The 41011-nt window shown below is 65.7% G+C and carries 36 protein-coding genes; 24 read left to right on the forward strand and 12 right to left on the reverse strand.

What is annotated here, in order from left to right:
• Together QMZ25_RS08765 and QMZ25_RS08770 are read left to right on the forward strand one after the other, a co-directional pair.
• Positions 1–427 (forward strand): LysR substrate-binding domain-containing protein (locus tag QMZ25_RS08765; protein WP_283219473.1); only part of this gene is annotated, 427 nt, incomplete at its 5' end.
• Between the two features lie 51 nt (positions 428–478).
• On the forward strand, positions 479–2359 hold the full coding sequence (locus tag QMZ25_RS08770) for an ATP-binding cassette domain-containing protein (RefSeq protein ID WP_283219474.1): 1881 nt from the start codon (positions 479–481) through the stop codon (positions 2357–2359).
• Between the two features lie 131 nt (positions 2360–2490).
• Here QMZ25_RS08770 and QMZ25_RS08775 read toward each other — a convergent pair whose 3' ends face one another.
• Together QMZ25_RS08775 and QMZ25_RS08780 are read right to left on the reverse strand one after the other, a co-directional pair.
• Entirely contained in the window at positions 2491–2952 is a 462-nt protein-coding gene (locus QMZ25_RS08775; protein ID WP_053517751.1) for a cytochrome c, read from the reverse strand.
• Between the two features lie 9 nt (positions 2953–2961).
• Positions 2962–3354 carry a c-type cytochrome gene (locus tag QMZ25_RS08780; RefSeq protein WP_053517750.1) on the reverse strand — a complete coding sequence of 131 codons (393 nt, stop codon included), beginning with the start codon at positions 3352–3354 and terminating at the stop codon, positions 2962–2964.
• Between the two features lie 205 nt (positions 3355–3559).
• Here QMZ25_RS08780 and QMZ25_RS08785 point away from each other — a divergent pair, with 205 nt between their 5' ends.
• From QMZ25_RS08785 to QMZ25_RS08795, 3 genes are read left to right on the forward strand one after another with little or no spacing between them, the layout of a single operon-like run.
• Positions 3560–4705 (forward strand): efflux RND transporter periplasmic adaptor subunit, encoded by a 1146-nt coding sequence (locus QMZ25_RS08785; RefSeq protein ID WP_283219475.1) that lies wholly within the window; start codon positions 3560–3562, stop codon positions 4703–4705.
• A 56-nt stretch (positions 4706–4761) separates the two neighbouring features.
• Positions 4762–8223 (forward strand): efflux RND transporter permease subunit, encoded by a 3462-nt coding sequence (locus tag QMZ25_RS08790; protein ID WP_283219482.1) that lies wholly within the window; start codon positions 4762–4764, stop codon positions 8221–8223.
• Positions 8220–11297, forward strand: a complete 3078-nt coding sequence (locus QMZ25_RS08795) for an efflux RND transporter permease subunit (RefSeq protein ID WP_283219476.1) — start codon at positions 8220–8222, stop codon at positions 11295–11297. Before QMZ25_RS08790 ends, QMZ25_RS08795 begins: the two co-directional genes overlap by 4 nt.
• A 189-nt stretch (positions 11298–11486) precedes the next feature.
• Here QMZ25_RS08795 and QMZ25_RS08800 read toward each other — a convergent pair whose 3' ends face one another.
• The 6 genes from QMZ25_RS08800 to ykgO all read right to left on the reverse strand — a co-directional run bounded on the left by QMZ25_RS08800 (position 11487) and on the right by ykgO (position 15986).
• Positions 11487–12707 (reverse strand): TraB/GumN family protein, encoded by a 1221-nt coding sequence (locus QMZ25_RS08800; protein ID WP_262218414.1) that lies wholly within the window; start codon positions 12705–12707, stop codon positions 11487–11489.
• 4 nt (positions 12708–12711) lie between these two features.
• Entirely contained in the window at positions 12712–13242 is a 531-nt protein-coding gene (locus QMZ25_RS08805) for a GNAT family N-acetyltransferase (protein ID WP_065175046.1), read from the reverse strand.
• A gap of 13 nt (positions 13243–13255) precedes the next feature.
• Positions 13256–14143: a carbon-nitrogen hydrolase gene (locus tag QMZ25_RS08810; RefSeq protein ID WP_053517744.1), complete on the reverse strand. Its 888-nt coding sequence runs from the start codon at positions 14141–14143 to the stop codon at positions 13256–13258.
• Between the two features lie 164 nt (positions 14144–14307).
• Positions 14308–15345 carry an agmatine deiminase family protein gene (locus QMZ25_RS08815; RefSeq protein WP_180877199.1) on the reverse strand — a complete coding sequence of 346 codons (1038 nt, stop codon included), beginning with the start codon at positions 15343–15345 and terminating at the stop codon, positions 14308–14310.
• Between the two features lie 39 nt (positions 15346–15384).
• The gene (locus QMZ25_RS08820) at positions 15385–15714 is read right to left on the reverse strand and encodes a hypothetical protein (RefSeq protein WP_053517741.1); all 330 of its coding nucleotides are present in this window, start codon (positions 15712–15714) and stop codon (positions 15385–15387) included.
• Between the two features lie 146 nt (positions 15715–15860).
• Entirely contained in the window at positions 15861–15986 is a 126-nt protein-coding gene (gene ykgO / locus QMZ25_RS08825; RefSeq protein WP_005409283.1) for a type B 50S ribosomal protein L36, read from the reverse strand.
• A gap of 197 nt (positions 15987–16183) precedes the next feature.
• Between ykgO and cmk the strand changes: the two genes are divergently transcribed.
• From cmk to galU, 8 genes are all read left to right on the forward strand, one after another.
• On the forward strand, positions 16184–16861 hold the full coding sequence (gene cmk / locus QMZ25_RS08830; protein ID WP_053517740.1) for a (d)CMP kinase: 678 nt from the start codon (positions 16184–16186) through the stop codon (positions 16859–16861).
• Between the two features lie 199 nt (positions 16862–17060).
• Entirely contained in the window at positions 17061–18740 is a 1680-nt protein-coding gene (rpsA, locus tag QMZ25_RS08835; protein ID WP_053517739.1) for a 30S ribosomal protein S1, read from the forward strand.
• 85 nt (positions 18741–18825) lie between these two features.
• A complete protein-coding gene (locus QMZ25_RS08840) occupies positions 18826–19131 on the forward strand; it encodes an integration host factor subunit beta (protein WP_053517737.1) in 306 nt (101 codons plus the stop codon).
• A 77-nt stretch (positions 19132–19208) separates the two neighbouring features.
• A complete protein-coding gene (locus QMZ25_RS08845) occupies positions 19209–19493 on the forward strand; it encodes a lipopolysaccharide assembly protein LapA domain-containing protein (protein ID WP_053517736.1) in 285 nt (94 codons plus the stop codon).
• A gap of 6 nt (positions 19494–19499) precedes the next feature.
• Positions 19500–20678, forward strand: coding sequence for a lipopolysaccharide assembly protein LapB (lapB, locus tag QMZ25_RS08850; protein WP_053517734.1), 1179 nt, complete (start codon positions 19500–19502; stop codon positions 20676–20678).
• Between the two features lie 3 nt (positions 20679–20681).
• On the forward strand, positions 20682–21671 hold the full coding sequence (locus QMZ25_RS08855; RefSeq protein ID WP_053517733.1) for a glycosyltransferase family 4 protein: 990 nt from the start codon (positions 20682–20684) through the stop codon (positions 21669–21671).
• Positions 21672–21674: 3 nt separating this feature from the next.
• The gene (locus QMZ25_RS08860; protein WP_053517731.1) at positions 21675–23585 is read left to right on the forward strand and encodes a nucleoside-diphosphate sugar epimerase/dehydratase; all 1911 of its coding nucleotides are present in this window, start codon (positions 21675–21677) and stop codon (positions 23583–23585) included.
• A complete protein-coding gene (galU, locus tag QMZ25_RS08865) occupies positions 23585–24463 on the forward strand; it encodes a UTP--glucose-1-phosphate uridylyltransferase GalU (protein ID WP_053517730.1) in 879 nt (292 codons plus the stop codon). The genes QMZ25_RS08860 and galU overlap by 1 nt, the downstream gene beginning before the upstream one ends.
• Positions 24464–24926: 463 nt before the next feature.
• Here the strand turns inward: galU and QMZ25_RS08870 are convergent, their stop codons facing one another.
• From QMZ25_RS08870 to QMZ25_RS08880, 3 genes are all read right to left on the reverse strand, one after another.
• The gene (locus tag QMZ25_RS08870) at positions 24927–26135 is read right to left on the reverse strand and encodes an acetyl-CoA C-acyltransferase (RefSeq protein WP_053520191.1); all 1209 of its coding nucleotides are present in this window, start codon (positions 26133–26135) and stop codon (positions 24927–24929) included.
• 92 nt (positions 26136–26227) lie between these two features.
• On the reverse strand, positions 26228–28600 hold the full coding sequence (locus tag QMZ25_RS08875) for a 3-hydroxyacyl-CoA dehydrogenase/enoyl-CoA hydratase family protein (RefSeq protein WP_283219477.1): 2373 nt from the start codon (positions 28598–28600) through the stop codon (positions 26228–26230).
• 40 nt (positions 28601–28640) lie between these two features.
• Positions 28641–29297 carry a TetR family transcriptional regulator gene (locus tag QMZ25_RS08880; RefSeq protein ID WP_065175050.1) on the reverse strand — a complete coding sequence of 219 codons (657 nt, stop codon included), beginning with the start codon at positions 29295–29297 and terminating at the stop codon, positions 28641–28643.
• A gap of 315 nt (positions 29298–29612) precedes the next feature.
• Here QMZ25_RS08880 and ndk point away from each other — a divergent pair, with 315 nt between their 5' ends.
• The 10 genes from ndk to QMZ25_RS08930 all read left to right on the forward strand — a co-directional run bounded on the left by ndk (position 29613) and on the right by QMZ25_RS08930 (position 39182).
• The gene (gene ndk / locus QMZ25_RS08885) at positions 29613–30038 is read left to right on the forward strand and encodes a nucleoside-diphosphate kinase (protein WP_005409295.1); all 426 of its coding nucleotides are present in this window, start codon (positions 29613–29615) and stop codon (positions 30036–30038) included.
• Positions 30039–30048: 10 nt separating this feature from the next.
• A complete protein-coding gene (gene rlmN / locus QMZ25_RS08890; protein WP_053520188.1) occupies positions 30049–31254 on the forward strand; it encodes a 23S rRNA (adenine(2503)-C(2))-methyltransferase RlmN in 1206 nt (401 codons plus the stop codon).
• On the forward strand, positions 31241–32026 hold the full coding sequence (pilW, locus tag QMZ25_RS08895; RefSeq protein WP_053520187.1) for a type IV pilus biogenesis/stability protein PilW: 786 nt from the start codon (positions 31241–31243) through the stop codon (positions 32024–32026). The genes rlmN and pilW overlap by 14 nt, the downstream gene beginning before the upstream one ends.
• Positions 32027–32044: 18 nt before the next feature.
• Positions 32045–32914 (forward strand): RodZ domain-containing protein, encoded by an 870-nt coding sequence (locus tag QMZ25_RS08900; protein ID WP_283219478.1) that lies wholly within the window; start codon positions 32045–32047, stop codon positions 32912–32914.
• Between the two features lie 64 nt (positions 32915–32978).
• Positions 32979–33617 carry a tetratricopeptide repeat protein gene (locus QMZ25_RS08905; protein ID WP_053520185.1) on the forward strand — a complete coding sequence of 213 codons (639 nt, stop codon included), beginning with the start codon at positions 32979–32981 and terminating at the stop codon, positions 33615–33617.
• Positions 33617–34825: an outer membrane protein assembly factor BamB gene (gene bamB / locus QMZ25_RS08910; protein ID WP_053520184.1), complete on the forward strand. Its 1209-nt coding sequence runs from the start codon at positions 33617–33619 to the stop codon at positions 34823–34825. Before QMZ25_RS08905 ends, bamB begins: the two co-directional genes overlap by 1 nt.
• Before the next feature lie 15 nt (positions 34826–34840).
• Positions 34841–36238 (forward strand): ribosome biogenesis GTPase Der, encoded by a 1398-nt coding sequence (gene der / locus QMZ25_RS08915; RefSeq protein ID WP_053520183.1) that lies wholly within the window; start codon positions 34841–34843, stop codon positions 36236–36238.
• A 279-nt stretch (positions 36239–36517) separates the two neighbouring features.
• Complete coding sequence (locus QMZ25_RS08920; protein ID WP_258391134.1) at positions 36518–37504, forward strand: AraC family transcriptional regulator; 987 nt, start codon at positions 36518–36520, stop codon at positions 37502–37504.
• On the forward strand, positions 37501–38181 hold the full coding sequence (locus QMZ25_RS08925; protein WP_283219479.1) for an NAD-dependent epimerase/dehydratase family protein: 681 nt from the start codon (positions 37501–37503) through the stop codon (positions 38179–38181). The genes QMZ25_RS08920 and QMZ25_RS08925 overlap by 4 nt, the downstream gene beginning before the upstream one ends.
• A 149-nt stretch (positions 38182–38330) precedes the next feature.
• Entirely contained in the window at positions 38331–39182 is an 852-nt protein-coding gene (locus QMZ25_RS08930; protein WP_283219480.1) for an oxidoreductase, read from the forward strand.
• Positions 39183–39434: 252 nt separating this feature from the next.
• Here QMZ25_RS08930 and QMZ25_RS08935 read toward each other — a convergent pair whose 3' ends face one another.
• Positions 39435–39650, reverse strand: coding sequence for a hypothetical protein (locus QMZ25_RS08935; protein ID WP_111185666.1), 216 nt, complete (start codon positions 39648–39650; stop codon positions 39435–39437).
• Between the two features lie 224 nt (positions 39651–39874).
• Here QMZ25_RS08935 and moeB point away from each other — a divergent pair, with 224 nt between their 5' ends.
• Positions 39875–41011 (forward strand): molybdopterin-synthase adenylyltransferase MoeB, encoded by a 1137-nt coding sequence (gene moeB, locus QMZ25_RS08940; protein ID WP_283219481.1) that lies wholly within the window; start codon positions 39875–39877, stop codon positions 41009–41011.

Consider the following 41011-nt stretch of genomic DNA (forward strand, 5'->3'; position numbering starts at 1 on the left):
GATCGCGGGGCCATGCCACGAGCGGGGTTTGCTGGTGACCGCGTGGCAGCAGGATCCGCTGGTGATCGTTGCCGCCGCCGACGCGGCGGCGCGCTGGTCGCTGGAGGATCTGCGCGCGGCGCGCTGGCTGCTGCGCGAACCCGGGTCCGGCACCCGCGAGGCCGTGGAGCAGGCGCTTCTGCCGCATCTGCGCGGCTTCGCGCAGACCCTGCAGCTGGGCAATACCGAGGCGATCAAGCAAGCCGCGATTGCCGGCCTCGGCGTGGCCTGCCTGTCACGTCACGCATTGGAGGAGCCGCTGGCACTGGGTCGCCTGCGTGTGCTGGATACCCCGCTACCCGCGCTGCAGCGCACGCTGTGGCTGGTGCGCCACCCCGGCAAGCAATGGTTGCCGGGTCTGCAGGCGTTGCTGGGGGAGGTGGGCTGATCGATCTCCGGGAGCAGCCCGGCCGGCGCCCCCAACCCGTACAATATCCGGATGCCTCTGATTACTCTGCAGAACGTCGACTTCAGCGTCGGCGGCCCGTTGTTGCTGGAAAAAGCCGAACTGTCGATCGAGCCGGGTGAACGCATCGCCCTGATCGGCCGCAACGGCGCCGGCAAATCCACCCTGCTCAAGCTCCTGTCCGGCGACCACAAGCCCGATGATGGCGAAGTACGCGTCCAGCAGGGCGTCCGTGTGACCCGCCTGGAACAGGAAGTGCCGCACGGCGCGGCCGGCTCGGTGTTCGACGTGGTGGCCGATGGCCTGGGTGAGCTGGGCCAGTGGCTGGCCGAGTTCCACCACCTCAGCCATGCCGACGAGTTCGACGGCGATGCACTCGGCCGGGTGCAGGCCAAGATCGACGCGGCCAATGGCTGGGGTCTGGACCAGCGCGTGGCCGAGACACTGACCAAGCTCGACCTGGATGGCGATGCGGAGTTCGCGCGCCTGTCCGGTGGCATGAAGCGCCGCGTCCTGTTGGGCCGCGCGCTGGTCTCCAGCCCGGACCTGCTGCTGCTGGACGAGCCGACCAACCACCTGGACATCGAAGCCATCGACTGGCTGGAAGCATTCCTGAAGGGCTGGAGCGGCAGCGTGGTGTTCGTCACCCATGACCGCCGCTTCCTGCGTGCGCTGGCCACCCGCATCGTAGAGATCGATCGCGGCCAGGTCACCAGCTGGCCCGGCGACTGGGCCAACTACGAACGCCGCCGCGAAGAGCGCCTCAACGCGCAGGCGCAGGAGAACGCGCGCTTCGACAAGCTGCTGGCACAGGAAGAAGTGTGGATCCGGCAGGGCATCAAGGCGCGCCGCACCCGCGATGAAGGTCGCGTGCGCCGGCTGAAAGCGATGCGCACCGAACGGTCGCAGCGACGCGAGCTGAGCGGCAATGTCCGGATGGAAGCGGCACAGGGCGTGAGCTCCGGCAAGAAGGTCATCGACGTCAAGGACATTTCGTTCGCGTTCGGCGACCGCACCATGGTCTGCGACTTCACCACCACCATCCTGCGCGGCGACCGGATCGGCCTGATCGGCCCCAACGGCAGCGGCAAGACCACCCTGTTGAAGCTGCTGCTGGGTGAACTGCAGCCGCAGAAGGGCGAGGTCAACGCCGGCACCAACCTGCAGGTGGCCTATTTCGACCAGTATCGTGCCGTGTTGCGCGAGGACTGGAGCGCCATCGAGAACGTGGCCGAAGGCCGTGATTTCCTCGAGTTCAACGGCAAGCGGAAGCACGTGCATGCCTATCTGCAGGACTTCATGTTCACGCCCGAGCGCGCGCGCGCGCCGATCACCCGGCTGTCCGGTGGGGAGCGCAACCGCCTGCTGCTGGCCAAGCTGTTCGCGCAGCCGTCCAACCTGCTGGTGATGGACGAACCCACCAACGACCTGGACGTGGAAACGCTTGAGCTGCTGGAAGAGCTGCTTGGCGAGTACACCGGCACGCTGCTGCTGGTCAGCCACGATCGTGATTTCATCGACAACGTGGTGACGTCCACGCTGGTGATGGAGGGCGACGGCGTGATCGGCGAGTACGTTGGAGGCTATACCGACTGGCAGCGCTACGCGGCCAGTACCGCAGCGGCAGCAGCGCCCGCCGCAGCCAGGCCGGCGGCAGCGGCTGCGCCTGTGGCTGCCGCGGAACCTGCCGCGGTCAAGCGCAAGCTCAGCTACAAGGAAGCGCGCGAACTGGAGCAGCTGCCGAAGACGATCGAGAAGCTGGAAGGTGACGTCGAAGGCCTCACCTCAGCGATGAATGATCCCTCGTTCTACACCCGCAGCAGCGCCGAGGTGACGGCACACACGCAGCAGCTGGCCAAGGTGCAGGCCGAACTGGACGCCGCGTACGCGCGCTGGGAAGAGCTGGAAGGCTGATCGTTGACCGACGCTGGCGGTGTGCAAGGGTAGCGCGGGGCCATGCCCCGCGGGCGCACAGCGCGGGCTTCTGGCGTTCCGCCGGGCATGGCCCGGCGCCAGGGATGCAAGGGCGCCACGGCGCCCTGATCCTATTTGACCCCGTGCAGATCCCGCAGCTGGCTTGGCCGGCTGCCGAAGTACGCCGCCAGGTCGGCGATGTCCTGATCGCTCAGGTCCGTCGCCTGCGGCGTCATCAACGCGTGTTGGCGGTCGCCGGAACGGTAGGCCTGCAGCGCATGCGCGAGGTAATCACCGTACTGCCCACCCAGTTTCGGGTAGGTCGGATCGATCGGGGCGTTGCCGTCGGCACCATGGCAATCGATGCAGCTCTGGTTGGTGGCCTTGCCCTTCACCTTGGCCCGGGCTTCACCGGCAGCCTCACGGCCGGTGGGCAGGCCTGCCGACGATGAAGAGCCGTGCTCGCCGCTGGCATGGCCCGGATCGGCGGCGGATTTCTCGCTGTTCTCCACCTGTGACTGCGAGCAGGCCGCCAGCAGCAGGGCGACGGACAGGGCGATGGCATGACGCAGTGGATGCGCGGCTTTCGACATGGGCGGGCCTTACTTGACGGTGGACAGGTAAACAGAGAGATCGGCGATCTCCTGTTCGCTGAAACTCATCGACTGGGCCTGCATCGTCGGATGCCGGCGCTTGCCCTGGCGGTACTCGGTCAGGGCCTGGGTCAGGTACTGCTGGGTCTGGCCACCGATCTTCGGTACCCGGTAACTAGGGTAGGCGTTCTTGTAACCGGTGATGCCATGGCACCCCTGGCAGGTGTAGGCCAGCACCCGGCCATTGTCGTAATTGCCGGCAGGTGCGGCGGCGGCAGCAGCGGCGGGTGCCGGGGCTGGGGCGGGTGCTGCGGTCGTGGTAGCTGGAGCGGGCTGTGCGGCGGCCCCGAGGGGCAGGAGGACGGCCAGAGCGAGACAAGCGGCGAGCGGCTGCGGGCGCATGATGTCGTTTCCGGGGATTCGGGTCTGGTCGTTCCGGCGTGGGGTACGGAACGACCCGAGTATAGCCTCAGGTTTCATCTAGCTGAAATGGGGGTGGGCCGACCAGCGGCGTGAAGACACCATGACCTTTGGGATATGGTGTTGCCGTGAAGTGGTGCATTACTTTGCTACCACACCTGCCCACGCATCCACCAGGGACCTGACGATGTCGCACCCAATCTTCCTGCATGGCCGCCGCAGCGGACTCTGCGCCGCCGCCCTGCTGATCTCCACCACGCTGATGCTGGGCGGTTGCGCCGCGGGCCCCAACAGCGAGGCCAAGGCCGCCGAAACCAAGGATGAGAAAAAAGTCGAGTCCGTGCCGGTCGAGGTCGCGGTGGCCAGCCGCCGCGCGGTGGCGGCCAGCTACACCGGCACCGCCGCGCTGGAGCCGCGCGCCGAGTCGCAGGTGGTTGCCAAGACCTCTGGCGTGGCGCTGGCGGTGCTGGTCGAGGAAGGCCAGCGGGTCAGCGCGGGGCAGCCGCTGGTACGGCTCGATCCGGACCGCGCACGCCTGGCGGTTGCCCAGAGCGAGGCACAGATGCGCAAGCTCGAGAACAACTACCAGCGCGCACAGAAGCTGGTCGGCCAGCAGATGGTCAGTGCTGCCGATGTCGACCAGCTGCGCTTCGATCTGGAAAACGTGCGCGCGCAGTATCGCCTGGCCACGCTGGAGCTGTCGTACACCACGGTGGTCGCACCGATCTCCGGCGTGATCGCCTCGCGCTCGATCAAGACCGGCAACTTCGTGCAGATCAACACGCCGATCTTCCGCATCGTCGACAACTCGCGCCTGGAAGCCACCCTCAACGTTCCCGAACGCGAGCTGGCAACGCTGCGTGCCGGCCAGCCGGTGACCCTGTCGGCGGATGCACTGCCGGGCCAGAGCTTCACCGGCATCGTTGATCGCATCGCACCGGTGGTGGATTCGGGCAGCGGCACGTTCCGTGTTGTCAGTGCCTTCGACGGCACTGCCCAGTCCCTGCAACCGGGCATGTTCGGCCGGATCCGCATCGATTACGACCAGCGTGCCGACGCCCTGGTCGTGCCGCGCCTGGCGCTGCTCGACGATGGTGAGCCGGCGGTGTTCCGGGTGCGCGACGGCAAGGTCGCGCGCGTTCCGGTCAAGCTGGGTTACGCCGAGGGGCCATGGGTGGAGATCCGTGATGGCCTGGCGGCCGGAGACCAGGTGGTCACCGCGGGCAAGGTCGCGCTGCGCGACGGAACCGCCGTGCAGGTGATCGCTGATCCAAAGGCGAAGACGGCGACGGCCTCGGCCAAGCCGGCAGACAAGGCCGGGAGCCGGCAATGAGCCATCCTGACCACGACCACGGTGCTTCGCCCCACGGCGAAAGCGCCGCCGCCGGCATGCGCGGCGGCCTGGTGGAGTTCGCTACCCGCCGCCGCGTCACCATTGCCATGTGCACGGTCACCCTGCTGCTGTTCGGCCTGATTGCGCTGGGCAGCCTCAAGGTCAACCTGCTGCCGGACCTGAGCTACCCGACGCTGACGGTACGCACCGAATACACCGGTGCGGCACCGACCGAGATCGAAACCCTGATCACCCAGCCGGTGGAAGAAGCCGTGGGCGTGGTCAAGAACCTGCGCAAGCTGAAGTCGGTCTCGCGCACCGGCCAGAGCGATGTGGTGCTGGAGTTCGCCTGGGGCACCAACATGGACCAGGCCAGCCTGGAGGTGCGCGACAAGATGGAAGCGCTGAATCTGCCGCTGGAGGCGAAGGCCCCGGTGCTGCTGCGCTTCAATCCGTCCACCGAGCCGATCATGCGCCTGGTGCTGTCCAGCAAGGCGGCGCCGTCCAGCGATGCCGACGCCATCCGCGAGCTGACCATCCTGCGCCGCTACGCCGACGAGGATCTGAAGAAGAAGCTGGAACCGGTCACCGGCGTGGCGGCGGTCAAGGTCGGCGGCGGCCTGGAGGACGAGATCCAGGTCGACATCGACCAGCAGAAGCTCGCGCAGCTGAATCTGCCGATCGATACCGTCATCAAGCGCCTGAAGGACGAGAACATCAACATCTCCGGCGGTCGGCTGGAAGAGGGCTCGCAGCGCTTCCTGGTGCGTACCGTCAACCAGTTCGCCGACCTGGAGGAGATCCGCAACCTGCTGGTCACCACCCGGGCGTCCAATGGCAGCGCGGCGGACTCCGCGCTGCAGCAGATGTTCAACATTGCCGCCTCCACCGGTTCCGCTGCGGCCATCGCCGCAGCCTCGGCCGCACAGAGCGCATCGTCCGGCGGTGGCTCCAGCGTGGTCGCCAATGGCGTTCCTGTCCGGTTGAAGGACGTGGCCACCGTGCGCCAGGGCTACAAGGAGCGTGAAGCGATCATCCGCCTGGGCGGCAAGGAATCGGTCGAGCTGGCGATCTACAAGGAAGGCGACGCCAACACCGTCGCCACCGCAGAAGCGCTGCGCAAGCGTCTGGAGCAGATCAAGGGCACGTTCCCCGGCGATGCCGAACTGACCACCATCGAGGACCAGTCGCGCTTCATCGAGCATGCGATCAGCGACGTCAAGAAGGATGCGGTGATCGGCGGCCTGCTGGCGATCCTGATCATCTTCCTGTTCCTCCGCGATGGCTGGAGCACGTTCGTCATCAGCCTGTCGCTGCCGGTGTCGATCATCGCCACGTTCTTCTTCATGGGCCAGCTGGGTCTCAGCCTGAACGTCATGTCGCTGGGCGGCTTGGCGCTGGCGACGGGCCTGGTGGTGGACGATTCGATCGTGGTGCTGGAGAGCATCGCCAAGGCGCGCGAGCGCGGACTGGGCATCCTGCAGGCCGCGATCGAAGGCACCCGCGAAGTGAGCATGGCGGTGGTCGCCTCCACCCTGACCACCATCGCGGTGTTCCTGCCACTGGTGTTCGTCGACGGTATCGCCGGCCAGCTGTTCCGCGACCAGGCGCTGACCGTGGCGATCGCCATCGCCATTTCGCTGCTGGTATCGATGACACTGATTCCGATGCTCAGTTCGCTGAAGGGGCGGCCGCCGCTGGCGTTCCCCGAAGAGCCCGCCAGCGAGGCGTGGCAGCCGCAGCGTCGCTGGCAGAAGCCCGTTGCAGCCGGCCGTCGTGGCTTCGTCGCTGCGGTGCGCTGGACCTTCTATGCGCTGGCCTGGCTGGTGGTGCGTGCCTGCCGCGGCGTTGCCGCCGTGATCGGTCCGGTCATGCGCAAGGCCAGCGATATCGCGATGAAGCCGTATGCGGGGGCCGAACGTGGCTACCTGCGGCTGTTGCCGAGCGCGCTGGCGCACCCCGGCAAGGTGCTGGGCCTGGCCGCGCTGGCGTTTGCAGCCACCATGGCGCTGGTGCCGATGCTGGGCGCCGACCTCATCCCGCAGCTGGCGCAGGACCGCTTCGAGATGACCGTCAAGCTGCCGGCCGGCACGCCGCTGAAGCAGACCGATGCACTGGTCCGCGAACTGCAGCTGGCGCACGGGAAGGGCGAGGGCGTGGCCTCGCTGTACGGCGTCAGTGGCAGCGGTACCCGGCTGGACGCAAGCCCGACCGAGAGCGGTGAGAACATCGGCAAGCTGACCGTGGTGATGGAAGGCGGTGGGGATGCGCGCACCGAAGCGGCCATCACCGAGCGCCTGCGTGGCACCATGGCCGGGCACCCCGGCGCGCAGGTCGACTTCGCGCGGCCGGCACTGTTCAGTTTCTCCACGCCGCTGGAAATCGAACTGCGTGGTCAGGACATGGCCACGCTGGAGCAGGCCGGCCAGCGGCTGGCTGCCCTGCTGCGCGGCAATGCGCACTACGCCGACGTGAAGTCGACGGTGGAGGAGGGCTTCCCGGAGATCCAGATCCGCTTCGACCAGGAGCGCGCCGGTGCGCTGGGCCTGACCACCCGCCAGATCGCCGACGTCGTGGTGAAGAAGGTGCGCGGCGACGTGGCCACCCGCTACAGCTTCCGCGACCGCAAGATCGACGTGCTGGTACGGGCACAGGAAGGCGACCGGGCCAGCGTGGAGAGCATCCGCCGCTTGATCGTCAACCCGGGCAGTACCCGTCCGGTCACCCTGGACGCCGTGGCCGACGTGGTGGCCACCACCGGTCCGAGCGAGATCCACCGTGCCGATCAGACCCGCGTCGCGGTGGTCTCGGCCAACCTGCGTGACATCGATCTGGGCGCGGCCATGCGCGAAGTGCAGCAGATGGTCGCCGAACAGCCGCTTGGTGCGGGCGTCGGCCTGCATATCGGCGGCCAGGGTGAGGAACTGGCGCAGGCGGCAACGTCGCTGATCTTCGCCTTCGGACTGGCGATCTTCCTGGTCTATCTGGTGATGGCGTCGCAGTTCGAATCGCTGCTGCATCCGTTCGTGATCCTGTTCACCATCCCGCTGGCGCTGGTCGGCGCGATCCTGGCGCTGATGCTGACCGGCAAGCCGATCTCGGTGGTGGTGTTCATCGGCCTGATCCTGCTGGTGGGACTGGTCACCAAGAACGCGATCATCCTGATCGACAAGGTCAACCAGCTGCGCGAGGCCGGCGTGGCCAAACACGAGGCGCTGGTGGAAGGCGCGCGCTCGCGCCTGCGTCCGATCATCATGACCACCCTGTGCACGCTGTTCGGCTTCCTGCCACTGGCGGTGGCGATGGGCGAGGGCGCTGAAGTACGTGCGCCGATGGCGATCACCGTCATCGGCGGCCTGCTGGTCTCCACCCTGCTGACCCTGCTGGTGATCCCGGTGGTCTACGACCTGATGGATCGCCGCGGCGACGCTTACTACCGCGAACGCGGCCGCAAGCACGCCGGCGACGGACTGCGAATCGCAGAAGGTGGCCGCGTCGGCGGCGAGGAGCCGGCATGAGTGTCGCCGAGTTCTCCATCCGCCGTCCGGTCACCACCATCATGTGCTTCGTATCGCTGGTGGTGATCGGCCTGATCGCTTCATTCCGGCTGCCACTGGAGGCTCTGCCGGACATCTCCGCGCCGTTCCTGTTCGTGCAGATTCCGTACACGGGCTCGACACCGGAAGAAGTGGAGCGGACCATCATCCGGCCGGTGGAAGAGTCATTGGCAACGATGACCGGGATCAAGCGCATGCGCTCCTCGGCCACGTCCGAAGCGGCGCTGATCTTCATCGAGTTCAGCGACTGGGACCGTGACATCGCCATCGCCGCTTCGGACGCGCGCGAACGTATCGATGCGATCCGCAGCGACCTGCCTGACGACCTGCAGCGCTACAACGTGTTCAAGTGGTCCAGCAGCGACCAGCCGGTGCTGAAGGTGCGCCTGGCCAGCACCACCGACCTGACGACCGCCTATGACATGCTCGACCGCGAGTTCAAGCGGCGCATCGAGCGCATTCCGGGCGTTGCGCGCGTGGACATCACCGGTGCACCGCCGAATGAAGTCGAGATCGCGATCGATCCCAACCGGCTCAACGCGCACGGGCTGAGCATCAACGAGCTGAGCGAACGGTTGCGCACGCTGAACTTTTCGATCTCGGCCGGGCAGATCGATGACAACGGCCAGCGTGTGCGCGTGCAACCGGTCGGCGAGATCACCGACCTGCAGGAACTGCGCGATCTGGTGATCAACGCCAAGGGCCTGCGGCTGGGTGACATCGCCGATGTGCGGCTGAAGCCGGCGCGGATGAATTATGGCCGCCGCCTGGATGGCAACCCGGCAGTGGGCCTGGACATCTTCAAGGAGCGCAGCGCCAATCTGGTCGACGTCTCGCGCGCGGCGCTGGCCGAAGTCGAAGCGATCCGCGCACAGGCCTCGATGCGCGATGTGCAGATCAAGGTCATCGACAACCAGGGCAAGGCGGTGACCTCCTCGCTGCTGGAGCTGGCCGAAGCCGGTGCGGTGGGCCTGATCCTGTCGGTGACGGTGCTGTTCTTCTTCCTGCGCCACTGGCCGTCCACGCTGATGGTGACGCTGGCCATCCCGATCTGCTTCACCATCACCCTGGGCTTAATGTACTTCGTCGGGGTGACGCTGAACATCCTGACCATGATGGGCCTGCTGCTGGCGGTGGGCATGCTGGTGGACAACGCCGTGGTGGTGGTGGAGAGCATCTACCAGGAGCGCGAGCGCATGCCGGGACAGCCACGGCTGGCCTCGATCATCGGCACCCGCAACGTCGCCATCGCGCTCAGCGCCGGCACCCTGTGCCATTGCATCGTGTTCGTGCCGAACCTGTTCGGCGAGACCAACAACATCAGCATCTTCATGGCACAGATCGCGATCACCATTTCGGTATCGCTGCTGGCGTCCTGGCTGGTGGCGGTCAGCCTGATTCCGATGCTGTCTGCGCGCATGGCCACGCCCAAGCTCGTGCACTCGCAGACCGGCCTGATCGCGCGCCTGCAGCGGCGCTACGCGCAGGTGCTGGACTGGTCGCTGCACCATCGTGGCTGGAGCCTGCTGGGCATCGTGCTGGTGGTGGCCGTCAGCCTGGTGCCGATGAAACTGACCAAGGTGGACATGTTCGGTGGTGAAGGTGGCAAGGACATCTTCATCGGCTACATGTGGAAGGGTGCCTACACCTACCGGCAGATGTCCGAGGAAGTGGCTCGGGTGGAGAACTGGATCGACGGGAACCGTGAGCGCCTGCACGTCAAGCAGGTGTACTCCTGGTACAGCGAGCAGGAAGGCAGCTCGACGGTTGTCACCCTGGACGAGAAGTACGCCAAGGACATCAAGTCACTGCAGGAGGAGCTGCGCAAGGGCCTGCCGAAGTCCGCGCGTACCGACTACTTCGTCGGCAACCAGGGCGGTGATGGTGGTGGCGGCAACCAGGGCGTGCAGGTGCAGTTGATCGGCGATTCCAGCAGCATGTTGCAGGAAATCGGCCAGGAAGTGCTGCCCCTGCTGGCCCAGCGTGCGGAGCTGCGCGACGTGCGCATCGACAATGGCGAGAAGGGCGGTGAACTCAAGGTGCGCGTCGATCGCGAGCGTGCCGCCGCCTTCGGCTTCAACGCCGAGCAGGTGGCCAGCTTTGTCGGCCTGGCATTGCGCGGTGCACCGATGCGTGAGTTCCGGCGAGGCGACAACGAGGTGCCGGTCTGGGTGCGCTTCGCCGGGGCCGAGCAGAGCAGTCCGGAGGACCTGGCCGGCTTCAGCGTGCGTACCGGCGACGGCCGCAGCGTGCCGCTGCTGAGTCTGGTCAGCGTCGATGTCGGTTCGTCCGCCACCCAGATCGGCCGAACCAACCGGCAGACCACGCTGACGATCAAGGCCAACCTGGCCGAGAAGATCACCGCACCGGACGGACGCAAGGCGATCGAGGCCGTACTCAAGCCGATGAGCTTCCCGGCCGGCTATGGCTACACCTTCGATGGCGGCGACTATGGCAACGATGACGAGGCGATGCAGCAGATGGTGTTCAACCTGCTCATCGCGCTGGTGATGATCTACGTGGTGATGGCGGCGGTGTTCGAATCGCTGCTGTTCCCGGCGGCGATCATGAGCGGCGTGCTGTTCTCGATCTTCGGCGTGTTCTGGCTGTTCTGGATCACCGGCACCTCGTTCGGAATCATGTCCTTCATCGGCATCCTGGTGCTGATGGGCGTGGTGGTGAACAACGGCATCGTGATGATCGAGCACATCAACAACCTCCGGCGCAGCGGCATGGGGCGTACCCAGGCGCTGGTGGAGGGTTCACGCGAGCGCCTGCGCCCGATCATGATGACCATGGGAACGGCGATCCTGGCGATGGTGCCGATTTCGCTGACCAACACGCAGATGTTCGGCGACGGCCCGGAGTACGCGCCGATGGCCCGTGCCATCGCCGGTGGACTGGCGTTCTCGACCGTGGTCAGCCTGCTGTTCCTGCCGACGATCTACGCGGTGCTGGACGACCTGCGCAATGCCGTGACGCGGCTGATCCGCCGCGCGCGCGGCCTTGAAAAGGTGGCGGCAACGGCCGCCTAGCGTCGAGCTTGTCCGACTACGGGGAACGACAACGTGTTGTGGTGTGGGGAGGCCGGTCGTAGTGGGGCGGCCTCCCCCTTTTTTCGCCGGGCATGCCCCGGCGCTACCATCACCGCCTCGCGGTATCGCCGGGTGTCGCAATTCGCCGCCACGCGGTAGCGCCGGGCCATGCCCGGCGGGGCGTTGCAATCAACCTGCGACCTTGCCCCACACCTGGAAGCCGGTCAGCCACAGGCCGAGCATGCTGCCGAGATTGGTCAGCATGAACGTCAGCACCACGCGGGTGACCCGATTGCGGTACCAGCCCTTCAACGACTGTGCATCGTCGCGCAGCTGCAGGAAATCCTGGTACGCCGGCTTGCGCAGGCGTGCCTCGACCAGCGCCGAGAACGCGCCGGTGGGAATGCTGAGCCGGAACGGCTTGAACGGGGCGACCACGATCGCCGTGAGAATGCTCAGCGGGTGACTGCCGGCCAGCAGACAGCCGAGGCCGGCCAGGCCGCCGGTGTACATCGCCCAGGTGGCCAGCAGTTCGGTACCCACGCCCAGGCCCCCGCGATAGAAGCCGACCGCGATGCCGGTGATTACGATGGCGAGAATGCCCAGCGTGAACCACGGGATGTTGCGCTTCTTCGGCACGGCTTCGAGTTCGGCGCGCAACGGTGCCGGTGCATCGGTATCCGTTTCGAGGTACCGCGCCAGGCCCGCCAGATGGCCGGCGCCGACCACCGCGAGCACTTCGCGCTGCCGCGGGTCGTGTTCTTCGCGCAGGCGCGTGGCCATGTAGCGGTCGCGCTCACCGATGATGGTTTCGTACAGCGCGGGATTCTCGGTCGCGAACTCGCCGAAGCTCGACTCCAGCATGTCGCCCTGCTTGAGCTTCTCGATTTCGTTTTCGCCCACCTCTTCCGATGAGAACAGGCCGGCGCCCAGGCCCGCAACCAGCTTCAGCTTGCCGAAGAAGCCCAGCCGCTGCGAGGCGCGGCGGAAGGTCAGGCCCACCTCGCGGTCGATCAGGTGGACGGGCAGGCCGCGCTCACGCCCCAGTTCGACGGCGCGCTTCAGTTCCGCACCCGGCTCGATGCCGAGCTGTTCGGCCAGACGACGCTGGTAGGCGGAAAGCGCCAGGTTGGCGGCGAACAGGGCAACTCGACCCTTGCGGATCACCTCGACCAGGTCCAGCTTGGCCAACGTGTCCGGATCGCTCAGGGCCTGCAGGCGCTGGGGGTCCAGTTCGACCGCGACGGCATCGAAGCGGCCGCTGTTGATTGCTTTCTCCACCGCCTCGACGCTGGCGTGGGAAACGTGGGCGGTGCCCAGCAGGGTGTAGCGCACGCCGTCGCGTTCAACGACGCGCACCGGCTGGCCGGCGAACAGATCGTCGTCGGTCTCGGGAAGGATTTCGGTCATGGAGTCATTCATTGGAAGGTGCGGTGTCGGCGCCGTCGCCGAGCGCGCGTTGCATCTGCACGGTGTCCAGCCAGCGGCCGTGCTTGCGGCCGAGGCCGCGGAACACGCCGACCAGCTCGAAGCCGAAACGCTCGTGCAGCCTGATCGAAGCGGTATTGGTCGGTTCGCCGATCACCGCCACCATCTGCCGGAAGCCACGTGCGACGCATGCGTCGATCAGCGCCTGCAACAGGCCGGTGCCGACGCCCTGGCCCTGGAACCGTGCATCGACATAGACCGAGTTCTCCACGGTCCACTGGTAGGCAATGCGCGTGCGGTAGGTGTTGGCGTAGGCGTAGCCGGCGACCTGGCCGTCGATCTCGGCGACCAGATAGGGAAAACCGCGGTCGATGATGTCGCGCATGCGGCGCAGCATCTCGGCCTGGTCCGGGATGTCGTACTCGTACGTGTTGACGAAGTCGGTCACTTCGACCGCGTAGATCGCGGTGATCGCGGCGATGTCGGCAGGGCCGGCATCACGGATGAGGACGGCCATGCGCGGCTCCGGTTCAGTCGATGTAGCGCTTGAGCAGATCGCCGTAGGCATCGATGCGGCGATCGCGCAGGAACGGCCAGATGCGGCGCACGTGCTCGCTGCGCTGCAGGTCGACGTCGCATACCAGCACAGCGGCATCGGTGCCGGCTTCGGCCAGGAACTCGCCCTGCGGGCCGAGCACGTGGCTGTTGCCCCAGAACTGGATGCCCGACGCGCCCAGCGGCGAGGCCTCATGGCCGACGCGGTTGCAGCTCAGCACCGGCAGGCCGTTGGCGACGGCATGGCCACGGTGGCTCAGTACCCAGGCATCGCGCTGGCGGGTCTTCTCGTCCTGCACGTCGTCCGGGTCCCAGCCGATCGCAGTCGGGTACAGCAGCAGTTCGGCGCCGGCAAGCGCCATCAGGCGCGCCGCCTCCGGATACCACTGGTCCCAGCACACCAGCACGCCCAGGCGGCCCACCGAGGTGTCGATCGGGGTGAAGCCGATGTCGCCCGGGGTGAAGTAGAACTTCTCGTAGAAACCCGGATCGTCCGGGATGTGCATCTTGCGGTACTTGCCGAGCAGGGTGCCGTCCTTCTCGAACACCACCGCGGTGTTGTGGTACAGGCCGGCGGCGCGGCGCTCGAACAGCGAACCGACCAGCACCACGCCATGCTTCTTCGCCAGCGCACCCAGGCGCTCGGTGCTCGGGCCCGGGATCGGTTCGGCCAGATCGAACTCGTCAACCGACTCGTGCTGGCAGAAGTAGGGGCCGTTGTGCAGTTCCTGCAGCAGCACCAGCTTGGCGCCCTGCGCTGCCGCTTCGGCCACGCGTGCCTCGATCACCGCCAGATTGGCGGCGGCATCGCCGTGGTTGCGCTCCTGGATCAGGGCGACGGTAAGCGGGCTGCGCGAGTTCATGCGGGTGTTCCTGCGGGGGAAAACCCGCATGTTAGCGCGTATGCGATGCCGCAGCGTGTCGGCCGCTGAACAGGTGCACGCAGCCGGTATCGCCGGGCCATGCCCGGCGTACGAACCGAATGCCGCTGTGCTCGCCGGGCGTGGCCCGGCGCTACCGCATCGTGCTACGCCTTCAGCAGGCCTTCCGGCAGCTGCATGGTGATGCAGTGCAGGCTGCCGTTCTGCCAGATCAGCGAGCGGCAGGGCACCTGGACGATCTCGCGGCCCGGATGGGCCTTGGCCAGCACGTCGCGGGCCAGATCGTCGGCCGGATCACCGTACGCCGGCATCAGCACCGCGCCGTTGACGATCAGGTAGTTGGCGTACGAGGCCGCCAGGCGGCGGCCTTCGTCGATCACCGGCTGTGCCCACGGCAGCGGGAACAGGCGGTATGGCTGACCGTCACGGGTGCGCAGCGCAGCCAGTTCCCTGCCCATCGCCTGCAGCTCGGCGTAGTGCGAGTCGTTCTCGTCGTCGCAGGCCTGGTAGACGATGCTGTCCGCCGAGGCGAAGCGGGCGAGGGTATCGATGTGGGCATCGGTATCGTCGCCTTCCAGGTAGCCGTGGTCGAGCCACAGCACGCGCTCCTGCTGCAGCCAGTCGGCGAGGTCGGTGCTCAGGCTGGCGCGGTCACGATCCGGGTGGCGTTCGTGCAGGCACTTCCAGGTGGTCAGCAGGGTGCCTTCACCGTCGGTTTCGATGGCGCCGCCTTCCAGCGCGAACGGGATGCTGCGCACCGGCGCGTCGTTGAAAACGCCGGCCTGGTCGAGCGCGCCCACCAGCTGATCGTCGAGGGTGGCATCGAACTTGCCGCCCCAGCCGGTGAAGCGGAAGTCCAGCAGCTGGAAACCGCCGTCGGCACGTCGCAGGGTGATCGGGCCCGAGTCGCGCAGCCAGGTGTCGTCGTAGGCCGCCGTGGTGAAGTGCACCCTGTCCATGTCGATGCGGTTGGAGCGCAGCCGCATTTCGGCATAGGTCTCCACATCGTCATCGGCCACGCAGATCAGCACCGGCTGGAAGCGGGTGATCGCTGCAACCAGTGCGATATAGGTTTCCTCCACCTGTCCCAGGCGGTCGGCCCAGTCGGTATCGGCGGTGGGCCAGGCAATCAGGACGCCGCTCTGGGCTTCCCACTCGGCAGGAAAACGAAGGGTCTGGTTCATGGTCTCGCTACACAGGCCCGCCCGGGGCGGGTAAAGGGGTCAACGGATCGGCGGTTTCGGGCCGATTTCGTTCGGGTCCGCCTGGTTGGCCACCACGTCGATCACCTTCTGCTTCTCGAAGTAGACAGTGAACTGTGGGTACACCCAGCGGTTGATGGTCGGCCATTGCCGCTTCTGCCCGCCGCGCGGCTGCAGCTGCTCGCTGGGCGCACCGAACTGGCTCTGCACCTGCTGCATGGACTGGCCACGAAGGGGCAGGGCGCCGGCCGGCTTCTCGCGGGCGCGGTCGACAAGCAGAGTGTCGGCCAGGGCCGGCGTGGCGGCAGCCAGAGTGGCCAGCACGGCCAGGGTGGACAGGTAACGCTTCATCTCGATCTACTCCCCAGTGGTCAAGAAAGGCGATTACAGCAAAATCGGCAGGAAAAAGCCGCATAAACAAAAAACCGCCCGAAGGCGGCTTTTTGCATCGGGTCGGTCCCGCGCGGGACCAGCCGCAGCCACGAAGGCTGTTGGGCTCAGCGCTGACGCGCCTTGAAACGCGGGTTCGACTTGCAGATCACGAAGATCTTGCCACGGCGACGGACGACCTTGCAGTCACGGTGACGGGCCTTCGCCGACTTCAGGGAGGACAGGACTTTCATGGCATACCTCGGCGTAAACAGTAGTTGTTCGGGTGGAGCGTGGCCGCGATATGCGAAAGACAATCGGCAGTTGACGCTCGTTCAAGCCCGCCATTCTACCGGGCTTTTCCTCATGGTTTCAAGTGGTTGCACAAAAGATCCGTCGCGGGGTGTCTGGCAGGGGCTAGAATGCCCCCTTCACACGTACTGGGACCCCCATGAATCCACTCGCTCCCGTCCTGACCATCGACGGCCCATCAGGGGCCGGCAAGGGTACCATCAGCCGCATCGTGGCGCGCCGGATGGGCTGGCATTACCTGGATTCAGGCGCCCTGTACCGGGCGGTGGGCGTGGCCGCCAGCTGGGCCGACATCGATACCTCTGACGCCTCGGCACTGGTGCGGTGCACGTTCGATACCCATGTTCAGTTTGTTGAACAGGGTGATGCGATGCGGGTCCTGGTCAATGGCAGCGATGCCACCGACGAACTGCGGCTGGAGACCACCGGCGCGCTGGCGTCGGCCATCGCGGCCATTCCCGAAGTCCGGGCGGCCCTGAAGGAGCGGCAGCGCGCATTCAGGGAGTTGCCGGGCCTGGTCGCGGACGGTCGCGACATGGGTACGGTGATCTTCCCGGATGCCCCCTACAAGGTGTTCCTGACCGCCAGTGCCGAAGAGCGCGCCGAGCGCCGGCATAAGCAGTTGAAAGACAAGGGGGTTTCTGTTAACTTTGATGACCTCCTGCGCGAGATCATGGCCCGCGACGCCCGTGATGCTCAGCGTACCGTGGCGCCCCTGAAGCCGGCAGACGATGCCGTCCTCATCGACACCACAGGCATCGGCATCGCAGATGTCGTTGCCCGAGTGATGGATCTGCTTCCGGTTCCGGCTGCCTGATCCGTTCGCGCGGGAGCACTGCCAGCCGCATCGGTGGTGGTCGCGCAATAGCAGTGCTGTACAAGCTCCGTCGCGCAATGATGCGTGGCGGTTTTCCTACTTCACACACGACCTGCTTTTCCGGGGTCGACCAACAGGCGGGCGGTCGCCCATCCCCGAAGGGACGCCACCGACCCATGTGTCCAACAGAGTAAATCTAATGACCGAATCATTTGCCGAACTGTTTGAAGCCAGCCAGGCCAATCTGGCCAAGCTGAAGCCGGGCGCCATCGTCAGCGGTACCGTTGTTGAAGTCCGCGGCGACGTCGTGGTGATCAACGCTGGCCTGAAGTCCGAAGGCATCGTGCCGATCGAACAGTTCCGTAACGACGCTGGCGAGATCGATGTCGCCGAAGGCGATATCGTCAAGGTCGCCCTCGACTCCATCGAGAACGGCTTCGGCGAAACCGTCCTGTCGCGCGAGAAGGCCAAGCGCGCGATGGTGTGGGACGAGCTGGAAGAAGCGTTGGAAAAGAACGAAACCATCACCGGCCGCATCAGTGGCAAGGTCAAGGGTGGTTTCACCGTGGACATCAAGGATGTCCGCGCCTTCCTGCCGGGTTCCCTGGTCGATGTGCGCCCGGTGCGCGATCCGGCCTACCTGGAAGGCAAGGAGCTGGAATTCAAGCTCATCAAGCTGGACCGCAAGCGTAACAACGTCGTGGTCTCGCGCCGGGCTGTCGTCGAAAGCGAGCACTCGGAAGAGCGCGAGCAGCTGATGGACAAGCTGCAGGAAGGCGCGATCCTGAAGGGTGTCGTCAAGAACCTGACCGACTACGGCGCGTTCGTGGACCTGGGCGGTATCGACGGCCTGCTGCACATCACCGACATGGCATGGAAGCGCGTGCGCCATCCGTCCGAAGTCGTGAACGTCGGCGACGAGCTGGACGTGCGCGTGCTGAAGTTCGACCGCGAGCGCAACCGCGTTTCGCTGGGCCTGAAGCAGCTGGGCGAAGATCCGTGGGACAACATCGCCCGTCGTTACCCGGCCAACAGCCGCGTCTTCGGCAAGGTCTCCAACGTCACCGATTACGGCGCGTTCGTCGAGATCGAGCCGGGCGTCGAAGGCCTGGTGCACGTCTCCGAGATGGATTGGACCAACAAGAACGTCAACCCGTCCAAGGTCGTGCAGGTCGGTGACGAAGTCGAAGTGATGGTGCTGGACGTCGATGAAGAGCGTCGCCGCATCTCGCTGGGCATGAAGCAGGTTGCCGCCAATCCGTGGGAAACCTTCGCTGCCACCCACAAGAAGGGTGACAAGGTGTCCGGCCAGATCAAGTCGATCACCGACTTCGGCATCTTCATCGGCCTGGACGGCGGCATCGATGGCCTGGTCCACCTGTCCGACATCAGCTGGAACACCACCGGCGAAGACGTCGTTCGCAACTTCAAGAAGGGCGATACCCTGGACGCCGTCGTCCTGGCCGTCGACCCGGAGCGCGAGCGCATCTCCCTGGGCGTGAAGCAGCTGGAGCAGGATCCGTTCGGCCAGTACATGGCGGCCAATCCGAAGGGCTCCAAGGTCGAAGGCGTGGTGAAGGAAGTCGACGCCAAGGGCGCCGTGATCGAACTGGCCGACGGCATCGAAGGCTACGTTTCGGCTCGCGACATCGCCAACGAGCGCGTTGACGACGCCACCCAGCACCTGAAGGTCGGCGACAAGGTCGAAGCCAAGTTCGTGGGCATGGACCGCAAGGGCCGTACCCTGCAGCTGTCGATCAAGGCCAAGGACGACGCGGAAATGCGCGAAGTGCTGGAGGAATACCAGTCCGCTTCGGGTGGCACCACCCAGCTCGGCGCGCTGCTGCGTGCCCAGCTGAACGGTAGCAAGTCCGAGTAATCGGGCCCGTTGTTCGTTGTTTCCTGGACGGCCCGGGCACTGCCCGGGCCGTTTCAGGCTGAAATGCCCCTGATGTGAGCCGGTGATGACCAAATCCGAACTGATCGAAATCCTTGCGCGCCGTCAGGCGCACCTGAAGGCCGATGATGTCGATCTGGCGGTGAAGTCGTTGCTGGAAATGATGGGCGGTTCCCTCTCTGTCGGGGATCGCATCGAAATCCGCGGTTTTGGCAGCTTCTCGCTGCACTACCGCCCGCCGCGCCTGGGTCGCAACCCCAAGACCGGTGAATCGGTTGCCCTGCCGGGCAAGCACGTTCCCCATTTCAAGCCGGGCAAGGAACTGCGCGAGCGGGTCAGCAGCGTGCTGCCGCTGGACGCCGATCCCGCCTGAGCGTCCCGTCGCGCCACCGCGTGCGAATCCAGCCGCGAGTCGGATAAGCTACGGTCTCCCGCCCCTGGAGCTGTCGCATGAAGGTCTTTCGTCTGCTGGTCCTGCTGGCGGTGCTGATCCTTGGATTGATCATCGGTGCGGTCAACATGACCGCGATGTCGATCAACCTGCTGTTCACCGAGCTGCATACCTCCGTCGGCGTGGCATTGATCGCCGCCCTGCTGGTGGGCGTGGTGGTCGGCGCCGGCCTGGTGCTGGTGAGCGTGGTCGTTCCGCTCTACAGCCAGCTGCGCCGCGCCAACAAGTCCGCTGCCGCGACGCCGGCACCGGCCGCTTCCCCCCAATCTTTTGACGGACGTTGATCGAAGATGGATTTCGTCACCGAGTGGTTCTGGTTTTTCCTGTTCGTGCCGCTGGCCGCCCTGGCCGGCTGGGTGATCGGACGGCGTGGCGGTCAGCGCCACGGTGACAACCAGGTCAGCCGACTGTCCAGCACCTACTTCCGTGGCCTGAACTACCTGCTCAACGAGCAGCCGGACAAGGCCATCGAGCTGTTCCTGCACATCGCCGAGCTCGACAAGGAAACCTTCGAGACCCAGGTCGCGCTGGGCCATCTGTTCCGTCGCCGCGGCGAAGTGGACCGCGCCATCCGCCTGCACCAGGGCCTGGTCAACCGCAACGATCTGAGCGATGCGCAGCGCGTGCAGGCGCTGCTGGCGCTGGGCGAGGACTACATGAAGTCCGGCCTGCTGGACCGCGCCGAAACCGTGTTCACCGAGCTGGCCCAGCTGGACCAGCGTGCGCCGCAGGCGCTCAAGCACCTGATCGGGATCTACCAGGCCGAGCGCGACTGGGAGAAGGCGATCGACAACGCCACCCGCTTCGAGGATGTCACCGGCGAGCCGATGGGCAAGCTGATCGGGCAGTTCGAGTGCGAGCTGGCCGAACGCTTCCGTGGCGCCGGCAAGCTGGAAGAGGCGAGGGCGGCCATTGCCCGTGCCTACCAGGCCGATGCGATGTCGGTGCGCGCCGGCATCATCGAAGGACGCCTGGAGAGCGATGCCGGCAATCCCGAAGCGGCGGTGCGAGCCTTCGAGCGCGCTGCGCGCAATGACCCGGAGTATCTGCCGGAACTGCTGCCGGCGCTGATGCAGAACTACCGCAAGGTCGGCGACCTGGGCGGCGCCCGCGCCTTCCTTTCGGAAATGACCGAGCACTACCGCGGTATCGCGCCGGTGCTGGCGCTGACCCGGCTGATGGAGGAACAGGAAGGTGTCGCCCCTGCGCGCGCCTATCTGGGCCGCCAGCTCAAGGACCGCCCCTCGGTGCGCGGCGAATCGGCGTTGATCGACCTGACCCTCGCCGAAGGTGCCGATTCCACGGCCACCCTGCACGATCTCAAGCACATCACCGACCAGCTGCTGGTGCGCAATCCGGCCTACCGCTGCACACGCTGCGGCTTCGGTGCGCGCACCCACCACTGGCAGTGCCCGAGCTGCAAGGAATGGGGTACGGTCAAGCCGCTGCTGAACTACGCGGTGCTCTGAATCATGCCCTGGCTCGTGATGGGCGCGCTGCTGGCGTTGGCCCTGCTGAGCGCGGCCCTGACCTGGGCGGCGCGCGGCTACGCGCTGCGCCGGCAGCTGATGGACCACCCCGGGGAACGCCGCAGCCATAGCGTCGCCACGCCACGTGGCGGCGGCATCGCCATTGTCATCAGCCTGCTGGCCACCGCAGCCGTGGCCATGTGGGCGTGGCCGCAGGCCATGCCGAGCCTGCTGGTCGCCGCTGCCGGCCTGCTGCTGGTCGCGGGCATCGGCTGGTGGGACGACCATCGCCCGCTGCCGGCCATGCGCAGGCTGCTTGTTCATTTCATTGCTGCCGGCCTGTTGGCCGGGCTGGTGAAGATCCACGGCGGCAGCTGGCTGCTGGCCCTGCTGGTGCTGTTCTTCACCGCCTCGTTGATCAACATCTGGAACTTCATGGATGGCATCAACGGCATTGCCAGCAGCCAGGCCATCGTGGTCGCGCTGGGGTTCGCTCCGGTGCTGCCCTGGCCGTGGTCATTGCTGGCCATCGCCCTCGGGCTGGCCTGCGTGGGTTTCCTGCCCTTCAACTTTCCGCGCGCACGCATCTTCCTCGGGGATGTCGGCAGCGGAGCGCTGGGCTACGCGGTGGCGGCCGTTGTGGCAGTGGCCAGCCTGCGCACGGACATCAACTGGATCCTCCTGCTGGTGCCGCTGTCACCGTTCCTCGTGGACGCGGGCTTCACACTGCTGGCGCGCATCATTTCCGGACAACGCTGGATGGAACCCCACACCCAGCACGTCTATCAGCGCGCTGTGCAGGCAGGAGCCAGCCACGCCCTGGTGACAGGGATGTACTTTGTTTTGGGCCTATTCAGCATTACAGTGTTCAATGTCAGTTCGAATCTGCAGCCGAGGTGGGAGGCTGTCGTGGCAATTGCTTGGTTCATCACGCTGAGCATGCTGTGGCTCCTCCTGCGCAATGGAATGCGCCACCGACAAGGAACTCCTTGAAATATGTCTTCACCCTGGCGGGATAGAATCCTCGGCCTGTTGCCGCGTACGGCCATTGTCTGCCACGACCTGTTCATGGTCTGGGCATGCTGGCAGCTGCTCCACGCCGGTCGTTACTCGATCCTGCCGGACGCGCCTGCGCTGCCGTTGTGGAATGTCGATACCACCCTGGTCCTGCTGCTGCAGGGACTGGTGTTCTGGCGCGTCGGCCTGTATCGCGGCCTGTGGCGGTTTGCCAGCGTCAGCGACCTGCTGAACATCTTCAAAGCCAGCTTCATCGGCATGGTCGCCATCGTCCTGGTGCTGATGTGGAAGCGCTTCAACGGCGTGCCGATGTCGGTGCTGGTGATCTATCCCTTCGCGCTGTCGGCCCTGCTGGGCGCGCCGCGCCTGCTGTATCGCGCATGGAAGGACTACCAGGCGCTGCAGTCCGATTCGAGCGCGCGCCGGGTGCTGATCCTGGGTGCCGGACAGGCCGCCGAAACGCTGGTCCGCGATCTGCGTCGTTCCGGCAATTTCGAGCCGGTCGGCCTGCTCGATGACGCCCCGCACCTGCGCGGCGCGAAACTGCAGGGCCTGCCGATCCTGGGCACGCTGGACGATGCGCCGGCCGTGGCCCGCGAAACCGCAGCCAAGCTGCTGGTCATCGCCATTCCGTCGCTGGATGCCGCCGGCATGCAGCGCGTGGTCGCTATCTGCGAGAGCACCGGGGTTCCGTTCCGCACCGTGCCCAAGCTCAGTGACATCCTGCAGGGGCAGTCGCTGCCGGGCCAGCTGAAGGAAGTGGCGATCGAGGATCTGCTGGGCCGCAAGCCGATCATGCCGGACTGGAACCTGATCCGTGGCTGGCTGGGCGGGCGCACTGTGATGGTGACCGGTGCCGGTGGTTCGATCGGTTCAGAACTCTGCCGCCAGTGCGCGCGCCACGGTGCAGGCCGCATCGTCCTGCTGGAGATCAGCGAACTGCTGCTGTTGACCATCGAAGGCGAGCTGCGCCGCAGTTTTCCCGACATCGAGATCGAAGCCGTGCTGGGTGACTGCGGTGACCCCGCAGTGATCCGCCATGCGCTGTCGCTGCACCCGGTCGATACGGCCTTCCATGCTGCCGCCTACAAGCATGTGCCGGTGCTGGAACGGCAGCTGCGCGAGGCGGTGCGCAACAACATCCTGGCCACGGAGAACGTCGCCCGTGCCTGCCTGGAGGCACACGTCGAGCACTTCGTGTTCATCTCCACCGACAAGGCGGTCGATCCGGTCAATGCGCTGGGTGCCAGCAAGCGCTACGCCGAGATGATCTGCCAGAGCCTGGACCAGAAGTCCACGCATACCCGCTTCGTCACCGTGCGCTTCGGCAACGTGCTGGCGTCGGCGGGCAGCGTCGTGCCGTTGTTCCGCGAGCAGATCCTCAAGGGCGGGCCGGTCACGGTCACCGACCCGGAGGTCAGCCGCTATTTCATGACGATCCCCGAGGCCTGCCAGCTGATCCTGCAGGCGGCCGCCTCGGCGTCGCATGGCGCCATCTATACGCTCGACATGGGTGAGCCGGTGCCGATCCGGGTGCTGGCCGAGCAGATGATCCGGCTGGCCGGCAAGCAGCCGTACAAGGATATTCCGATCATCTACACCGGGCTGCGCCCGGGTGAGAAGCTGCACGAGACGCTGTTCTATTCCGACGAGGACTATCGTTCGACCGCGCACCCCAAGATCCTCGAAGCCGGCGTGCGCGCGTTCTCGCGTGACATGGTGCTCGGCAACGTTCCGAAGCTGCGCGAAGCGATCAGCAGCTACGACATCGACACCATCCAGGAGATCCTGTTCGCGACGATGCCGGAGTTTTCTCCAATCGAACAGGATGCTTACATCTCATCCGCTAAAGTCGTGCCGTTTCCGACACGCGAGGCCAACAGGCACTAATGAGCAAGCGAATTCGTAAAGCAGTTTTTCCCGTGGCAGGGCTCGGGACGCGCTTCCTGCCGGCGACCAAGACGGTGCCGAAAGAAATGCTGCCGATCATCGATCGTCCGCTTATCCAGTACGCTGTTGATGAGGCCATAGAAGCCGGCTGTGACACGCTGGTGTTCATCACCAACCGCTACAAGCACGCCGTCGCCGACTATTTCGACAAGGCGTATGAGCTGGAACAGAAGCTCGAGCGCGCCGGCAAGCAGGAACAGCTGGAGATGATCCGCCACGTGCTGCCCAACGGCGTGCGTGCGGTCTTCGTGACGCAGGCCGAAGCGTTGGGCCTGGGCCACGCGGTGCTGTGTGCCAAGGCCGTGATCGGTGACGAGCCGTTCGCCGTGCTGCTGCCGGACGATCTGATCTGGAACCGCGGCGACGGTGCGTTGAAGCAGATGGCCGATCTCAATGAGGCCAGCGGTGCCAGCGTGATCGCCGTCGAGGACGTGCCGCACGACAAGACCGCCAGTTACGGCATCGTGGCCACCGAGGCCTTCGATGGCCGCAAGGGCCGTATCTCGCAGATCGTGGAGAAGCCGAAGCCGGAGGACGCCCCCAGCGATCTGGCGGTGGTCGGCCGCTATGTGCTGAGCCCGAAGATCTTCGATCTGCTGGAGCAGACCGGCAGTGGTGCCGGTGGCGAGATCCAGCTGACCGATGCGATCGCGCAGCTGCTGAAGACCGAGCAGGTCGATGCCTACCGTTTCGAGGGCACCCGTTTCGACTGCGGCACGCACCTGGGACTGGTCGAGGCGACGATCCGCTTCGCGCTGGACAACCCGAAGCTGGCGGGCCCGGCGCGCGAGAAGCTGGCGGCGATGCTGGCGGAATAAGGTTTATCAAGCGCTCCGTTCGCGGCGCCTTGATTGATACGTGGTGGGCGGTACGGGTGGGCCTTTGCAGGACACGCCGTAAACCCATCCATGGGGGCTCGATGGCGCCATCCATGGCGCCAACGGTCCTGCAAAGGCCCACCCGTACCGCCTGTCAGATTTCCTGCGGGCGCGGACGGGAAGGGCGGAATCAAAGACAAGAGCAAAAGCAAAAAGGCAGCCATCGGCTGCCTTTTTGCTTGTTGGGGTCAGATCCCTTTGCGCAGCAAAGGGATCTGACCCCAGCTCCTGCTCATCCCTCCGCCGCGGGGAGGCTGGAAGGGCCGGGTTGGCAGGGCTGCCTGGGACCGTTGGCGCCATGGATGGCGCCATCGAGCCCCCATGGATGGGTTCACGGCGTGTCCCAGGCAGCCCTGCCAACCCGGCCCACGCCATGAAGCCCAACGAGGCAGCGCTTTGAACCTTACAGCGCCTCGAAAATACCCGCCGCGCCCATGCCGGTGCCGATGCACATCGTCACCATGCCGTACTTCTGCTGGCGACGACGCAGGCCGTGCAGCAGGGTCGCGGTACGGATCGCACCGGTGGCACCCAGCGGGTGGCCCAGGGCGATCGCACCACCCAGCGGGTTCACCTTGTCCGGGTCCAGGCCGCAGTCACGGATCACCGCCAGCGACTGCGCGGCGAAGGCTTCATTGAGCTCGATCCAGTCCAGCTGATCCTGGTTCAGGCCAGCCTGCTTGAGTGCCTTCGGGATCGCGGCGATCGGGCCGATGCCCATCACTTCCGGACGCACGCCGGCCACCGAGAAGCTGACGAAGCGCGCCAGCGGGGTCAGGCCGTAGTCCTTGATCGCCTGTTCCGACGCCAGCAGCACGGCACCGGCGCCGTCGCTCATCTGCGACGAGTTGCCGGCAGTGACGGTGCCACCGAACTGGCCATTGCGGAACACCGGGCGCAGCTTGGCCAGGCCTTCGGCCGAGGAATCCGGGCGCGGGCCTTCGTCGGTATCGGCAACCTTGTTGCGGGTAATGATGCGCTGGCCATCGGCCAGGTCCGGCAGGTGCGAGACGATCTCGTACGGGCTGATCTCGTCCTTGAACTCGCCCTTCTGGATCGCAGCCATCGCCTTCTGGTGCGAGGCCAGGGCGAAGGCATCCTGCTCTTCGCGCGAGACCTTCCACTCTTCGGCCACCTTCTCGGCGGTGATGCCCATGCCGTAGGCGATGGCCACATGGTCGTTGTCGAACACGCTCGGTGCCATCGCGATCTTGTTGCCCATCATCGGCACCATCGACATCGACTCGGTGCCGCCGGCCAGCATCAGGTCGGCGTTGCCCAGGCGGATCGCATCGGCGGCCTGCGCAACGGCCTGCAGGCCGGAGGAGCAGAAGCGATTGACGGTCTGCGCCGCGATGGTGTTCGGCAGGCCGGCCAGCAGCACGCCGATGCGCGCCACGTTCATGCCCTGCTCGGCTTCCGGCATCGCGCAGCCGATGATCGCATCATCGATGCGGTTGACGTCCACGCCCGGCGCCTGCGCGACAACGCTGCGCAGCACGTGGGCAAGCATGTCGTCGGGGCGGGTATTGCGGAACATGCCCTTGGGCGCCTTGCCCACCGGGGTACGGGTGGCGGCGACGATGTAGGCGTCCTGGATTTGCTTGGTCATTGCAGTGATCTCTCGAATAGGTTTTGTAGAGTCGAGCCATGCTCGACTGCCACAGCAGGTGATGCCGGCCCGGGGCCGGCATCCGCCATCAATCAGTTGCGCAGCGGCTTGCCGGTCTTGAGCATGTGCGCGATGCGGGCCTGGGTCTTTTCCTGCTGGGCCAGTTCGACGAAGTGCTTGCGCTCCAGGGTCAGCAGCCACTCTTCGTCGACCAGGGTGCCGCGATCGACCTTGCCGCCGCACAGCACGGTGGCGATGCGCTCTGCAATCTCGTAGTCGTACGGGCTGATGAAGCGACCTTCCAGCATGTTGACCAGCATCATCTTGAAGGTGGCGATGCCGACGTCGCCGGCCACCTGGATGCGGCGTGCCGGCAGCGGCGGACGGTAGCCGGCTTCGGCCAACGCGCGGGCTTCGGCCTTGGCGATGTACAGCGCCTCATAGCTGTTGAACACCACCTTGTCGGTGTTGCGCAGCAGGCCCAGTTCCTTGGCGTTGACCGCCGAGTTGGACACCTTGGCCATGGCCACGGTCTCGAAGGTCTTCTTCAGTTCGGCAAACACGTCGCCGCCCGGGCCGGCCGCCTGCGAGGCGCGCACGGCCAGTTCCTTCAGGCCGCCACCGGCCGGCAGCAGGCCGACGCCGGCTTCCACCAGGCCGATATAGCTTTCCAGGAAGGCCACGGTCTTGGCGCTGTGCATCTGGAACTCGCAGCCACCGCCCAGGGCCAGGCCGCGCACGGCAGCCACCACCGGCACCAGCGAGTACTTGATGCGCTGGCTGGTGCGCTGGAAGTTGGCGACCATCTGCTCGAACTGGTCGACCTTGCCGGCCTGCAGCAGGCCCAGGGCGCCGGCCAGATCGGCACCGGCGGAGAACGGTTCCTTCTGCTGCCAGATCACCAGGCCCTGGAAGTCCTTCTCGGCGCGCGAGACGCATTCCTGCAGGCCATCGAGTACCTGGTCGGAGACGGTGTTCATCTTGGTCTTGAAGCTGACCACGGCGATACCGTCGCCGTCGTGCCACATGCGCAGGCCATCGTTCTCGAACACGGTCTCGCCCGGCGCGAACGTTTCGCCCAGCAGCGGATCCGGGAAGCGCTGGCGCTGGTACACCGGCAGCGACGAGCGCGGCAGCTTGGCGTTGCGCGACGGGCTGTAGCTGCCCTCGGCGGCGTGCACGCCGTCGCGGCCATCGAAGACCCAGTCCGGCAGGGGGGCATTGCTCACGCTCTTGCCGGCGACGATGTCATCGGCGATCCACTGCGCCACCTGCTTCCAGCCCGCGGCCTGCCAGGTCTCGAACGGGCCCAGCGACCAGCCGTAGCCCCAGCGGATCGCGAGATCGACGTCGCGCGCGGTCTCGGCGATGTCGGCCAGGTGGTAGGCGCTGTAGTGGAACAGATCGCGGAAGGTCGCCCACAGGAACTGTGCCTGCGGATGCTGGCTCTCGCGCAGCTTGGCGAACTTCTCGGCCGGGTTTTTGATCTTCAGGATCTCGACCACCTCCGGTGCGGCGCTGCGGTCGGCCGGACGGTAGTCCTGCTTTTCCAGATCGAGCACGACGATGTCCTTGCCGACCTTGCGGAAGATGCCGGCACCGGTCTTCTGGCCCAGCGCGCCCTTGGAGATCAGCGCATCCAGCCACTTGGGCGACTTGAAGAACTCATGCCACGGGTCGTTCGGCAGGGTGTCGCCCATGGTCTTGATCACGTGCGCCATGGTGTCCAGGCCGACCACGTCGGAGGTGCGGTAGGTCGCCGACTTCGGGCGCCCGACCAGCGGCCCGGTGAGGCCATCGACTTCATCGAAGCCCAGGCCGAACTGCTGGGTGTGGTGGATGGTCGAGAGGATCGAGAACACGCCGATGCGGTTGCCGATGAAGTTCGGGGTGTCCTTGGCGTAGACCACGCCCTTGCCCAGCGTGGTGACCAGGAACTCTTCCAGGCCTTCCAGCACGGCGGCATCGGTGGTCGAGGCCGGGATCAGCTCGGCCAGGTGCATGTAGCGCGGCGGATTGAAGAAGTGCACGCCGCAGAAGCGGTGGCGCAGCTGTTCCGGCAGCACGTCGGCCAGCTTGTTGATGCCCAGGCCGGACGTGTTGGACGCCAGCACGGCGTGATCGGCCACGAACGGAGCGATCTTCTTGTAGAGGTCCTGCTTCCAGTCCATGCGCTCGGCAATGGCCTCGATGATCAGGTCGCAGTCCTTCAGCTGCTCCAGCCCCGACTCGTAGTTGGCCGGGGTGATCGCTTCGGCCAGCGACTTGCTGGCCAGCGGCGCCGGGCTGAGCTTGCCCAGGTTGGCGATCGCCTTCAGCACGATGCCATCGGCCGGACCTTCCTTGGCGGGCAGGTCGAACAGCACGGTGTCGACGCCGGCGTTGGTGAGGTGGGCGGCGATCTGGGCACCCATGACGCCGGCACCCAGCACGGCGGCGCGGCGGACTAGCAGGGAATTGGACATGGTGTAAGGGCCTTTGTTGGTCAGCAGTTACTGGGTGGAATCAGGCGGAGGCGGGCAGGGCGCTGCCGCTGCGTGCGGCGGCGCGGAACCCGGCTTCGGCGAAATGGATGAGCTCGTGGGCTGCCTGGGCACGATGCGCCGCTTCGGTGACACCGGCGGGACGCTTGATCAGCCCGAAATCGGCCATGGCGTAGGTGAGCGAGCCGGCCAGGAAATCCAGCCGCCAGTACAGTTCTTCCTTGCTCAGGTCGGGCACGCACTCGGCGATGGCCTTGCCGAACGCACGCAGCACGTGGCCGTAATGGTCGGACAGGAACTTGCGCAGGTTGTCGTTTTTCTCGGCGTAGGCGCGGGCGATCACGCGGACGAAGGCGCCGCCGCTCTGGCGGTCCTGGGCCAGCGCCAGCGCCGGCTCCACGAAGGCGGCCAGCACCGGGCGCAGTTCACCGGGGTGTTCGCTGCGGGCGCGTTCGAGTTGGGCCATGCGGGCGCCGGTCATCTCGTCCATGCGACGGCGGAACACCTCGTTGACCAGGTTTTCCTTGGAACCGAAGTGGTAGTTGACGGCGGCGATGTTGACGTCGGCCTGGCTGGTGACCTGGCGCAGCGACGTGCCGGCAAAGCCGTGCAGGGCGAACAGCTCCTCCGCGGCACCGAGGATCCGGTCCTTGGTCGAGAAGTGGGCGGGCTTGGCCATCGGGCAGGCGGACCTTAATCAAACGATTGTTTGATACTAGAACCAGACGGTAGCGTATGGCATTTTGCAGTGCAGCAAAACGCGGGGTCCGGTCAGATTTCACTCAGGTGGGTGAATGGGGTACAGCCGGGGGCGGATCCCCGCAGGGGGCTCGGACCCCGGCGCCACGAGCCGCCAGCCAGGGGCGCACTACCACCGCGCCGCTTTATCTTTTACAATTCGCCTACGTTTATCAGGCTAAGCCCGCGTTCCGACGCGGGTTTTTTTCATGTACCCTTCGGGCCATCAGCGGCCCGATTCCATTGGAGACATCCCATGGCGCTGGAGCGCACCCTTTCGATCATCAAGCCGGACGCCGTTGCCAAGAACGTCATCGGCGAAATCTACGCCCGCTTTGAAAAGGCCGGCCTGAAGGTCGTCGCCGCCAAGTACAAGCAGCTGTCGCGCCGTGAAGCCGAAGGCTTCTACGCCGTGCACCGCGAGCGTCCGTTCTTCAACGCCCTGGTCGAGTTCATGATCTCCGGCCCGGTGATGATCCAGGCCCTGGAAGGCGAGAACGCCGTGCTGGCCCACCGCGACCTGCTGGGCGCCACCAACCCGAAGGAAGCCGCGCCGGGCACCATCCGCGCCGACTTCGCTGAATCCATCGATGCCAATGCCGCCCACGGCTCGGACTCGGTCGAGAATGCCGCGATCGAAATCGCCTACTTCTTCGCCGCGACCGAAGTCGTCTCGCGCTGAGAGTGATGCCGTGAACGAGGTCGTACAGACACCCGCCATCCAGCCGCTGCCGAAGTCGGCACCCACGGCCGGCAAGCAGAACCTGCTCGACCTCGATCGCGCGGGCCTGGAGACGTTTTTCGTCGAGGTTCTCGGCGAGAAGAAGTTCCGTGCCCACCAGGTGATGAAGTGGATCCACCACCGCTACGTCACCGACTTCGATGAGATGACCGATCTCGGCAAGGTCCTGCGCGCCAAGCTGCAGGATCATGCCGAGGTCGTCGTTCCCAACATCGTGTTCGACAAGCCCTCCGCCGACGGCACCCACAAGTGGCTGCTGGCGATGGGCGTGGATGGCAAGAACGCCATCGAGACCGTGTACATCCCGGACAAGACCCGCGGCACGCTGTGCGTGTCCTCGCAGGTCGGCTGCGGGCTGAACTGCACGTTCTGCTCCACCGCCACCCAGGGCTTCAACCGCAACCTGACCACCGCCGAGATCATCGGCCAGGTGTGGGTGGCTGCGCGCCACCTGGGCAACGTGCCGCACCAGATGCGCCGTCTCACCAACGTGGTGATGATGGGCATGGGCGAGCCGCTGATGAATTTCGACAACGTCGTGCGTGCCATGAGCGTGATGCGCGACGATCTGGGCTATGGCCTGGCGAACAAGCGCGTGACGCTGTCCACGTCCGGCCTGGTGCCGCAGATCGACCGCCTGTCCAGCGAGAGTGATGTCTCCCTGGCGGTGTCGCTGCACGCACCGAACGACGAGCTGCGCGAGACGCTGGTGCCGCTCAACAAGAAGTACCCGATCGCCGAGCTGATGGCCTCGTGCGCGCGCTACCTGCGCGCCAACAAGCGTCGCGAGTCGGTGACCTTCGAATACACCCTGATGAAGGGCATCAACGACCAGCCCGAGCATGCCCGGCAGCTGGCCCGGCTGATGCGCCAGTTCGACAACGCGGTGCAGGCCAAGGACTCGGGCAAGGTCAACCTGATCCCGTTCAATCCGTTCCCGGGCACCCGTTACGAGCGTTCCGAGGAAGCCGACATCCGCGCGTTCCAGAAGATCCTGCTCGACAGCAACGTGCTGACGATGGTCCGCCGCACGCGCGGCGACGACATCGACGCCGCCTGTGGCCAGCTCAAGGGCCAGGTGATGGACCGCACCCGCCGCCAGGCGGAGTTCAACAAGACGCTGCAGGCGGGGAAGGGGAGCGATGCGGCCGCCTGACCGCTTCCGGCTGGCGCTGCTTGCGGGCGTGCTGGCCATGGCGGTCGGTGCCTGCTCCTCCACGCCCAAGGGCCGGCTCGGTCCCAGCGAAGCGCCGGTCTATTCGGTGCGTGACCCGGACGGCGTGCGTCGCCAGGTGCGCGTGAACGACCTGCTGGTGCTGGCCTCGCGCGACATGCAGCTGGGCAATCTGGACGGTGCCGAGAGCAAGGCCCGACAGGCGCTGAAGCTGCAGCCCGACGAGCCTGACGCACTGGTCCTGCTGGCCGGCATCGATGACCGCCGCGGCCGCACCCGGCAGGCGGGCGAGGGCTTCCGCAGGGCCGCAGAGCTGGCCCCGCAGCGCGGTGACGTACTCAACAACTATGGCGCCTGGCTGTGCCAGCAGGGGCAGGCCGCCGAGTCGCTGGTGTGGTTCGATCGTGCGCTGCAGGCGCCGGGCTATGCCACGCCCGCCGAGGCGCAGGCCAACGCGGGGGGCTGTGCGCTTGACGCGGGGCAGCCCGAACGGGCCGAGCGCGACCTGCGTGCCGCACTCGCGGTGGCTCCGGCCAACCCGGTCGCCCTGGAGGCGATGGCCCAGCTGAGCTTCCGCCAGGGCCGCTACATGGAGGCCCGGGCCTTCGCCGAGCGCAGGATTTCGGCTGCACCCGCAACACGTTCCGTGTTACAACTTGCGTCTCAAATCGAGGCGCGGCTGGGCGATCACGCAGCATCCGATCGCTATCTGCAGCGGATTCGACAGGAATTTCCGCAGGATGCGGGCTCCTAACTCCAGGGTTGATGCATTGTGATTGATGACCAGACTGTGAGCGCTCTCGAGACTGCGGCCGGCTGTGGCACCCGCCTTCGCCAGGCCCGCGAGGCGGCCGGACTGACCCTTGACGACGTCGGACAGCGGCTGCGCATGCCGGTCCAGGTGGTCAGGTCGCTGGAAGAAGAACAGTGGCAGAAGCTCGGTGCGCCGGTGTTCGTCCGCGGCCAGCTGCGCAGCTATGCGCGCCTGCTGAATGTGGATGTGAGCGAACTGCTGGAGCAGGCCCAGGTGGGACCGGTGGTCCCCCCGACCCTGGTCAGCCATACCCATACCCCGCGTGCGCGCCGGATCGCCGAGAACCTCGGCCGGCGCGTGCTGTATGTCGGCATCACCGCGGTGCTGGCCGTGCCGGTGTGGTTCGCCACGCGCGGCCATTTCGATGGCGGCACGCCGTCGCCGAACACCGCCTCGCTGGACGTGATCCCGGCGACCGTGCCGGTCACCCCCGCCGCCGACGGCGCCGAGCCGGTGGCATCGACGGAGGCCTCGGTGGCGTCCACCGCCAAGCCGGCCGCGACCCCGTACGTCGCCTCGCTGGCGCCGGTCCCGCGTCCGGCCGCCACTGCGGCGGGTGCCGGCACCACGCTGGAGATGCAGTTCAACGGAGACAGCTGGGTCGACATCGGCGGCCCCGATGGCAGCACCGTCGAGAAGGCGCTGATCCGGTCGGGCGAGAGCCGCAGCTTCACCCCGGGCCAGGTGACCCGGGTCACTCTGGGCAACGCCTCGGCGGTCCAGGTTCAGCAGAACGGCGCTATCGTCGATCTGGCGCCCTACCAGCGAGCCAACGTGGCACGCTTTCAGGTATCCTCTGAAGGCTCCGTGGTCCCGGTTTCGCACTGAGGCGCGGTTTCACCACCTTCGATAATCCCAATGGTCCCTCCCGATGGGCGGGGCGAGAGTACGCATGGCGATCGACGATCTGCTCGACGAGCACGAACAAAGTGAACGCGTCCGCAGCTGGCTGCGGAAGAATGGCGCCAGCATCATCGGTGGCGTGGCCATCGCCATCGGCGCCATCGCCGGCTGGCAGTGGTGGCAGACGCAGCAGGGCGGCAAGCTGGCCTCGGCCAATGTCGAGTACCAGAAGGCACTGGTGGGTCTGCAGCAGAACAAGCTCGACGACGCCGCCAAGGCGGTGAAGGCGCTCGAAGCCGGTCCCTCCAGCATCTACGGCGACCTCGCGGCGCTGCAGCTGGCCAAGGCCCAGGTCGACGCCGGCAAGAATGAAGAAGCCCTGGCGACGCTGCGCAGCGTGAAGGTCGAAGGTGACCTGCAGCGCGTGGTCGACCAGCGCGTGGCCCGCCTGCTGGTCGCTACCGGCAAGGCCGACGAGGCCATCTCCCTGCTGGGCAGCGCCACCGACAGCGGCAGCCTGGAGATCCATGGCGATGCGCTGATGGCCCAGGGCAAGCGTGATGCCGCCCGCGAACAGTACGAGAAGGCGTTGAAGACGCTGGACGTGGCGGCGCCCCAGCGGCGCCTGCTGGAAACCAAGGTTATGGACGCCGGCGGCACCGTCGCCGCCCCTGCGGAGTCGGTTTGATGAGTCAGAAGGTCATGATCACCCGCGTCGCCACCGTGCTGCTGCTCGGCGTGGCGCTGTCCGGCTGCAGCACCATGAAGGGCTGGTTCGCCGGCAAGGACGCGGAAGCGAAGAAGGCGCAGGAGCCGGCCGAACTGGTCAAGTTCGAGCCGACCCTGAAGGTCAACAAGGCCTGGTCGGTCAATCTGGGCAAGGGTGAGCGTCGCATCGGCGTGCGCCAGGGCCCGGCGGTGGCCAACGGTCACGTGTTCGCTGCGGCGATCACCGGGGGCGTGCACGCCATCGACCTGCAGACCGGCAAGAAGGTCTGGACCTGGGAGCCGAAGAAGGAAAAGAAGAAGGACAAGCTGCGCCTGTCCGGTGGCCCGGGTGTCGGCGAGAACCTCGTCGTGATCGGCACGCTCGACGGCCAGGTCATCGCGCTGGACATCAATGACGGCAGCGAGAAGTGGCGCGCCCGCGTGCCCGGCGAAGTGATCGCCGCGCCGGCGGTGGCCCAGGGCATGGTGTTCGTGCGCAGCAACGACGGCCGCATCACCGCCTTCGACGTGGGCAACGGCACCCAGCGCTGGTTCAACCCGAGCGAACTGCCGGCGCTGACCGTGCGTGGCAATGCGCCGGTGGTGACCGGTCCGGGCGTGCTGTTCATCGGCAGGGATGACGGCGCCATCGCCGCGCTGGCCATGCAGGATGGCCGCACCCTGTGGGAACAGAACGTGGGCAGCGCTGAAGGGCGCACCGAGCTGGAGCGCATGGCCGACATCGACGGTGCGCCGGTGCTCGATGGCAACACGCTGTTCGTGAGCAGCTTCAAGAACCAGACGATGGCCATCGAAGGCCCGACCGGTCGCCCGCTGTGGGCGCGCGACCACGGCGGTGCCGGTGGCGTGGCGGTCTCGTCGGGCAATGTGTTCGTCACCGACAACAAGGGTGGCGTGTTCGGCCTGGACAAGGCCAGTGGCGCGGCGATGTGGTCGCAGACCGGGCTCGCCCGGCGCCTGCTGACCGGCCCGGCACTGCACGGCGACTACGTGGTGGTCGGCGACTACAAGGGATACGTGCACTGGCTGCAGACGTCCGATGGCGCGATGGCGGCGCGGGCCAAGAGCGGCGGTGAAGCTCTGCTGGCCCAGCCGATCGTCGTCGACGGGGTGCTGCTGGTGCAGAACGTGGATGGCAAGCTGACCGCCTTCCGGTTGGCAAATTAATACGGAGTAATCGCGATGCTGCCTTTGGTCGCCCTGGTTGGACGGCCGAATGTCGGCAAGTCGACCATTTTCAATGCGTTGACCCGCACCCGTGACGCCCTGGTCCATGACCAGCCCGGCGTCACCCGTGATCGCAACTACGGCGTCTGCCGCCTCGACGAGGACAATCATTTCCTCGTCGTGGACACCGGCGGTATCGCCGGGGAAGACGAGGGTCTGGCGGGCGCTACTACGCGTCAGGCCCGGGCCGCTGCCGCCGAAGCCGACCTGATCCTGTTCGTCGTCGATGCCCGCGAGGGCACGTCGGCGCTGGATGACGAGATCCTGTCGTGGCTGCGCAAGCTGTCGCGTCCGACCCTGCTGCTCATCAACAAGATCGACGGCACCGACGAGATGGCCGTGCGCTCGGAATTCGCGCGCTACGGCTTCAGCGAGATGCTGACGGTTTCGGCCGCGCATCGTCAGGGCCTGGACGATCTGCTCGATGAAGTGATCCAGCGCCTGCCGGAAGAGGGCAGTGGCGAAGAGCTGGACAACGATCCGAACCGTGTGCGCATCGCCTTTGTCGGCCGCCCCAACGTGGGCAAGTCGACCCTGGTCAACCGCATCCTCGGCGAGGAGCGCATGATCGCCTCCGACGTGCCCGGCACCACCCGCGATTCGATCGCGGTGGACCTGGAACGCGATGGCCGCGAATACCGCCTGATCGACACCGCCGGCCTGCGTCGCCGCTCGCGGGTGGACGAGGTGGTCGAGAAGTTCTCGGTGGTCAAGACCATGCAGTCCATCGAGCAGTGCCAGGTGGCCGTGCTCATGCTGGACGCCACCGAAGGCGTGACCGACCAGGACGCCACCGTGCTGGGGGCCGTACTCGACGCCGGCCGCGCCCTGGTGATCGCCATCAACAAGTGGGATGGCCTGACCGAGTACCAGCGCGAGCAGGCCGAAACCATGCTGTCGCTGAAGCTGGGCTTCGTGCCGTGGGCGGAATCGGTACGCATCTCGGCCAAGCATGGCTCGGGCCTGCGTGAGCTGTTCCGTGCGGTGCACCGCGCCCATGAATCGGCGAACAAGACGTTCACCACCAGCGAAGTGAACAAGGCGCTGGAAGTGGCCTACGAGACCAACCCGCCGCCGACCATCCGCGGCCACGTCTCCAAGCTGCGTTACGTGCACCCGGCCGGGGCCAACCCGCCCACCTTCATCGTGCATGGCACGCGCCTGAAGGAGCTGCAGGAGTCGTACAAGCGCTACTTGGAGAACTTCTTCCGCAAGCGCTTCAAGCTGATCGGTACGCCGGTGGTGTTCCTGTTCCGCGAAGGTGCCAACCCGTACGAGGGCAAGAAGAACGTGCTGACCGAACGGCAGATCAAGGCCAAGCGGCGCTTGATGAAACACGTCAAGGGCAAGTAACCGGAAAGGCGGCCGCAGGGCCGCCTTTTTCGTTGTACCGCGCCACGAGGGCACACTTGCCCATAGCGGGGGCGGGTGCCGGCTGTGTGTGGCGGGGAGGGGCGCTCCCGTGCCTCCTGCGGTCCACCGTTGCTTGTGGCGCACTTTGCATATCTCTTGGCGCACACTGCGATGGCGTTTAACGCCCGCAGGCGTAAATTGGCTTAACCCGTCATCTACAAGGCTCGGGCAGTCAGGCACCAAGAGGATAAGCACGTGGCAAGAAATGGAACGTTTAGCTTGAACATTGGCTGGCAGGCACTGCTGTCGGACCTAGGAGTTCACAGCGGTCATGTCCTGCGAAAGGCAGGGCTGCCGGATGACATCCTCTCTCGCGACAACCACGGGCTAACGACCGCCGAGTATTTTCGGTTCTGGGGCGCCTTGGAGGATGAAGTTCACGATCCCTTGTTTGCGTTGCGAATCGTAGAAATGGTGTCAGCGGAGTCTTTTGATCCGCCTCTGTTTGCGGCTCTCTGTAGTGCGAACCTTCTGCAGGCTGTCCAACGTTTGGCGAAATACAAACAGTTGGTCGCCCCTATGAGCTTGGACGTTGAGGTTGATGAAGCTGGAGCAATGACAATCTCGCCGCGCTGGTCGTCCACCCCGTCTGAGGTGCCCTACTCATTGCAGGTCGCCGAACTAGCGTTCTTCTTGAAACTGGCCAGACTCGCAACGCGTGAGCCGGTTCGTGCGCTACGAGTCTGCCTTCCAACCACGCCACCTCGTGCTTATGCGCAACAGTACGAGAAGTACTTTGGCACGACCGTACGAGGCAGCGCGGGCCCAAGCATCGCGTTCAGTGCAACTGACCTGCGGCGCCCCTTCCTCACGCTAAACGAGGGTATGTGGCGCGTTTTCGAGCCCGACCTTCGCCGGCGACTCAATGAGCTCGATGCTACTGCTACCACCTCCGAGCGGGTGCGTGCAGTCCTACTGGAATTGCTACCGGCCAGCTCGGCCACGATTGAACGCACGGCGGAGAGGTTGGGCATGAGCAAGCGAACGTTGCAGCGTCGCCTAGAGGATGAAGGTCACAGCTTTCGCTCACTCGTCAACGGCACGCGGGAGAACCTTGCCAGGCACTATCTCAACAACACGAGCATGTCCGGCGGAGAGATTGCGTTTCTGCTCGGGTTCGAAGATCCCAACTCCTTCTATCGTGCGTTTCACGAATGGACAGGCCAGACGCCTGACAGCGCTCGAATCCAATCGAGCCTGAATTGAGAGACGAGATTATGCAAACCGTCGAGCGCAGGGTCATTCTTGCAGGAGCTACCGGATTGGTCGGCGGCCGATTGTTGAAGTTGCTCCTGGACGATCCCGATGTTTGTGAAGTGCATGCCGTAGGCAGGCGGGCTTTGACGCTACAGCACCCAAAGCTGCAGCTCCACGTCGTAGATTTCAGCTGTTTACCCGACCTTCCCGAAGCTGATGAGGTCTATCTCGCCCTCGGAACTACGATTAGGGATGCTGGCAGCCGTGCAGCTTTCCGCGCTGTCGACCTAGATGCCAACCTGGCCGTCGCAAAGGCGTCATTCCGACAAGGATGCAGCCGCGTGGGCTTGGTGAGCGCTGCGGGGGCTAACGCAAAATCGTCGATGTTCTACAACCGGGTGAAGGGCGAGCTGGAAGATGCCCTCGAGAAAATAGGCTTCAGTGGCCTCGTAATCGCGCGACCTTCGCTGCTTCTGGACGACCGCAGTGCTTCAGGTCAGCCATCACGACTGGGGGAGAGGGTCGCGATCCCAATTTTCAGAATGCTGACCCCCTTGCTTTCGGGGGCATACCGTCCGGTCTGGGCGCAAGCGGTGGCTCAAGCCCTTGCCAACGTTGTTCCTGGCGCCAATGGCGTCATTGAACTGGCCTCCGATGCTATTGCCCAAGAAGCTGGTCGTGATTAGTTGGCAAAAAACGCAGCTGCCAGCTGCAGGTGGCGCGCTTTGCGTGGAGAGTGGCGCATCACGCTAGCGACATGGCACCTCCGGCCCTCCAAAGTGAATGCACAAAGCGGCTATCAGGCCGCCTCCACTTTCAAAGCGAGGATCCCATCATGGCCAACAAAGTCGCACTCGTCACCGGCGCCTCCTCAGGTATCGGAGAATCTGCCGTTCTCAAGCTCAAGGATCTTGGCTACACGGTCTACGGAGCTGCGCGCCGTGTGGATCGTATGCATCACCTGACCAAATCCGGCATCAAGATTCTTGCTATGGACGTGGCCGACGATGCTTCCATGCAGGCCGGAATCGGCACCATCATCGATGAATCCGGCCGTATTGACGTGCTTGTCAACAATGCTGGCTACGGCTCCTATGGTGCTGTCGAGGACATTCCTATGGAAGAGGCGCGCGCCCAGTTCGAGGTCAACGTCTTCGGCGCTGTGCGGCTGACCCAGCTGGTCCTGCCGCAAATGCGGTTGCAACGCTCGGGCACCATCGTCAATATCACCTCGATGGGCGGCAAGATTCATACCCCGCTAGGCGCCTGGTATCACGGTACGAAGTTCGCCCTGGAGGCGATCAGCGACTGCCTGCGCATGGAAGTCCGTCCCTTCGGTATCGACGTGGTGGTGATCGAGCCGGGCGGCATCAAAACCGAATGGGCCGGCATCGCTGCCGACAAGCTGCGCGAGACCTCAGGCCACGGCCCTTATGCGGTGCAGGCCAATGCCATGGCGGAATCCATGATCGGCGAGGCAAGCGTCAAGCGCCAGTCGCCACCGCAGATTATTGCCGACACCATCGCCAAAGCCGTGACGGCGAAGAAGCCCAAGACCCGCTATGCGATCGGATTCGGGGCCAAGCCGATGATCTTCATGCGCGGCCTTCTCTCTGATCGCGCCTTCGACAGCATGATGTGGGCTGCGACCGGCATCTCGAAGGCGTGGAAGAAAAGCAGGGCTTGAACAAGGAGGCAGTGGAGCGCGAGACCTCAAACCCGACTGCCTCGACTGATCAACTACCGAGAAAGAGCGAGCGCTGATCCGGTGGCAAAAGCTGATCGCTGAACCGGATTTGCGCTGCGGCTCGCCGAGTCGAGTCCTGCTCGCTTCGCGCGACAATAAGGCGCTCATCTATCAGGCGTTCGATCGCTGCACGATAAATGTCTGCACTTGCCGGTGAGCTGTTACAGGTCTTCGTGAAGAGCTTGCCGAAGCTCACTCCGTCTGAGTGAGCATAAACTGGCGGGGAATCTGTTCGAGCAGCGCGTTGATGCTTGAGTTCTTAGCCACGTCATCGAACTCAGATGCCAACGCTCCTTGGCCGCTACGGCTAGCGTCGAACGTGGGATCGTAGTCCAGCATGCCGGCACCGAACATATCGATGCCGGCGCCACCATAGTGGATGAAATAGTTGTTGTGCTTCCAATGCACCTGAAGGTGTCAACGAAAGTCAGGCCGAGTCATTCTTCAGCAAGCTCAGACGCTGGGAACCCTCACTCCGTGATCCCACGCTAGCACCGACAACTGCATGATTTCCGTGGGCGAGGGCGCCCTCATGGCGTTCTACGGGGAATGGGGTCAGATCCCTTCTTCTTCGAAAAGGAGATCTGATCCCGGGGACGCGCGGTGGGCAGGGCCTGCGCGATAATGGCGCCATGAGCATCCGAGAGCTTTCCCCCGCGCAGGCGCATGACCGCCTGGCCCATGGCGCCGTGCTGATCGACGTGCGGGAGGCGCACGAGCGCGCAGGTGGCATGGCCGAAGGCGCCCGTGGTGTGGCCAGGGCGGAACTGCAGGCCGACCCGGCCGCGCACCTGCCACGCCCGGAACAGGAAATCCTGCTGATCTGCCAGACCGGCAAGCGTTCGGCCGACGCCGCGCAGGCCCTGCTCGACGCCGGCTACGCGAACGTGGCGTCGGTCGCCGGGGGCACCGTGGCCTGGCGCGAGCAGGCGCTGCCGCTGGTGCAGCCCGTGGCCAGCGCTGCCGACCGTGACTTCTTCGACCGCTACTCGCGCCACCTGCTGCTGCCGCAGGTGGGTGAGGCGGGCCAGCGTCGCCTGCAGCAGTCGCGTGTGCTGGTGCTGGGGGCGGGCGGGCTGGGCGCGCCGGCCGGCTTCTACCTGGCCGCGGCCGGGGTCGGGCACCTGCGCTTTGCCGATCACGACCGGGTCGAACGCAGCAACCTGCACCGCCAGATCGTGCATACCGAAGCCAGTGTCGGCCAGCTCAAGGTCGACTCCGTACGTGAGCGCCTGCTGGCGCTGAATCCCGCCATCGACATTGAAGCCGTGCCGCAGCGGGTCACCTCCGACAACGTCGACGCGCTGCTGGACGGGGTGGACGTGGTGCTGGATGGCTCGGACAACTTCCCGCTGCGCTATCTGCTCAACGATGCCTGCATCAAGCACCGGCTGCCGCTGGTGTATGCGGCAATCGAGCGCTTCGACGGCCAGGTGAGCGTGTTCGACGCCGGCCGCCAGCGCGGCGTCGCACCCTGCTACCGCTGCCTGTTCCCGGAGCCGCCGCCGCCGGAGTTCGCGCCGAACTGTTCCGAGGCCGGCGTGCTGGGCGTGCTGCCAGGGTTGGCCGGCGTGCTGCAGGCCACCGAGGTGTTGAAGCTCCTGCTGGGCATCGGCGAGCCCCTGGTGGGGCGTCTGTTGCGTTTCGATGCACTGGGCATGCGCTTCCGCGAAACCGGCATCGGCCCGGACCCGCAATGCCCGGTCTGCGCGCCGGGCGTGCCGTTCCCGGGCTATATCGATTACGCCGCCTTCTGCCGGGGCGGGTGA

Source organism: Stenotrophomonas sp. RS-48 (genome assembly GCF_030053245.1).
GTDB lineage: Bacteria > Pseudomonadota > Gammaproteobacteria > Xanthomonadales > Xanthomonadaceae > Stenotrophomonas > Stenotrophomonas maltophilia_P.

What these genes read in the sequence shown, in the direction of transcription:
- moeB (WP_283219481.1), top strand. Translation starts at nt 39,875, where the DNA reads ATGAGCATCCGAGAGCTTTCCCCCGCGCAGGCGCATGACCGCCTGGCC.
- QMZ25_RS08930 (WP_283219480.1), top strand. Translation starts at nt 38,331, where the DNA reads ATGGCCAACAAAGTCGCACTCGTCACCGGCGCCTCCTCAGGTATCGGA.
- QMZ25_RS08795 (WP_283219476.1), top strand. Translation starts at nt 8,220, where the DNA reads ATGAGTGTCGCCGAGTTCTCCATCCGCCGTCCGGTCACCACCATCATG.
- QMZ25_RS08820 (WP_053517741.1), bottom strand. Translation starts at nt 15,714, where the DNA reads ATGAAGCGTTACCTGTCCACCCTGGCCGTGCTGGCCACTCTGGCTGCC.
- cmk (WP_053517740.1), top strand. Translation starts at nt 16,184, where the DNA reads ATGAATCCACTCGCTCCCGTCCTGACCATCGACGGCCCATCAGGGGCC.
- QMZ25_RS08800 (WP_262218414.1), bottom strand. Translation starts at nt 12,707, where the DNA reads ATGACCGAAATCCTTCCCGAGACCGACGACGATCTGTTCGCCGGCCAG.
- pilW (WP_053520187.1), top strand. Translation starts at nt 31,241, where the DNA reads ATGCGGCCGCCTGACCGCTTCCGGCTGGCGCTGCTTGCGGGCGTGCTG.
- QMZ25_RS08780 (WP_053517750.1), bottom strand. Translation starts at nt 3,354, where the DNA reads ATGCGCCCGCAGCCGCTCGCCGCTTGTCTCGCTCTGGCCGTCCTCCTG.
- QMZ25_RS08905 (WP_053520185.1), top strand. Translation starts at nt 32,979, where the DNA reads ATGGCGATCGACGATCTGCTCGACGAGCACGAACAAAGTGAACGCGTC.
- QMZ25_RS08845 (WP_053517736.1), top strand. Translation starts at nt 19,209, where the DNA reads ATGAAGGTCTTTCGTCTGCTGGTCCTGCTGGCGGTGCTGATCCTTGGA.
- ndk (WP_005409295.1), top strand. Translation starts at nt 29,613, where the DNA reads ATGGCGCTGGAGCGCACCCTTTCGATCATCAAGCCGGACGCCGTTGCC.
- QMZ25_RS08790 (WP_283219482.1), top strand. Translation starts at nt 4,762, where the DNA reads ATGCGCGGCGGCCTGGTGGAGTTCGCTACCCGCCGCCGCGTCACCATT.
- ykgO (WP_005409283.1), bottom strand. Translation starts at nt 15,986, where the DNA reads ATGAAAGTCCTGTCCTCCCTGAAGTCGGCGAAGGCCCGTCACCGTGAC.
- rpsA (WP_053517739.1), top strand. Translation starts at nt 17,061, where the DNA reads ATGACCGAATCATTTGCCGAACTGTTTGAAGCCAGCCAGGCCAATCTG.
- QMZ25_RS08770 (WP_283219474.1), top strand. Translation starts at nt 479, where the DNA reads ATGCCTCTGATTACTCTGCAGAACGTCGACTTCAGCGTCGGCGGCCCG.
- QMZ25_RS08860 (WP_053517731.1), top strand. Translation starts at nt 21,675, where the DNA reads ATGTCTTCACCCTGGCGGGATAGAATCCTCGGCCTGTTGCCGCGTACG.
- QMZ25_RS08785 (WP_283219475.1), top strand. Translation starts at nt 3,560, where the DNA reads ATGTCGCACCCAATCTTCCTGCATGGCCGCCGCAGCGGACTCTGCGCC.
- bamB (WP_053520184.1), top strand. Translation starts at nt 33,617, where the DNA reads ATGAGTCAGAAGGTCATGATCACCCGCGTCGCCACCGTGCTGCTGCTC.
- QMZ25_RS08870 (WP_053520191.1), bottom strand. Translation starts at nt 26,135, where the DNA reads ATGACCAAGCAAATCCAGGACGCCTACATCGTCGCCGCCACCCGTACC.
- QMZ25_RS08840 (WP_053517737.1), top strand. Translation starts at nt 18,826, where the DNA reads ATGACCAAATCCGAACTGATCGAAATCCTTGCGCGCCGTCAGGCGCAC.
- QMZ25_RS08805 (WP_065175046.1), bottom strand. Translation starts at nt 13,242, where the DNA reads ATGGCCGTCCTCATCCGTGATGCCGGCCCTGCCGACATCGCCGCGATC.
- galU (WP_053517730.1), top strand. Translation starts at nt 23,585, where the DNA reads ATGAGCAAGCGAATTCGTAAAGCAGTTTTTCCCGTGGCAGGGCTCGGG.
- QMZ25_RS08875 (WP_283219477.1), bottom strand. Translation starts at nt 28,600, where the DNA reads ATGTCCAATTCCCTGCTAGTCCGCCGCGCCGCCGTGCTGGGTGCCGGC.
- QMZ25_RS08880 (WP_065175050.1), bottom strand. Translation starts at nt 29,297, where the DNA reads ATGGCCAAGCCCGCCCACTTCTCGACCAAGGACCGGATCCTCGGTGCC.
- QMZ25_RS08810 (WP_053517744.1), bottom strand. Translation starts at nt 14,143, where the DNA reads ATGAACTCGCGCAGCCCGCTTACCGTCGCCCTGATCCAGGAGCGCAAC.
- QMZ25_RS08775 (WP_053517751.1), bottom strand. Translation starts at nt 2,952, where the DNA reads ATGTCGAAAGCCGCGCATCCACTGCGTCATGCCATCGCCCTGTCCGTC.
- QMZ25_RS08815 (WP_180877199.1), bottom strand. Translation starts at nt 15,345, where the DNA reads ATGAACCAGACCCTTCGTTTTCCTGCCGAGTGGGAAGCCCAGAGCGGC.
- QMZ25_RS08855 (WP_053517733.1), top strand. Translation starts at nt 20,682, where the DNA reads ATGCCCTGGCTCGTGATGGGCGCGCTGCTGGCGTTGGCCCTGCTGAGC.
- lapB (WP_053517734.1), top strand. Translation starts at nt 19,500, where the DNA reads ATGGATTTCGTCACCGAGTGGTTCTGGTTTTTCCTGTTCGTGCCGCTG.
- der (WP_053520183.1), top strand. Translation starts at nt 34,841, where the DNA reads ATGCTGCCTTTGGTCGCCCTGGTTGGACGGCCGAATGTCGGCAAGTCG.